We start from the raw sequence: 57671 nt of genomic DNA, 5'->3' as shown, positions 1-57671 counted from the left end.
GCGGGCATGGCCGCCTTGCGCTGAAACCGCATGTAGGCAAGCATCAATCGCCGGCGAACTGCCGGTGATGGTGGTCAGCGTCGGCGTATTGAACGCGGCAATATCGATATCGTCAGCCCAAGGGGCGATACCCCGGCGAACCTCGTTTTCGCCGCTGAACACCACCGCCATCGCGCCCTGCTGCTCCAAGCTGCCCATCAGGAGTGCGCGCTGATGAACCATCGCCAATCCCTGAGCCAACGAAATCTGGCCGGCGACAACCGCAGCGCAATACTCGCCCAGGCTATGGCCAATCACCGCCGCCGGGCGTAGCCCAAACTGCAACAAACTGTCCGCCGTGGCATAACTGCAGGCAAACAGGGCCAACTGGCAGGTTTTGGCGCAATGCTGCCAATTGTCGTCCTGAGCATGCAGCGCTTGCCGAATATCAATTTCATAGCGGTCCTGAATCACCTCAGCCAGGCTATCGAAGCACGAACTGTAGTGTGGCAGGTGCTGGTATAAGGCCGCCCCCATACCGATTTGCTGCGTTCCCTGCCCAGGGAAGAGCCAGACCTGCGGGCGCGGTTTCTCCACTTTATTCGCAGTGAGTTGCGCCAGGTTTTCTGCCAATTGCCGGCGGCTGTCGCCATAAGCAAACCCACGATAGCGCGGGTGGTCATAACGGGTATTGACCAAGCGACACCATGCAGGAATGTCAACGTCGTGTTGCATTTGCAAGGTGTTATAAATACCGTCACGTTGCGCGTTGAAACCCTGTTCTTCGTGCGAGGCCACCAGCAGCATCGCCACCGGCTGGGCCGCCTCATAGCGCTTCGCGGCCTGCGCGCAATCGCGCAGTATCACGTGGCTGTTCGTCCCGCCGAAACCAAAACTGCTGACGCCGGCATAACGTTGGCCCGCCGCAGATTCCCAGGCGCAAGAGTGGCTACCCGCTACCGCCACCCGGCGGCTAATGGCGGCGATATGCGGATTTTTCTGTTGGAAATTCAAATGAGGCACGCGCTGTTGGCAATGCAACATCAACGCGGTCTTCACCACCCCAAGCACACCGGCTGCGGCTTCGAGATGACCGATATTGGTCTTGATCGAACCCACCTGAACCGGTGCCGGTTGGCTACGCCCGACAAACACCGCTTCCAGCGCCTGATACTCAATCAGGTCACCTAGCGCTGTCCCGGTGCCATGCGCTTCCACATAGTCGATATGATTGCTGTCGATGCCCGCTTCGGTCAGCGCCCGCGCGATCACCGCCTGCTGCGATGGTCCGTTAGGCGCCGTGATGCCGTTGCTGCGGCCATCCTGATTGATGGCGCTGGCAACCAGGGTGGCATAAACCCGATCGCCATCGGCCAATGCCTGCGACAGGGGTTTCAACACAACGATGCCGCACCCCTCGCCACGCACATAACCATCGGCGCGCGCGTCAAAGGTTTTGCACTGACCATCCGGCGCCAACATCTGCGCCTCGGTGAAGACCTTTTGCAAATGCGGCGTCAGCGCCAGATTCACACCGCCCGCAATAGCCAGCGAACTGCGCCCTGAGCGCAGGCTTTGCATGGCCCCATCGATGGCCACCAGCGAAGATGAGCAGGCCGTATCAATAGCGACGCTTGGCCCTTTAAAATCATAAAGATAAGATATACGGTTGGCGGCGATGCTGTGTGCGTTGCCCAACCCGCTATACTCGGAAACCCGATCGCCCGAGATCATGGCATAATCACTGGCGCTGATACCGATAAACACCGCGGTGTCGCTGCCCCGCAGCGCCGAAGCCTGTAACCCCGCATCGGTCAGCGCCTGTTGCACGGTTTCCAACAGCAGGCGATGTTGCGGATCGATATACTCCGCCTCGCGCGGCGAAATACCAAAGTAACCGGCGTCAAAATCGCTCACGCGGTCAAAGAAACTGCCCTTGCGGTTAAAACCGCTGAGTGCAGATCCGGCCCAACGGTGAGCGGGGATGTCACCCGTGGTACTTTGCCCCTGTTGCAACATCGCCCACAACGCCTGCACGCCACTGTGGCCCGGCAGTTCAACCCCGATGCCAATCACGGCGACATCCTGGCTGGCCACGGCCGTCCTAGCGGCTTCTGGTCGCACAACGGGTTGCAACAGACCCGCAGCCAGCTTATTGATCGTCGGATAATCGTAAATCAGCGCCGGCGACAGCTCACGCCCCAAATGTTGCTCTAACTCGCCGATCACGCCAACGGCCTGTAACGAGTTCAGGCCAAAGACGGTAAAAGCCTCATCCCACTGTTCTTCACCGACAGCGCCATTGACCGCAGTACCGATGATACTGGCTATAAGTGCGGCCAGGGCAGGCACGCTGTATGAGGCAGCATCGGCAACCTGGACCCTTTGCGATTGCTCGGCCCGGCTACGCCATTGCACCGCCAGTTCATTTTGCCGGTACATTTCTCTGGCGCGGGTACGTTGCAATTTGCCACTGGTAGTGCGTGGAATGGCCCGGCGGCCGACCCATACCCATTCCCCCAGGGTTATGCCGTGTCGCTCGGCAACCACGGCATTCAAACACCGGTTCAACGCTGCGGTATCCAGGGTCTCTTTGAGACGTTCCGGGATCTCCAGCAAGGCCACAGCCTGTTCAGTTTGAGCAATCTCGGCGGCGAAGACACAAACGGTTGCATCTGCCAGCAAAATATCTGCTCCTCTGATCGTTTCCTCAATGTCCGTCGGGTAATGGTTTTGCCCATTGACGATCAGAAGTTCTTTCACACGCCCGGTGACGTACAGTGCCCCCGCTTGCAGAAAACCCAAATCGCCGCTGCGTAACCAATGCGCCGAATCAGGCTCGATCCGCGCTTGGAAGGTGGTCTCCGTCGCCGCCGGGTTATTCCAATAGCCGGCCGCAATGCTGGGCCCACGTAACAAAATCTCACCAGTTTGCCCGGCCGCAAGCGGTTGTAGAGTATCAGGATCGACAATGCGGACATCGGTGCCGGGCAACGCCTCGCCACAGTTGACGACATCCCCCGATTTTTCCTCGGCGACCGCCATCCCCTGGCCTTTCTCCCTACCGGTAACAATCAGCGTGGTTTCCGCCATGCCATAGCAGGGTAAAAACGCCTGCGCCCGGAAACCGGCCGAAGCAAAGTGTTCACTGAACTGACGCAACGTGGCTGGCCGGATAGGCTCCGCACCGCAAAAGGCCACATCCCAGTGGGAAAGATCTAGGCCTTCGGCCTGCTGCGGGCTAATTTTGCGCACGCAGAGGTCGTAGGCGAAATTAGGGCCACCCGACGTCGTCGCACGGAACTCCGACACCTGTTTTAGCCAATTAAGCGGTTTTTTCATCAGCATCATCGGCGACATCACCCGGCAGGGGAATGCCCCGAATACCGGCTGAAGCAAGCCGCCGATAAGCCCCATATCATGGAAATGCGGCAGCCATATCATGCCGCGGCTTTCATTGTGATGACCGAAGTAGCGATGAATGGCTTGAGAGTTGGCCCACAGGTTGCCATGAGTGACCATGACCCCCTTTGGCGTACCGGTTGAACCCGAGGTATATTGCAAAAAAGCCACATCGTCGTCGCTCACCGGTGCAGGGTTGAACGTCCCTGAAAAATGGCTATCTAGTTGTTGAAGGCGATACCCCGCCGGTATTACCACGGCGGGCAGTTGATCAAAGGTAAAAATTAGTGGCGCTAGCGGTAAACTGAGTGATATTAAGGTTTCAGCGCCTTTCCCTGTGGTGACAATAAATTCCGTTTGTGCATTGCGTAAAACCCCAATAAAACGCTCCCACGCGCTTCCTGAGGCCTTGGCCGGCATAGGGACAGGCACGGCAATCATGCCGGCATAAAGACACCCGAAAAAAGCGCCAATAAAATCTTCACCGTCAGGATAAAGTAAAATAACCCTGCCACCCCGATGAGCGTATTGCTGTAGTGCGCTGGCAAGAGATGCAGCGCGCTGATGCAATTGTCTGTAACTCTGATTCTTTATTTCTTTGGCACTTCGCAAAAATTCAAATGCCGTCTTGTCGGTATGTTGAACAGCAAGTTCGGGCAATAGTTGGTTGAAGGAATTAAATCCCCTGTTAAACAACTGATGAGACGGCATAATGATTAGCTCTTTGTTCTCAATATAAAATATGAAAAGTTAAATTAGCCTGAAATTATTTTTCGGCGCGGCCGGCAAGGAGATCGTTGCAGAAGTCATTCCATACCTTCAGCCACAGATCCACACGTTGTACCATTTCCTCGAAACGATCTTCCGTTATCGCCTGGCAGAACAAAATCCAGGCATCTTCAGAGTGACCGTCTTCAATCGACTCGCCGGTTTCCGTTTCTACGTGAATGCTGTGATAACCGCGGGAGACATCAATGTCAGTCGCCACGTCCACGCTCTTCGCCCATGGCGTCGCAAAATCATGGAACACCGTTTCCGCTACGGCCAGCAGCGCTACCAGCTGCGGATAATCACCGTAGGCGTTTTCAAAGGTTGCGCGGCAAGCCACAGAGCTGGACATCGGCAACCAGGCTTTCACCTCATCCTCACTCATACCCAGCTGTTCAATGGTATTGAAGAATTGCACATAGTGCGCCAATGCCGGCTGCCCGTTATAGCTGCCGTCACTGCCGGTCCCCGGGTGGAAACCCAATTCGTCCAGCAGGTTAATCTGCAGCAGGAAACGCGCGGCCATTTTTGCCCGGGCGCCCAAGCGGCCTTCCAACTGTTTTGCAGAGCTAAGCGCTTCGATCACCGCATCAGTAAAGACCTGGGCGAAGGCATGATAAAACTCCAAATGGAAGACTTTCATCTGGTTGAAGCCAAACTCACCGCTATTCATTTTTGACAAGATGGGATTTCTCATCAACGGATGTGATTCAACGCGATCAATTAATCTCTTTGCGAACTTATGATTACGCTGGTAGTTATTATTTTCTACCGTTGCAGCAATAGCCTCTCTGCCGAGTTGGCGTGCACTCAGTAACTTTTCCATGATTTATATCTCAATATAAAGACTACGATTGATAGATTACAAGGCAGATATCTTGCCTACGGCCATAACAACTAATGCAAACATCCCACAGCTAAAAGGAATGACTTGAATATATTTGAATGGTAAGTAAAAACAGGCAGCAATCAGTAATACAGGGATACCCACGGAAAGAATGACCATGCATATCGCCGCATAATACTTGTAAACATAGGGAACCTGTAAGGTGTCAATGTTCATTCCATAAAGCATTGATATTAACGGCAGCATAATAAAAGCTATATGCGCCAGCCTCAGCATCCTTCGGTTTAAATCAGTGTAATTTTCATGCCCTTTAGGTGCCCGAAAAGGCCCTTTAAAGGCATACATTCCCATTAAGCCCCCCATCATAATACCCACAACAATACCACCCCAACCAAAGGCAATCAGCATCTCACTGAGATTAGCCACTTTATTTCTCCTGATTATTATCGCCACACAGACAAGGTGCTTGCGAGGTCGCAAATACCCTTATAAATAAAAATAGTTTTGAATAACTTCAACGCTATAAGATTATAAATACGTATAATTAAAAATCTGTAAATCGTTTAACTTTGGAATAATGAATTGGTTGTTCAAATCCCGGCATCCTGATACCGTTCATGTCGATCTCAACCTCAGCTTCATTTATCTCATGTTGCCCAAAAAGATAGATAACGTTCAGTTCACCGCGTGAGGCCGCCGCATCATAAGCCACTATCTGTTGCTGTACCTGCCGTCTACGCTGCTGGTAGTCGGCAAAGGCCTGTTCGCCATGCCGTTTACGCAACCACTGCGCCGTCAGTTGCGGTGAGTAGACCACAGCGGAGGCATTATTTCCGCCAAATCCCTTCGAGTTGATAAAAGCGATCTGCGTCTGTTCAACTGGTAAAGGTCGATCCTGGGTCGGGATCAATAAGCGAGCGTCATTCACCTCCGGTGATACCTGAGACACACTCTTGATTCCCGGCAAGATGCCGTACTTAAAGGTGCCCAGACAGCTAATCAACTGATCGCCACTCGCCGGCCCTAATGAGTGCCCCAGATATGATTTCACCGCCGTGACAGGCCATGCGTTAATGGAAAAGGCTTCGGCGACCCGGTCAAAGATCTCGGCTTCGGACACGCAGTTCTTTGGTGTGCTGGAACCATGCGCCTGTATAAAAGAGCCTTTTTGTACGCATTCCAACCCGGCCATCGTGACGGCAGAGGCGACAGCCTTCGCCATCGTGATGTAATTGCCCGGTCCCGGCGAAGCAATAGAGCGTTTATACCCGTCGGCGTTAATAAAAACATCGCTCACCGAGCCGTGAATCTCCGCCCCCAGTTGCAATGCCAGCTCATCATCCATCAGCACAATATATTGACTGGACTCGGCAATCACAAAACCGCAGCTGTTGCCAAACGGGCGACTGCTGTTGCGCCAGTCTGCCGTTTCAGTTCCGTCGATACGTTTGAGCTTGCTCTCCGTTGCCAGCGCCCCCATCGCATCAAAACCTTCAATCACTTCTGGGGTAATCGGTGCCTCCGCGCTCCCTACGATGGCTACGCGGATCCTGCCCGCCTTAATATCTTCTACTGCGGCATTCAGATTGTAGAGAAAGGTGGCGCAGGCCCCCAAGGTAGCGCCGGTGTGCCCCATACTGCCTAATACATAGGCATTCAAAAAATCGGCGCACATGCTGTTCAGGCCCAACGGGCACTGTTTGGCGCTGACGCGGTTGCCCTTCAGGCGCGATTGCAGCATACCGCCAAACCCTTGATCGTCGAGCTGCCCCAGAATATTGCCGGAATACACCCCCAGTTGGTCTGGCGCAATCAGCGCCCGAATTTCACGCAACGGGATCCCCAGAGCATTAATAGCATCGGAAGCCGCGACGATCGCCATCTGCAACGCACGGGGATGAAACTGCGAACTGTAGTGATCACCTGGTCTGAATCCTTGCGGCAACTGGCCGGCGGCTTGCGCTTCCGTACGCAAGGTAACGTCAATTTTGCAATCCATCTCGCCCCGAACGGTAATGCGCATCCGATCGTCCGTTAGCGGTTCAGCTCGCCATCCTTGCGGCAAAGATTGGGGCACCTGCCGGCTGGGTATATCAAAACTCAAAGGTTCGGCACCGGCTGCCATATTCAATTTGGCATGACTGGCAACGGCATCGACGTCAAAATACTCTTTGGCGATCTTTCTGATCAATGTACCTTGCAATACGGCTTCTTTTATTTCAGTCGCGGCTTGTGCGGCTGAACGTAAATTCCCTTCAGCGTTACGGTAGCCGTCATCCTGATATTTTAGCAACCCCATCAGCACTGCTAATGATAACAGCGTCTCTTGCTGCTGGTCCTCCGGCAAAGCGTCCATGACCATGCGGCGAAACGCGTGGTGCGAAGAACTCCGCCCTGCTGGGCCGTAGCCACCGAAGGCGGTTATGACAGGTAACTTGACCATAGAGTATCCTCGCCTTTTTGCGGCATCGTTATGCCTTCACTTACTTTAGATAATTTACAGATATCAGTTTACAAAACGTGGGCAAAAGATATTATGAAAATCCGGCCAAAATGCAGACCTTTTTGGCCAAGACAGGTGTAAAAGCAATAACAAAATAATAAATCAGGTATTAACCGAAAAATGATAAATACAAAAATTGGATTTGTATTGTGCGAGCACATGCTGAGTTCCGGCCTCAGCCTACCAATAGAAATGTGGAAAGCAGCAGCAAGTAGTTATTTCGCAGAACAAAGGAACAATCAGAAAAACCAAGATAAATATATACCTACCTTATGCAGGCATGAGAATATTCTCAATATTAGTACGATAAGTATTAATAAAAATCCCATACCTACACACAGCGGTTTTAGCTTGATTGCCGATGACGTATTGGAAGACGATTCCGATTACGATATCATCTATCTGCCCGCTATCTGGCGCAATCCGCGCCCTATCGTAAGACAAAACACAACCATCACTCAGTGGCTGGCAGTGCAAGCGGCAAAAGGCACACGGATAGCTGCCGTCGGGACGGGGTGCTGCTTTTTGGCCGAAGCCCATCTACTGGATGACCAACCGGCCACCACCCACTGGCACTATTTCGAACAATTCGCACATGATTATCCCGAGGTTAATTTAAAAACAAAATACTTCATCACCCAGTCCGAGAATGTTTTCTGTGCAGCCAGCGTGAAGGCCCTTTCCGATCTCACCATTCATTTTATTGAGACCACCTACGGTAAAAAAGTGGCTAACCATACGCAACGGACTTTCTTCCACGAGATCCGCAGCAACTTTGAACGCCTGTGTTACCGAGAAGAAAATAAACCTCATCCTGACGAGGATATAATCCAGATCCAAACCTGGATAAAGGAAAATTGCACGACAGACTTACCAATGCAGAGGCTCGCCGATATGGTAGGCATGAGTTTGCGCAACTTTAACCGCCGCTTCAAAAATGCGACCGATATTTCGCCCTTGCAATACCTCTTAAAGGTTCGGATTGAGTCTGCAATCAATATGCTACAAACGACTAATTTGAGTATTCAAGAAATTGCCGCTCTGGTGGGGTACCAAGATATTGCGCACTTTAACCGCCAGTTCAAACGCATCTCCAGCGTTTCACCCGGCGATTATCGCAAAACCGTTCGCGCCAAGCTGTTCCATACTGAACAATCCACTTCCAAGAGCTAAATCAGGGCGTTAATCTGCAGGGGCCCCGCAAGGGCCCCCCACATATAATGTCCAATCAGCTTTCGCCGAGCGCTCGCTGAATAGCAAACTTCACAGTTCCTAACGCTCTTTGCACTGTTTAACGATTCCAGCAAAGTGGCCATTCAAGCTACCCGGCGTAAAGATAAGCTCCCCTCTAGACTGGAGCCAGCGAACACCGCCATCAGCGGCGAGCTACGACATCACTCTGCTCTTGGGATCAAACTTCACGATGCCAACGGTATTACCACTTACAGAGCAAAAATCCTAGATTTTTGCGGTAATCTGTTCTTCCGTGGCCGCAGTGTTGTGCAAGCTCTCGGTCGGTACCTAATGTGCGAATGTGCGAATGTGCCTATCGTCACTGTCAAATACAGTGTGCGACAGGGCGATGCCATTGATACCCGCTTCCGCGATAAACAACCGCGACCGATGTATCGCCATCAGTTGCGATAAGGTCGCACGCAGCGTCGCCGATTTCCCCGCGCCGGTCGGGCCAAAATACAGCATGTGCGCACTCAGGCTACGGTCATGCTTGTTAAGCGGGTCAACCGTCACCCTGTGTCCTTGGTTCTATTATTCGGCCTCAAGGCCTCAGCCTATGGGCTGGTACCAAAGCCATCATCGCCCCGATCCTCCCAGACGATTTTTATTAATTGACTTGGTATGTTTAATAAATGCATACACACTTAATAAAAGCATAATAACTGCTAAAAATAATAGCATCATTTTTACCGTCCTTTGGCTACACGCAGCGGGAAAGGTCACCTTGATAACAAACAATTATGCTTGCTACCATGACGAAGCCATTCACAATATTGGTGTAAAATAATAAATTATCTTAGTGGACTATAAATAGCCCTGGCTTTTCCCATCTGATGGGTTAAGAAATTATCACTGGCAGATTACCGCATACTTTTTCATAACGGGTGATTTGCAAATTGAATTAAGCACGTCGCCCTTTTCTTGTTCCTTGGGCTTAGTGGTACCGTTACTCTCCCCAACGCATTTACCCCTATTCTGGCCTTTGCCCTCATCACAGTGGCCAATATTAATGTCCCCTGCGCCGTTACCGTTTCCTTAATTATCGTGAGTATTGGTGTTCCCATTAAAACCAGCATAGGCATAAGACGCCATCATGATGCAGGCACCGAAAAATGAAATGGTTAATTTTTTCATATACAACGCTCCTTGTTGGTGTTTTTCAATCAGTGAATAAAAAAACCATCAATTTATTTTGATAATTATTTAAACGCTAAGCTATAAGTTTTTTGGAGATATAACATTCTGTATTCTTGTTATACCCAATCCCCGTGGGACAAAAGCCAGTAAATAAATTCATGATGTCGGCTTAGCATCAATTTTTTCATAACGGAGCGTTTATGGCTGTGTACCGTTTTGACGCTCACGCCCAGCACTCGGGCCGCTTGTGATTGATCGAGCCCTCTTCTGAGATAGCTCATAACCTGCTGCTCACGCTGGGTCAGAAGCGGATGCTCAAACGATCTTACTGGGCGTATATTCGCTAAGGTTTCGGCCAGCAGTTCGAACAACTTAGCCGGCCTGTCCGTTCGGTACAGCACGCGCGGTGGTTGATTCACGGCAACCACGGGCCTTTCCTTGATCGTGACGACGGGCGATCGGCCATTATCATAAGCCGTTCGGCGCCAACTCTGGGCCCCCCGACGTGTTGAAACAAACACCACATCGGGCTGAATTTCAGCATCCTGCTTTAAAAAACAAATCGTTTTATTATGGCACCGGGCATATTCCTTAATGCTGCTCTGCAGGCCAGCAGAAAAGTAGCGATTATCATCATCAATGATGATATTGATTACCTTCATCCTTACCTCCCTAGAATAAGAGCATAGCAATATAATCTGCAAGAACGCAGAACATGCCCGTGCCCGTGCCCGTCATTAAGACAACAATGAAAATTACATCAGTCATTGTGTCTCTCGCAGGAAACTTTATAACCTACGAGGTTATGTACCCCCTTATAGATGATTAATAAGAGTTTATGATAAGAATGCCATTGCCACTGAACGGCCCCTCTTCAACATCACCGACAGTGTGCAGGGTAGATTCCAGGTTAATCGATGCCCCACCAGTAGGAATGTTGATTTTTTTACCGGTTATGCCAGGTACACCATCGATAGTGACAGTGGAATATAGGCTATCGTCACCCTTTAGCATTATTTTTTCACTGGCATTATTACTCACCAAAGAAATATCTGCGTTAGCCGGGTAGGTGCAGGAAATACGAAAAGTCTCTTGCTTCTTATGGCCATTAACCTCATCTGTACTTAATTGTCCGTGATCCAGTGTTACCGCGCCCGCATCAATATTGCATTCATTATTAGGCGGTGTTGGACCAATACAACCCTGTCCAGGAAAAGTGTTATAATATGCAGATGAAGTCCGGTAATAAACAAGCGCATAGCATACTTTTGAATAGGCCTCCCACTTATTCTGAATAATACATATCGCGGAAGCAAGCTCAGGGTCACAATAATATTTAACACTGCCATACCCCCCTACCTCAGCCCCAACATGAAAATTATTTCCGGCTTTACTGCTTAAGGCTGCATAAAGCTCCCCCATAGTTTTCGATTGGTATATTGGCCCCATCTCCCACATATAGGCTAAGTATGAACGTACATAAGGTGCAGGTATACTCGAGAAATTAGTATAAATGCCAATAGTTGCTATGCATGCTTTCTGATAACAAGGGTTCGGTGTTGGATCATTAAAGTCCATACTCACAATTTTACCAGCAGCCCCATGGTACTTGGCATTTGCGGACGAAATAGTTCCATCTATTATAGGCGCATTGGTGGTTTCCCAAACTATTCCCGCCTCTGCTTTAAACACAAAAATAAAAAGTAAAAAAGAAGATAAAATAACTTTACCCACCCATGCCACTTTGTCATTAAAAAAATAAAAATTATAAAAACTCATAAGTTCCTCTTTGAAACCATGGATGTATTAGAAATTAAATAGGCATAAATAACAAACACCAACTCAATTAACACACCTAAAAAGCAGCAATGCATTTTATTAAAATAATATTACTAAAGCCCCTCTAATAACCATACCGACTGCATGATTAAATGGCATATTTACGTTTAAAAAGTTAACACCGGCGATATCTATTTCCTGCAACCAGGCATATCTGCCCGGTTGCAGAAACCGCTATTACTCATACTCAGCAGTCAGGGTCGCAGAGCCGGTAAAATCGGCACCCACTAACATGCTCCCAGGCCGTGCGATGGGTACCGCATAGAGCTTTGTGGGGTTAGCGGCATTAATGATCAGTTTGGTGTCGCTGACATAGGTGGTATCGCCCGCGCCCTGCGTAATGCGCAACCCAAGGTTGCCAATACTGGACTGCAACGGTTTGCCATCACCCCAGGATACCGGTGCAAATCCCAGCTTCACTTTCAGGTCACCATAACCCGCTGAACCACCATTGCAACTCACGGTATAAGGGATTTCCATTTTTTTGTAGTTAACACCGTCAATTTTACTGATGGCGACGTTGGCGAAATCAACGCTAATATCTTTGCCATCATTCAGCGTACAGGTCGGTTGTTCTACCAATTTGCCCATGAACTTTACAGTTACCGCTTGCGCAGGGCCAACCGCCAGCAATCCCATGCAGAGCATTGCCGCCATGGCGGAATAATGCGTCACATTCATTTTTTTCATATTAGCTTCCTTCATGTTTATCTCCTTATTGAACCTCTACAAGTAACGTGGCGGCACTGGAAAAATCCCCCCCTCTCAGCGTGGCACCGCTGCGCTTGACCGGAACTGCATATAACGCAGGTGCATTCGGGTAGGTAAAATTAAGCCAGGAATTCAACCGCAGCTGTTGGCCATTCTCTTGCACCAGCTTAATTGCCAGATCGTTATTATTGGTACGCAACAAACCGTCGCCGAAATCCGGTGCCAAGCCTTGCAAGCTGATTTTCAACAACCCTGCGCTACCTGATGTATTGCCACTGCAGCTCACCCCGTAAGGGATCGGCCGTTTGCCGTATCTTTCACCATCAATCTTGATCGTGGTCAGCTCACCGAAGGGCACGTTAATATCCTGCCCGCCATTAATTTCGCATTTTGGCTTGGCAACAATGACGCCTTTTACGGTAACCGTCACCGTCGCGGCCCACCCGGCCTGGCTAATCAACAGCACTGCTAACAAGGTTAGCGCTGAGGTCGTCGCCATGGTTGCCGCCAGAGCGCAGCAGATCAGAATGCCTTCCTTCACCTTTTGCCACGCGCAGTACCCCGGGTTGCCCATTGTTTTCGCCTCAGTCATAGTTCATCCGAAAATCAATCGCTGCCTGGTAGGCACCTGCAACCAAAGGCGCACCTGTACGTTCCGCCAAGACGTAGAAATTCAACACGTCATTTGCACCTTTCAACAGCTGCGGTCGGCTGCGGCTGCCCAAACGCACATCCTTTTTGTCGCTATCCAGCAGGCGAAGCGCTAACCCACCCGCCCCACGAACGTTGACCAACTGCGGCTTATCCGCGTCTAAGGGCGCGTTGAAACTCACCGTAACGGCCGGCTGATAGGCATCCCATACCCGATTGCCCAAACGGTCATCTTGTATTGCTCCCCCCGTTCGCAGGCAGTCTCGCAAGCGAAGTTGGAAAGCGACCGGCTTAGTGCGTTCACCCACCCTGGCGAGGCTGCCCGTTGTCGTTTCCCCCAACCAGACCTCTTGATATGCCGACGCCATATCCAGCCGACAAGCACCTTCTGTTAATGCACCATGGACAAATAGAACGCCGTGATTCCCTTCGTCCGCTTCGGCGTAGCCGGCCGTCAGCAAGGCCACCGCCAATAGGGTACCTATGCCTGCTTGCCGTGTTAAAAAGCCGTCCCGCAGATTGCTGTAACCCTTGCCCATTCTTTGCATTGTTTCTTCCCCACACGCTTCAACCAGTAAAATAGGCCACCGGCATCGGTTACCCTTTTGCGTCTGGCACAACCTGGCAATCACTGGTGCCGCATTTGAACGTCAGATCAGGGCGACCGCCGTAATCATTGACGTAGGTCAGCACCGGTGAATTACCCAGGCCGGAGGCCCCTAACGCAATACTGCCCTTAGGCGGCACCATCAGCGGTTCAAAACCCTGCGCCGTTTTGCCTTTTTTGCTGCTGCTGGCATCCACCAGCGTGATGTAGTAAGGCGTAGGGTTATTAACCTGGAAACCTTCTCCTTGGCGTGTCAGCGTTAATTTTTCCTGCCACGGCGTAAAGGCGTTGCCCTTGCTGGGTGTAATCGCTGCGGGGCGATAAAACAGCTTAATGCGCGTCTGCAAGGCAATTTGCAGCGTGTTAGCCTTATCACTCTTTGGGGGAATTTCACGCAAGTTGAAATAGAACAGGGTTTCACGATCCTGCGCTAACAAATTCGCCGCTGGCGTCGCCTGCACTTTTATTTGGCTCTGTGCACCCGGCTCCAACCGTTGCACCGGAGGCAAGACCACCAGTGGGCTGGTGATTTTTTTGCCATCGGCGTCCTCGAGCCACCCCTGAGCCAGATACGGCAATTGCGTGTTTTTATTGCTGATATTCATGCTCACCGACTTCTCGCCACCGTTAAAGATCACACGGGTACGATCCAGCGCAATAGCCGCCTGTACCTGGCTGCTCAACAATGTTGCCGACAACACCCCAACAACAGAAAATGCCTTTACCCTATTTGTTTGCATAAAATTGTTCCGTTTCCTAAAGCTGTTCTTACTGAAATAATCATGGGAGCGACGGCTTATTCCGACCGCATCTCGGTGTTCGCCCGGCACGGCAACAGCAGGTTGCTTAACGCGATATCCGTGCGGATCTCCGGCAGTGCGATCCGGCATTGCGCTTTACCATCCCAATTCACCGTCATCTCGGTATTGGGCTGGATGCCGCTCAGATATACGCTGCCTTCATCATTAACCAGGCCTGTCTGTTGCTGCCTGCTGTTGTAGACCAGTGCGCCAAACGGCGGTGCACTGCCGTCGGCCAGACGGATTACCGCGATCGCCTTTTGCCCCGAAATGACGTTAAACCGCCGATAACCAATTGCCCCTTCGGTTAGCGTCGCCTGCACCACCGACTGCGTTGCGTCAACATCATCCGGCAAAGTATTGAGATCGATACTCGCCCTGCTGCGGTAGTAACTGCTGATGTCCGCAACCACTGCTTTGCCAAACATATTGGTACTCGTCGTCGCACCAAACCCACGCACCGGTACCCCGGCCACACCGTCGGTATCCAACAATAAGCGTGTCCCCCCCAGCGAGCCGGTTCGATGCAGCGCCGCCCCTTTGGTCGTTGCCGTCATCCCGCCTTGTAAGGACATGCCCATGGATGAATAGCCGCCACTTTGGTAGCTGGCGTTGGTGCCGATCCGCGCGCTATCACCTTCGTGGGTGTAGAAACCACTGGCTGAGCTGCCTCGGCGTGAGTGGCCGGTGCTCAATTGGTAATTATTGTGTTCATCCAGCCTTTCGTAATATCCCACTCGCTGGGTAGTCTCATTACGGTTCCATGAGCTGCTATAACTGACGTTAGAGTTCATGCCCCAAGGCAGGGTAAAGGACAAATACATGCCATCGTCATTGGCGCGGTTATCTTTATTTCGATAAACCGTTAATGATGCATTCATATTTTTCATTGGCCCCAAATCGAAATAGCGTGAGAGTGCCAGGCTATAACGCTCGCTCACGGGCTGATCCCAATAACTCTGGTGGCTATAATTGAGATATGTGCTTAACCCCAAATCACGAAACTGTTTATTCAGCGTGATGGTGTACATTTCTCTGTTTTTCCCGATGCGGTTATCGTAATAACGAGCATCAAGATATTCACTCATGGTCATAAAGTTCTGCTCTGAGAAGCGATAGCCGGCAAAGGTGATCTGGCTGTCGTACTCGTCAAAACTCTTTGAATAACTGACCCGATAAGACCCGCCGCTTTTAACATCAGCCTGCTGCGGTAATTTCGCTCGCGATTGCGTAGAGTCAAACGACACTGCACCAAAGGCCAGCAGGTCACGCCCCAGCCCCATAGACAATGCGGTGTAATCCCCGCCGGCAATAGCGCCGCCGTACAATGACCAACCGTTACTCACCCCCCAAGAGAATTCGCCGGTGGCGAACAAAGGCCCCTGGACATGATGATTCCAGTCGGAAGGCTTGCCGCTGGCAAATTTATAACGTACCGAACCAGGGCGGGTCAGGTATGGGATATTGGCGGTATCTACCTTAAATTCCTGCACGCTGCCGTCTTGTTCTTCAACCCGAACATCCAACTGGCCGTTAATAGAGTCATTAATGTCCTGGATGCGGAATGGCCCTGCCGCGACACGGGTTTCATACAGCACACGCCCCAGCTGGCTTATAACAACTTTGGCATTGCTTTTGGCTATGCCTGTCACTTCAGGCGCATAGCCACGTAAGTTAGGCGGCAACATATTGTCGTCTGAACTCACACTGACCCCGGTAAAGCGGAAGCTGTCAAAAATATCCGTCGCCAGATAATCCTCCCCCATCGTCAGGCGAGCGCCCCAGCGAGGTAGTGCACGAAACGCGTAATACCGGCTCCAGTCAAAATTCTGCTGGGTAGATAAACCGGAGCCGGTCTGATGATTGATGTTCATCTGCCAGTCAGCACGTAAACGCCAGGCCCCCAGGTTAGCCCCGGTAGTACCATTACCGCTAAGGTTGTATGACTGCTGCCCACCTTGTTGCGTACGTTGAACCTGTGAATTCAGGTTATAGTCCAACAGCAAACCGGGAATACCTTCATCCCAACGTGATGGAGGGTCCCAATCCGGAGACGAATATTCCAAATAGGCCTGTGGCACATTCAAATACAGGCTGGACGTGGCCAGATCGCCTTTGGCTTCCAGGCCGTTAAGGCTGGTTAAATCCAGGCACTGTTCGTCATGCCACCAGCGCAGCTTTGTTAAAGCGTCCGGTTTAAAACCCAGTTTTTCAACCAGCGTTGGAGATATACAAGCCTGGCTGCCTTTTGCATCATTTTCCGGCGCATAGAATGCGATAGGCTCTTCGGGTAAAACCTGCGTGTTCAGACGAATAGACATGACATATTTCCCCGGCATGATATAGCCGCCGCGAGCAAACTGACTCAAGTCAATATTCTTTCTGTCATTGAGATCCAACACGTCAATGTTAAACTGCACCTCATCACTTGCCTGTAATTGAAATGGCAAGCTGCATATCGCCAAAGCGACGCACACTCCTAATAGGCTCAATAAAGGTGCGCTCGAATTATTTGCGTTCGATTCCATGATACCGCCAACCTTTAACTTATTTATAATCAGTAGTAATTCAATTTAAAACGGATAGCGGTTCTATAATCCCCGGCACGCAACACTTGGCGATTAGCCACCAGTTGCATTGAATAGTTTAATTGATTCTCTTTTATTACCGTGCCGTCTATCGGCATGGTCAAGCCTGGGTAAATAACATTGCCGACGCTGTCTGAAAGACGTAATGCTATTCCCGTTGCATCTCCCGCCACCCCGAACAATCCGTTATCGGCTCTGCCATCAAACATCATTTGAAAATGTTGACGGCCGGGTTGCATTTTTCCTGCGTCTGTTAAACTGCAATTTAATAACCGCAAGCTGAATGCCTTGGTCAGGCCCTTACCATCCCGGGCAATTTGTTCCACCGGTAATGTTTGCATGTCGATAGTTTGATCACGGCTCGCAGATTCAATTGCACAAGCAGCATTGACAATGGCGCCTTCCATATTGACCCTTCCCCACCCAATCACAGAGCTCTGTGCCATTAATGGCTGGGTAATAAAAATCAGGGTCAACAGGGAAGGTGCCACTAAGGTTTGGACTTTCTCAAACATATACACGTTCCTGGCAATAAGGTTCCATTTTAAAAAGCATGCGGTTACCCGCATGCTGAATACGCTTATGAATATTGCTTATTGGTAGTTCAGAGCGAAGTTAACAACGCTGGTGAACGCACCAGGAACGATGGTGTCCAGAGCGCCACCATTGCCTTTCAGATAAGCCTGGAATTCCAGCTCGGCATCAGTATCACCTGCAGCAATAACCTGACCGGTCGTTGCGGTACCCAGCTCAACAACGGCATTACTGTTTTTGGTATCGGTAATAACAATACTTGCACCTTTAGCAGTGCTGCCGCTGCCCAGAGCAACCATTTTCTTATCTGTACCTGTAGCGCCGCCCGGCTCACCGGTAAAGGTGGTCTTCACTGTTTTCGCTGTTGCTGAAGTACAATCTTCCAACACGATTTTGAAGTCTTGTTTTAATTCAGACGCACGACCATCTTTCAGGCTCAGGTTAGAGATTTGGCCCATTGCGATAGTCTGATCAATATTGCCTGGTGCGATTGAACATGGTGCATCGATAATTTCACCGGTAAAGGTGACTGAACCGCTGCCCTGGTTTGCTGCGTTAGCGAAAGAAGAAACACCAAAAGCCATCACTGCAGCCAGCATAATTTTATTCAGTTTCATATAAAGCCCTTACATTCCTTAGCAAGAAGAGAAATCAATGTATTCCATCATCAGATCATCAACGCTGAGGGTTAATTTATCCAAGCGTTGTTTGAGTGCCGATACATAACGTTTAGCGCTCCGTATCAGTGGGAACAAAGTTACCTTCTTCAAAGCCAAAATAAAATGTTATGCGTGAAATAGACAAAAACACAGGATATTATAAAATAAAATAGCATATAGATAGGTTTTAAACCTAAAAAAGACATATTAATTACACATATTTATTTTAATGTACTTATAACATAAGCAATTATTTACGGATATTATAAGAATATAGAGATAAATCCTATTTACTCATATTGAGTAGGATTGAAAAAAAAGTCATAAGGTCTCAGAATCATCTCTCGACAGGAAAGTTGACAGGTAAATGACATGATTTTTAATATTAATGACAACGTCCTCTATAATGAAGAGGAAGGCACGCTAATGCATATAGACAATGCGAGCAGTAAGCTGGCGTTGTTGAAACCGACGTGCCGCTTGCTCTCTTTATTTATTCGCAATAATGATGTTCTCTTGTTGCGAGATAGATTACTTAATGAGGTTTGGGTAGAGTATGGTTTAAAAGCATCCAATAATAACCTTAATAATTACGTGTCCGGGCTCAGAAAGTCTCTGGCACAGTTTGGGGAGGAGGAGCTTATCGTTACCTATCCACGCCAAGGGTTTAAATTTTCCGCCAAAGTCATTCATCAGATAGCGAATGAGGATGAACCCTACGCCTATGAAAATAAATTTTCCTGGCAGGATGAATATTCTCCGTCAACCAAAAAAAGGTTATGGAATCCTTTTCAGCGCTTAATCATGATCACTGCTGCTTGCCTGGTGCCGTTTGCTGCCATCGTGCTGTATCAGAACAGCACTCGCATTAACGTCTATCCGCTAGGGAATTATGAGCGCTGTCAGATCTACAGTATGAAATTGGGGAGTGGGAGTTTAGATAAGATTAGAGGCATCATTCAGCAAGCGGGCTTTAACTGTAAAAGTAAAGCAGACGTCTACTATTACGATAACATCCGTAACGAAAACTCACAGAGTAATGAGGAGCAGATAACCTTTTGTCCGCGTGAAATTAGCAGCCCTTGTATTAATAATTACATCAATAATAATAATTAAAATTCTATATGCCCCCCAGGGTCAGATTTTTAGTCCCCTTGGCTGTCTTACTCCAAGGGGATACAACTTACCGTACAGTGCTGCAGACAAAAAGCGGAGCGTAATTTCCAACAAATAAGAAGCGCTGGCTGTCTATTTGTTCAATACGTAAATGATACTGTTGCCCCTGCATTGGCATACGCCGATTCAATTCGGGTGCTATTAGCGAATCCGCCGGTCTATTGTTGTTTTCCCGCACGGTAAACGTATAGTTATCTCCTTGGCGTTGATAATCCATTATCACCGCACGGTCAATGTTGTATCTGACATATCCGTCGAAAAAACTGCCGTGAATCAACACCTTTGCCCGTCGTGCACCTTCTGGTGCGATGCTAATCAGCAATACGCGCCGCATCGTTTTATCTTTTAGCTGATTAGTCACCCATAATGTCGCCTGGCACTCTGGGAGCTGGGGTCTAAAAAACAACGCGTAAGCGGAAATGCCGCAGACAACCAGCGCCAGCAGTGCTGCCATCCCATAGCCGCAACGGCGAAAAAAACTATAAGTCCTTATTTTCATAAAAATTCTCACATTGCACTTGGCTAGAACTCACCTGCTTCTCAGGACAATAATAGAAATAAGAGGTTCTGAATCGCCCGGCGGCATTCGGCATTAGCGATAAGGTGTCGTAAAAAAATAGCGTCGCTGGCTCGGTGCATTTGATATCGTTTTTTTGCGCCAACAGTTCCTTCAAATGGGTCAAATCGACCTGGCCGGAGCCCACCTTATGGTAAGACGTAATGAATTGAACGTCACAGCTGCCTATTTTACCCACGGACCTCGTTTTAATCGGTGAATATCCAAGGTCCGACCAGGCCCAAGCGCCACTGACGGCAGCCAACAGAACCAGTGTGCTCAAAGCAACACCTTTAAGACGAGCAAAACGTGGCGAAACAACAGGCAATGTCTGCGCCATGTCATTCGGGAGTTCTGTAGCCGGTAAATCGGCAGCCAAACTGTCCGCCGTTTCCAGCGTCGCGGCGGTAAACATAAACCCCTGCCGGGGCAAGGTAACGATAATGTCCTCTTCGCCGAGCGAAGCGAATATTTTGCGCAGGATAGAAATGGTGTTATTGAGATTATTGCCGGAGGCCACTTGCCCATGCGCCTCCCAGACCTGCATCAGAAGCGTATTGCGAGAAAGCACCAGATTATTGTTTCTGACCAAGGCGGAGAGCAAGCGATTCAGGGTTGCCGTCAAGGCAACCGGCGGGATGTTATCATTCAGTACAACCAGTTCAGATCTATCTTCATGATATTTAATATTATTATTAATTATATATTTCATAATCCCTTGCCCTACAAACTAATTAACAATAATTCACCTTTATTAAGCATGGTTATATTACCATAGAACAACGACTAAGAAAATTCCTAACGCAATGGTATAATTTTATATAAAACAATAGCCTATTGAAAAACATTAACGGCCCTTGGGTAACTATTAACGTCATAGTTGGCGAAGAAATACCACCGTCTTGCCTGATAGGGTAAATTTACGAACCCGATTTTGATATTCAGGTACGACAATATGAGGGATGGATTTCTCTACGCACAGTGGGATTGTGATTGGGTCATTCTGAATCCAGCTTCGCCCTCCCTCCTTATCAACCCACTGAGCACATCACCGGGCTGCTTTACTTTTATGGCGACCGCTGAACGGCCATACCCCCCATTTACTGATGAGATGTTATTATCGAGGTTTTTCAGTTGAACAGGCTCAGCATGGCATCCTCTTTTCTTCGCAGTCTTACCTTTGTCATCTCGCTGATTATCGGCGTTGGCTCCCCCATGCTGGTGCAGGCCAGGCCCGATCTGGAACGTAAAATTGGCGTGACCATCGCCGATACACAGTCACCTGATTATCAGTTCAGTGATTTACGGTTCAATTCAGTGGATGGCCAGCGCCATTACCGCATCCGCATCGCGCAGCCGCGTATCGCCCCGCCACCGGCTGGGTATCCGGTCATCTACTTTTTGGACGGCAACGCGGTACTGATGGAGCTGAATGCCAGCTTGTTGGCACGGCTTGCAGCACAAAAACAGCCGCCGGTATTGGTGCTGATCAGTTATGACAACGATTTGCGTATCGATGCCAATGGCCGCAGCTACGATTACACCCCGGCCGCACTGCAAACCAGTGGGATGCGGCCCAATGGCGGCGCAGATGCCTTCTTGCAACTGATTGAACGTCAGGTGAAACCGGCAGTTGCAGCGAAGGTTACCGTTGATCCTCAACAGCAAACGCTGTGGGGACACTCTTACGGCGGTCTGTTCGTTCTGCATACGCTGCTAACCCAGCCAGCGGCGTTCCAACATTACGTCGCGGTTGAACCCTCTCTCTGGTGGGGCAAAGGCTTTATTCTGCAAGAAGCACAACGGGTTATTGATCGACATCCTGCGTTATCTGCCCATCTGTGGTTATGGACCGGCGGTGGCGAGAAAATGCGTTCAGCACCGCCCAATGTCAAGCAGGCTCCACTTCCCGCAGATGCAGCTCAGCAGTTGGCCGAACGGTTGGGTACGCTAAAGGGACTTGAGGTTGATTTCCGGGAATGGCCAGGCTTGGATCACGGTGCTATGTTCAGTGCGGCTATCGCACCTGCATTGGAAGACATCGCCAAGGGTACCGCTCAGGATAAATGATGGGATTACAGTTGCTGACTCTGGGGAATTTTGAACATGGCGGCTCCCCTTTGGCAAGTTAGCTTGCTCTACCGGTGGAGCCTGAATGGCTAATGTATTTTCTGAAGGAGGCCCTGGTGAGGCACAATAAGAAGAGATTGACTGGACAGGATTTACCGCTATTTATTACCGCGTATTGCGCTATTTTCTAGCCCCGTCACAGTTAATATAAAGGTTTGCCCCACCGACGGGAACGGGGGAAAACCACCCTTGTAATACATTATGAAAAGTGATAGTTAAACCCGTTGGTAGACATCAAATTGATTGCAAAAACAATTATTATCACAGGGAATTATATTACAACAATGAATATCAATATTACCGATCAACCAAACCCACAAGATGAAGAGTTCGTCATTGATAGCCTGTGGGCTCACAACGAAAAAACCGAACATGTCGATATCCACCCGCTGTTCCTGACCATTACCGATGACGAAGGCAAAATCGTCGCCGGCCTGGTTGCCAGAACCTGGTGGGGCGGGCTTGAAGTACAGTATCTTTGGGTCGGCGAGCAATATCAGAAAAGCGGCTATGGCCGCCAATTGATGTTACAAGCCGAAGAAGAAGCCAAGAAGCGCGGTTGCCACATGGCTTATGTCGATACTTTCGACTTCCAGGCCCGAGGCTTTTATGAAAAATTGGGCTATCAGGTTTACGGCAACTTAGGCGATTATGCCAAAAAGCATACGCGTCACTACCTGGCGAAAAAGTTATAACCCAATCTTAATCGGTGAGGTCAGAATGGATTCGCCCGATAAAAGTAATGAATTCTATTTGAAGGGCCTGATTGCCATGATGGAGCACTTAAGTGAGCCATGGGGCATCAAGGATCTGGCATCCCGTCATCTTTACATGAACCGGGCCGCCTACCTCTATACCAACACGCCATTAAGTTTTGATATAGCCGGTAAGCGAGACGACGAATTCCCCGCCGACTGGGCCGAATCTGCCGCCGATTTTGTCGAGCATGACAAAATGACCGAGATCTCACGCGATCGGGTTGCCGTGATAGAAACCCATTATTGGTATGGGAAAGACAGCCTGACACCGTTTATCAGCGAAAAACTGCCCATCTACAACGATAAGAAAGAAGTCTTCGGGGTGATGTGGAACGCCAAGCCGCTCAACACATTATCCCCGCTTAATTATATCAATCATCATAAACCCAGCGTATTAACCACGGAAACCAACAGCACTATTTTTACCCGTGCTGAACTGGACGTTATCTTTTTAATGTTGCAACGGCTGTCGGTGAAAGAAATAGCCAAAATATATAACATCAGCAATAAAACCATAGAAAACAGAATATATAACATTTATCAGAAATCTGATGTCCACACACAGCAGCAGTTTGAGGAGTTTTGCAAATATGCGCGTCTGGACAGCTATATTCCCGATCGCCTGATAGCGAAAGGCATCCAGTTTATTTAAATAGCAAGGAATACCTCACCGTGATCAAAATTGAAGACTATCCGTTAACCCGGGTACCTCAGGATAAAAGAGTCTCCTTTTTAAGCGTAGCTATCGTGCATATGGGCATGTTGACCGCTCTGGATCAGTTTATGCTTGGCGCCGTGTTGGGCCATTCCATGACGCTGATCGATGCATTCACCGCCATTTTTGTCGGCAGCCTGATTTTTGGCGTAGTGACCTACGGCCTCGGGTTGGCGGGGATGCGCGAAGGGATCTCCGGTAGCCTGCTCGCCCGTTGGTGCGGTTTCGGCCGCTTGGGTTCGGTCCTGATCGGTGTCGTCGTCGCTGTCAGCCTGCTGGGTTGGTTTGGCATACAAAATGCCATCTTCGCCAAATCGTTGGATTTCGCTCTTGGCAATAAACTGGGCTTTGGTCTGGCGGCCGGGCTGTCCGGTACCCTATTGACCATCCTGGTGGCGTTTGGCTTCAAGGCCTTGCGCATTGCCGCCAGAATTGCGGTGCCGATGTTTATTATGTTGGTGGCCTATATTTCCTATATCACCCTCACCGGCCATAATCTGCCGGAGATTATCCAACTTATGCCGCCGGGTGATCCGCTGTCGATCAGCGCCGGTATCACTATTGTGGTCGGCGGCGCTATTGTTGCCAGCCTGATGACCCCCGATTTAACGCGCTACTCAAAAAACAGCAAGCATGTATTTGGCGTGACCATTCTCACCATTGTCGCCGGAGAGTTCGTGGTTAACGGCCTGGCGCTGCTGATTGCCAAAACGCTCGGCACGGCGGATGTGGTCACCATCATGTCGCAAGTTGCCGGCGGCGCGGGCTTGCTGGTCGTCGTGTTCTCCACCTTGAGGGTTAACGACCTCAACCTGTATTCATCGTCACTGGGCATCGTCAACGCCGTTGAAGGCATGACCGGTAAAAGGCTGAAATACACCGCAACCACGTTAGTGATTGGCGTGTTGGGCACCACACTTTCCGTGTTGGGCATTCTGGATCGGTTTGTCGATTTCCTGACGGTACTTGGTGTGGTATTCCCGCCGATTATCGGCGTTATGTTGGTTGATTATTATCTGTTGCGCACTCACCGTAAAATTCTGGATGAGAGCCGCCAGGAAGGAAAATTGCCTGACCAGACGCCAACCATTGGCTGGGCGGCCATCATCGCCAGTATTGCCGGCAGCATCGTCGGATTGGTGACTGAGTGGGGTGTGCCTACCATCAACTCGTTACTGGCCGCCAGCCTGCTGTACTGGGCGCTCAAATTGACAGTGAGCCGCTCTCAGAAACCGGCGTCTGCACAAAGCTAATCTGGCCTGAGTGATATTCTCCACTCTCTCACTGCCGGAGAGTGGGGAAATAAGAAACAAGTAGAAAAAGAAATAGAATCGCCGAGTGATAACGTCAAGGCATAAATAGATATCGGTCGGCTAACTAGCCGACTGGCATCAATATAGATTGGTGGGTTTTAAACTGTAGCGTTACAGCCGATGGCGTAATTGGAATTCCCTGGTGTCAGTAGCTAAAACATCCTTTAATACTCAGAGAATGGAAACGCCCCCTCTCCGAGCTTTTTATTATAGAAGCAGTCAGACGATTGCCTATTAACCCTTCTGATCGTCAATAAACACTTCAGTATGGGTGAACATTAGCTCACAAAATCCACCCTGGTCAACACAAAAGTAGACACAAAACCCACTTTTGTGTTCACTTTTTACAGATTAAGACGTAAGTGATTGATTTGTATTTGATTACCTTTATTTCTCATTATGCGCACATTAATAAAAGCCTTCATGACCACGGCAAGGGATAGAACCCCTTTCATTTTTAAAGTGTAATCAGCCGGTTACCGGCATAATCTCTGTGTCCGTTCTGGACAATGCCGGTGCGTGCGATATAGTAAAGCTGGCCAGAATATTGTAAGGAATGCTTATGAAGACCACTAACGCCCAGCGCAAAGTCAACATCATTAAGAATATTGAATATCTGATGCGCACACGGGGCGAAACCAAGGCATCCTTCTCTAACCGTACTGGCCTGACACGCACCACCATCTATAAAATCCTGGATGGCAAGGTCAACAATGTGCAGCAAGCCACCGTTAACCGGATTTCAGACTTCTTTGGCGTTTCCTGTGAGGAGATCGAAGACTATGATCTGGAAAAACTGGAGCTGCTCAACGAAACCCTTTCAACCGAAGGGAATAAAAACCCTTCTGCCATTCCAGTTATTCCTCAATCGCGATTTTTATCCGTTACGGGCTGGAAGATTGGGCAGTTGGTGACAGAGTTTCCTTTGACTTATTTCTTCGGCGATGAGTCAAATATGGTAGCAATGAAAATAGAGACCGAAATAAAAGGTTCATTTATCCCTGGCGAGGTCATTATTATAAAACGCCCGCCGGTGCTGGTTTGCAATTCGCCTTTATTGTATCACTCGGGAAAAAACGGTTTCTTTGTCATTAATGACAAAGAAGAAAGCAGCATGGAGAAAAACAATCAGGATACCGTGCAATTCCTGGGTTATATCTTTGGAGAAAGGCTATAAATGGAACCTAATCAAAAGTTCAAGCTATTGGGCTTTACCCGGCATGGCACCCTCGCGGCCAATGTCATGGTATTAGCCACCGGCAAAACCATCACTATGGGGCTCAATGAGCTGGCCGACAGCGAAATATCGGAAGATCTTAGCCGACATGAACTGCAGGCACTGTACCGCAAGATTTATGGCAACAATCAGCAGCAAACCGCTTATGAACTTAGCGATCGCCATGAGCGCTCTTGGTACGCCTACTTGATCATTACCGTGGCACTCAGCGTGATTTATATCTTTTCAACGCTGTGCGGCGTAAAGCCGATTCAAATTCCCGCGTTAAACCTGATCACACCACCAGCCATTTTTATTTATCCTCTCACTTTTATCCTCGTCGATATTTTAAACGAGTTTTACGGACTACGATTGGCCAGGCGCACCATCATCATCTCGTTTATGGCCAACCTGATTTTTGTGCTGGGCGTTTGGGCCACCACCCTGGTGCCGAGCATTCCACAATGGGAGTTCAGCAAAACTTATGACGGTATCGTCCACAGCATTATGGCGGTACTGGTTGCCTCCTCTGCGGCTTATTTAATTTCCGAGAATGTTAACTCCTACCTGCTTTGCAAAATCAAAGAGTTGACCAACTCCCGCTACCTGTTTGTGCGCGTGATCACCAGTACCGTTGTCGCCTCAGCCATCGACAGCGTGGTGTTCTGTACACTGGCGTTCTACAACGTCCTGAGCTGGGACATCATCAAAACCATGATCCTGTCGCAGTTCCTGATCAAGGTGGTCTATGCCCTGGTGGGCGTCGGCCCGATTTACGCCGCTCGTAGTCTGTTTAACCGCTATATCAATACCGATCTTGCAAGGAGCAACGAATATGCATATCAAAAAACAAGATAAAATCACCCATCTTGGCGCTAACTCCGATTACCCGGACCAGTATGCTCCCGAATTGCTCGAGGCCCTGCCGCGCGCACGCGGCCGTGATCTGATCGGTGTAGATGAACAAAACCTGCCGTTCCACGGCGTGGATTTATGGACCGCCTTCGAACTGTCCTGGCTCAACGCCAAAGGCAAGCCAGTGGTTGGCATTGGCGAGTTCACTCTGCCGCATTCTTCCACCAATCTGATTGAGTCCAAGTCATTCAAGCTGTATCTCAACAGCTTTAACCAGACGCGCTTTGACAGCGTTGAACAGGTGAGCGCCGCGATGCAAAAAGATCTGTCGCAGGCCGCCAACGGTCAGGTCGGCGTCAAACTCTATCCAGGATTGGACGGTTATTCATCGCAAATAGATCGCCTGCCGGGCATCAATATTGACGATCTGGACATCGCCGTGGATGACTTTGACTTCAAACCAGAATATTTGCACGGTGCAACCTGCGATCAAGCGGAAACCGTGACGGAAACGCTGTCCTCCAACCTGCTGAAATCCAACTGTCTGGTCACCAACCAACCGGACTGGGGCAGCGTGGTGATCCACTATCAAGGCCGGAAAATCGATCGCGAGCGCCTGCTGCGCTACCTGATCTCTTTCCGCCAGCACAATGAGTTCCACGAGCAGTGTGTCGAACGCATTTTTAACGACATCAAACAAAGCTGCCGGCCGGAAAAACTCAGCGTTTTCGCCCGCTACACCCGCCGCGGTGGTCTGGACATCAACCCGTTCCGCAGCGATTTTGAAGCCGAACCAACACTGGGTCGCCTGATCAGGCAATAAGCCTTCCTCAATAATGCCCCGATGCGGGGCATTATTTCTCCCCCTTTCATCTCCTTGTTATTTTTCGCCATTACCGTCGTTAACGACTATCTTCAAAGCAAACCTTGGGGAGTAAAACGACGCATGCCTGATTTTTCGCGCAGAGAAGTACTGCGGGCTGCCGCCATCGGATCGGCTTTTTCACTGTTACCTGCCTCGATCCGTAAAGCCCTGGCAATACCGGCCAATAACCGCACCGGCACGATTAACGATGTCGAACACGTCGTGATCCTGATGCAGGAAAACCGCTCTTTCGATCATTACTTCGGCACGCTGCCTGGGGTGCGCGGCTTTAGCGATCGTATTACCATTCCATTGCCCGACGATCGCCATGTGTGGCAACAACAAGGGACAGATCGACTGGTCTTGCCCTATCACCTGGACAGCAAACGCGGAAATGCTCAACGGGTTAGCGGTACACCCCACTCGTGGGTAGACGAACAGTCCGCCTGGGACAGCGGCCGCATGAGCGCCTGGCCCACGTACAAAACGCCGACCTCGATGGGTTATTACCGCCGCCACGAATTGCCCTTCCAGTTTGCGCTAGCAGAAACCTTCACTCTGTGCGACGCCTATCATTGTTCGATCCACGCCGGTACCAATACCAACCGCCTGTTCCACTGGACCGGGACCAACGGCCCGACTGCGGCCGACGTCGCGGTCGTGGTTAACGAATGGGACAGCCCCGGCCCCGTAGAGGTCGGTTACCAGTGGCATACCTATCCTGAGCGGTTGGAAGCCAGTGGCGTCAGTTGGAAGGTCTATCAATTTTTGCCGGATAACTTCACCGACAACCCCTTGGCAGGTTTTCGCCAATACCGCGCCGCCAGCGTTAAGGTCGGTAATCCGGCGCAGCCGCCGAAAGACTTCACCGCCTTTGTGCCCTACCGCGATGAACTCAATGCCGAAGCGCCGCTGTACAAAGGGAATGGCAATACCCTGCCCGCCGCCAACGGCAATGATTTGGGCGCGATGATAGCCGGTTTCCGCGCCGACGTTCAGCAGGGCAAACTGCCGCAGGTGAGTTGGATTATCGCACCGGCAGCCTATTCGGAGCATCCCGGGCCGTCCAGTCCGGTGCAGGGGGGCTGGTTTACGCAAGAAATTCTCAATGCGCTGACCGACAACCCCGAGGTGTGGAGCAAGACCGTACTGCTGGTCAATTACGACGAAAACGACGGTTTCTTCGATCATATGCCTTCACCTTCCGCGCCATCGCTACGCGAAGATGGCAGCTTTGCCGGCAAATCGACGGTGCCGTTCGACAGTGAAATCTTTCAACACGTTGCTCCACCGGGCTCGCAGGACCAACCCCCACCGGACGGCCGTATTTATGGCCCCGGGCCACGCGTGCCCATGCTGGTGCTATCGCCCTGGAGCCGTGGCGGTTGGGTCAATTCACAGGTGTTCGACCACACCTCGGTACTGCAATTTTTGGAGAAACGCTTTCAGGTGCATGAACCGAATATCAGTGCCTGGCGAAGGGCGGTGTGCGGCGATCTCACCTCCGCGTTCAACTTTGTCGATCCGAACGGAGAAACCTTACCCCGTTTGCCGGCCATCAGTCGCCACGCCGCCGACAGCCTGCGCCAACGACAGGAACAGTTGCCGCAGGTACCTCTGCCCCCCGCGGACAAGCAGCAATTGCCACACCAATCCCGATTGGCGCGTCCATCACGTGCACTGCCTTATCAACTGCACGTTGAGGCCACCAGCTACCCCGAGCAGCACAGGGTGACGCTCAATCTCTACAATACCGGGGCGCAAGGCGCGGTATTCCACGTTTACGATCGACTGAATCTGGATCAGATCCCACAGCGCTATACCGTCGAGGCCGGCAAAGCCGTCAGCGATAACTGGTCAACAACAGACGAATACCATCTGTGGCTACTCGGCCCCAACGGCTTTCACCGTGAGCTACGCGGCACCCTTCTCCAATCACAGCCGGAAGTGCGTCTGAACCCACAGGGTGACGGCCTGTCGCTCACGCTCACGAACCCCGGTAGCCAGACAACAACGGTAACGATCGCCCGCTGCCCCTATACGCAACATGGCCCTTGGCACATTGAACTGCCGGCAGGTGGCCGCCATCAGCAAGCCTTTGACGCCAAAACCAGCGGCGGCTGGTACGATCTTTCACTAGAAGGTTCCCATGGCTGGCGACGGCGGTTGGCGGGCAGGCTGGAAACGGGCGAACACAGCGTCAGCGACCCACTCATGGGTAAAGCATAAGATATCCGCACTGGGGTGTTCAAAAAGCGAAAGGATATGGATTATCATTAGCTTCTTTATTCAACGCCCCATGCTCAAGGATCTCCATGCTCGCCGTTCTTATTGCCAAAACCAGCCGTTGGCTGGCCGCCTGCGCCCTGCTGCTAGCCAGTGCCGTTCAGGCTGCGCCAATCGTCGTGACCGACGTTGCCGGCCGCCAGGTTACCCTGCCACAACCGGCGAAACGCGTGATCCTGGCTGATGCCCGTGCACTGCTGGCGTTGAATATCCTGCACCCGCAGGAGCCGTTGAAAAACATCATCGCCTGGGACAATTCACTGAAGGTCAAAGCGCCAGATCTGGTGGAGGCCTACGCGAAGAAATTCCCGCAGGTGATGCAGATCCCCACGTTCGATAACCCATACGTCAGTGATTTCAGCGTTGAAAGCGCGGTGGTTCGTAAGCCAGATCTGATCATTTTCGACATCGGCCTGTTGAGCAAGTTGAAAGACAGCGGCGTGTTGACCCAACTGGAAAAAATCGGCATCCCGGTGCTGATTATCGATTTCCGCCAACAACCCCTCACGAACACCGTCGCCAGCATGCAGCTGTTGGGCAACGTATTTGATGAACAGCAGAACGCCGATGCCTTTATTCAGCTTTATCAGCAACGGCTCGATCTGGTACGCCAACGGGTGGCGACGCTCAAGCCAGAGCAACGCCCTAGTGTGTTTATCGAACGCAGTGCCGGCATGAAAGGCGAGCAATGCTGCAACACCTTCGGCAAAGGCAGTTTTGGCCAGTTTATTGATACCGCCGGTGGCAACAACATCGGCAGCACGCTGTTTGCGGAAATGGGCGGCGAAGTCAATGTGGAGCAGATGATCGCCAGCAACCCGGATTTCTATCTGATGACGGGTGCTGACTGGAGTCGCGGCCATAAAGGCACGATGGCAGTCCCCTTGGGTTACGCAACAGATGCCGCCACCACTCAGCAAAAGCTGGCTGTGTTGATGAACCGCACCGGTCTGAACGTGCTGAAGGCCGTCAAAGAAAAACGCGTAATGGCGATTTATCACCAATTCTATGATACGCCGTTGAATTTCATCGCGGTCGAGGCGATCGCCAAATTCCTGCATCCGGACTTATTTAAAGATATTGATCCGCAAGCGGATATTGAAATGGTACACCACAAATTCACCGCATTGGATTACAGCGGTGTGTTTTGGGTCACCGCGAAATAATCCTCACACAGGGCCCGTCAGCCGGGCCCTGACGTTCCTGTCGTCATTTAATTGCCCGCTGAATTATTCCGCAACAAAGTTATTTACTTGCCAATAATTATCATTAAGATTGTCATTTCTAAAAAAACACATCTGGGTTTGAAACTTTTAAGGCATTATTATGTCAATCCTTTTTCGTCTTTCTCTGTTGGCAGCGTCCGTTGCCATGGCGCTACCCGTCCTTGCTGCTGATAATAAATCTCAAAACCAAACGCCCACTGACAACATAACCGTTGTTGGCAACTGGCTGGATAACCCCGACACCAGCTCCGTATTGCTTAACCACCCTGGTGCAAGATCCATCGTTACTGAACAACAGATGCATGAGCAAGGCGATCAGACCATCGCCGATACGCTGCGTGGCGTGCCTGGCGTACAGGTACGCGACAGCAATGGCACCGGCGGTAGCGATATTTCGCTCAACGTCGGTGTGCGCGGCCTGACGTCTCGCCTCTCTCCCCGCTCCACCATTTTGATGGACGGCGTACCTTTGGCGGTTGCCCCTTACGGCCAGCCACAGCTGTCGATGGCACCGTTGTCGATTGGCAGCCTGCAGTCGGTTGACGTGGTGCGTGGCGGCGGTGCGGTGCGTTACGGGCCACAAAACGTCGGTGGCGTGATTAACTTTGTCACCAAAGACATTCCGAAAACCTTTGGTGGCTCAGCCAGCGTGCAAACCCAGGGGGCCAGCCACGGCGGGTTGAAAACCCTGACCAGCACCTCGCTCGGTGGCACCGCTGACAACGGCTTCGGCGCAGAACTGCTGTATTCCGGCCTGCACGGCCAGGGCTATCGCGACAATAATGACAACACGGATATCGACGACGTCATGCTGAAAACGCGCTATGCGTTTACCGATCGTGATGAGTTGCTGGCCAATTTCCATTATTACGATGCCAAAGCAGGAATGCCGGGCGGGCTAAGCAGCGCGCAGTACGCACAAAACCCGTTCCAGTCGACCCGCCCGTGGGACCAGTTTGAAGGCCGTCGCAAGGACATGTCGTTCAAATATAAGCACCAGGAAGACGACAAGCAGTTCGAAGTACTGACTTACTTCACCGACAGCTATCGCGGTAGCAGTATCGAATCGGAAGGCACCGGCAAAAACGCCGGTATGAAGCGCATGGTGTCTTACCCGCGCCACTACTCCACCTGGGCGATTGAACCCAGCTATTCGCAGGTCTTCCGCTTCTGGGACATGGCACACGAGATCACCCTCGGCTACCGCTACCTGAACGAAACCATGGACGAGAAAGCCTCGCGCTCCGCCTGGTACAACCCGGCGAATATCGGCTCCACGCCGGAAACCCCGGATTACTACCAGCACACCTCCGGCGGCACGGCGGCCCACGCACTGTACATTGACGACACCATTAACGTCGGTAACTGGACGCTGACTCCTGGCCTGCGCTATGAAAGCATCCGCACCCATGTCGATGATTCATTCAACAACATCAGCCGCGAGAAGAGCTACAGCGAACCGCTGCCGTCACTGAATGTCATGTACCACATGTCGGACGCCTGGAAGCTGTTCGCCAACGCCAATACCTCATTCGGCAGCATGCAATACTTCCAGCTGACCAAAGGCGGCAACGGCAACCAGCCGGCACCGGGCCTGACAGCAGAAAAAGCCCATACTTATGAGTTCGGTACCCGCTATGACGACACCATCGTCAAAGCCGAAGCCACGCTGTTCTACATCGACTTCGACAACCAATTGCAGTACATCAGCAACGATGTGGGTTGGACCAACATGGGGGCGACCAAGCACAAGGGGATCGAGCTGGCACTCAGCTATGATCTCAGCGAACTCAGCCGCATGCTGGACGGCGCCAGCGTCTATACCAGCTACACCTACACCAAGGCCAGCACCGACAAAGGCGACTTCGCCGGTAAAGACCTGCCGTTTTATTCACGCCAGGTGTATACCGTCGGCACCCGCTACGCCACAGGTAACTGGGTGTGGAATCTGGACAGCTATGCTCAGTCCAAGCAGCACTCTCCGGGCACCGGGCCGGATTACGTGACCCAGGAAAGCGCCGACGGCCAGTTTGGTAACATCGCCGGGTATATGGTGTGGAATATGCGTGGGGAGTATAACTTTGGGCCGCAGTTGTCGAACCTGACGCTGGGTGCCGGGGTAAAAAACCTGTTCGATCAGCGCTACTTCACCCGCTCCAACGACAACAACTTTGGTAAGTACGTCGGTGAACCGCGCACCTTCTTCGTGCAGGGTTCCGTGGCATTCTAAGCATCAGCGCCCTCTTCGGGGGCGCTAATCTCACCGACAGTGCAGACGAAACAAGCGCGCCAAGTGTGCACCCATCGGCGTCAACGTGGTGTCTTTACGCTGAATCAGATAAAACGTCGCCTTTGGCAGACTTTCCTCCAGCGCCAGCGGCACCAAATGCTTGCCCAATATCGGATCAGAGATCACATCTACCGATAAAATACTGACGAAGTCACTTTGCGCCACCAGGCTGGTGCAGGCCATAAAAGTCTCGCAGGTGACACTGATCGACGGCGCCATCCCCAAATCCCCGAACAAATCATGCAGCAGCCGGTAATAGCTGCCTTTTGGCGTCGGCATGGTCCAGTCGCAGTGCTGCAATTGCTTGAGCGACGTGGCCCCTTCCATCGGGTGGCCCTTCCGTACCACTACCTTGTACTCTTTCTCCATCAGCCGTTCGTACTGCAATTCGTTATCCAGGCTGCTGGGGTAATAGGTATTGACGGTAAAATCCAGTTCACCCTGGCGCAGCTCCGGGATCATCGACACCAACTGCCCTTCAACAATCCTGACTTTAACCTTCGGGTATTCACGATGAAACTGGGTAATCACCTGTGGCATCACCGTTCGCGCAATACTGCCGCCGACGCCGATATTCACCGATCCCCCTGCCAGCCCCAGCCGTTGCTGAATATCCTCCTGCGCTACGCGGAGTTCTTCGAGGATCAGACTGGCATGTTGGAAAAAGTTATCGCCGCAGTCGGTCAGCACCACACCCTGACTACGGCGGACGAACAACTTGGCTCCCAGCACCTGTTCCAGTTCCTGAATCGACTTGGTCAGTGCGGGCTGAGAAAGGCGTGAGGTGCGGCTGGCGGCACGGATGCTGCCCTGTCGGCTGACTTCGACAAACGCACGTAATTGGTGCAATTTTATTGAGGCGGGCATAGGCAAAGGGTGATAACCGTTGTTTATCAATAGCAAGATATTGGCATCTTATTTAGCCTGATTCCATTGTGTACATTCGAAAAAAACATAATAAATAACCAAATTCTTATTTCGCTTAATTAAGCACATTTTCTGCGGCGATAAGCGCTCTTCACGGTAGTTAGTCACTAAATACGCCATTTTCATTAAATAGTTTCACCCTCTGATTCCAGTTCAGAGCACCACTGCTGCCCAGCGTTTATCTGGGCGCGATAACTAATGAGATCTCCCAATGAATAATCCGCTTTCGATGTTGGTGACCGATTTGTACCCGCAACTCCAGGCCTGGCGCCGTGACTTCCACCGCTATGCCGAGTCCGGTTGGTTTGAGTTCCGCACTGCCACTTTGGTGGCTGAAGAACTGGACAAGCTTGGCTATCGCCTGCAACTGGGCCGCGAAGTCATTAATGCCGATGCACGCATGGGGCTTCCATCAGCCGAAGCCTTACAAAGGCAAGAACAACGCGCCCGCGAACAAGGTGCGCTGGAAAAATGGCTGCCGCACTTTTCCGGCGGTTTCGCCGGTATTGTTGCCACGCTGGACACCGGACGCCCTGGCCCGGTGATCGCCTATCGGGTGGATATGGACGCGCTCGATCTCAACGAAAAGCTACAGCCGGACCACCTGCCGTTCCGCGAAGGGTTCGCCTCCTGCAACAGCGGCATGATGCATGCATGCGGTCACGATGGCCACACCACCATTGGCCTGGGGCTGGCACACGTATTCAAGCGCCTGGCACCACAGCTTAGCGGCACCATCAAACTGATTTTCCAACCGGCGGAAGAAGGCACCCGCGGGGCAAAATCCATGGTGGAAGCCGGCGTGGTGGACGACGTTGATTTCTTCACTGCGGTGCATATTGGCACTGGCGTACCCGCCGGTGAACTGGTGTGCGGCAGCGACAGCTTTATGGCGACCAGCAAGCTGGATGTGACCTACCGCGGCATAGCCGCCCATGCCGGTGCCAAACCGGAAGATGGCCGTAATGCCCTGCTGGCGGCGGCGCAGGCCACATTAGGGTTGTACGCCATCCCACGCCACAGCGAAGGCAGTTCACGCATCAACGTCGGCGTATTGCACGCCGGCACTGGCCGTAACGTGATTGCCGATCAGGCCTTTATGAAAGTGGAAACCCGTGGCGCCACCAACGCCATCAACGAATTTGTCTACCAACAGGCACTGAACGTGATCGACGGGGCAGCCAAAATGCACGGTGTGGAATACAACGTCACACTGATGGGGGCGGCACAAAGCAGCAAACCAACCCAACCCTGGGTGGACTATATCCACCAACAGGCGCAGAGCATCACAGAGCTGTCCTCCGTCGTTGATCGCCGTGAGCAGGCTGCCGGTTCAGAAGACGCGACCTACATGATGGAACGGGTCAAATCCCACGGCGGACAGGCCTCCTATGTGATTTTCGGTACCGAACTGAGCGCGGGGCACCACAACGAGAAGTTTGATTTTAACGAACAGGTCATGGCGGTTGCGGTGAAAACGCTGGCGTCTCTGGCGCTGAACCTGCCTACTTTCAGGAGCAAAGCATGAGCCATCCGCAACTGCTGGCATTTATCAATCACTACATTGACCAACACCAGCCACGTTTTAGCGCACTGAGCGACAGTATCTGGGATCACCCTGAAACACGCTTTACCGAAACCTATTCCGCCAATTTGCTGGCTGACGCGTTGGAGCAGGAAGGCTTTACGCTTGAACGTGGCGTTGGCGGCATTGAAACCGCGTTTATCGCCAGCTTCGGCAGCGGCCAGCCGGTGATCGCCCTGCTGGGCGAGTACGATGCCCTCGCCGGGCTCAGTCAACGGTCAGGCTGCGCCACACCAGAACCCTTAGTGGAAAATGGCAACGGCCACGGCTGTGGTCACAACCTGCTGGGCACTGCCGCGCTGGCGGGCGCCTTTGCCGTGAAAGCCTGGATGCAGCAGCAGCGCTTGACCGGCACCGTGCGTTTCTATGGTTGTCCCGGCGAAGAAGGCGGTTCCGGTAAAACCTTCATGGTGCGCGAAGGGCTGTTCGATGACGTCGACGCCGCCCTCACCTGGCACCCCGAAGGCTTCAGCGGCATGTTCAACACCAGCACCTTAGCCAATATTCAGGCAGCCTTTCAGTTCAAAGGGATCGCCGCTCACGCCGCTAACTCGCCACATCTTGGCCGCAGTGCGCTGGATGCGGTGACATTGATGAACACCGGCGCTAACTTCCTGCGCGAGCACATCGTGCAGGAAGCGCGGCTGCACTATGCGGTGACCAACACCGGCGGCAGTTCGCCCAACGTGGTGCAAGCCGACGCAGAAGTGCTGTACCTGATCCGCGCGCCGCAGCTCGATCAGGCGCAGGATATTTACCAGCGGGTGATCAACATCGCTAAAGGCGCGGCGCTAATGACCGACACCCAAATGACGGTGCGTTTCGATAAGGCCTGCTCCAACTACGTGCCGAACCGCAGCATGGAGCAGGTGATGTATCGGTATGTCTGTGACTTCGGCCTGCCGGAATACAGTGAGGAGGAGCGCAGATTCGCCACCGAGATCCGCCAAACGCTGAACAAGGACGACCTGCGCAATGCCAGGCTGAATATCGCCCGTACCGGCGGTGCGGCTGGCCGTGTATGGGTACAGCAGTTGGGTGACAAGGTGTTGATGGATGAGGTCGCACCTTATGTGGCATCGGAGGATTTGTTGTACGGATCGACCGATGTAGGCGACGTCAGTTGGGTGGCACCGACCGCGCAGTGCTTCAGCCCGTGCTTTGCATTCGGCACCCCGCTGCACACCTGGCAACTGGTAGCACAGGGCCGTACCTCTATCGCCCACAAAGGCATGTGCCTGGCGGGCAAGATCATGGCTGCCACTGCCATCGAACTGCTGAGCGACAGCAACCTTCTGGCAGACTGCCGACAAGAGTTCAAACGCCAACGCGCAGAACACCCCTACAGTTGCCCAATCCCCGCGGGCATTAAACCTTCACCGTTAAAATAACGACTACGCTGCAAAGGCCCGCAAACCGGGCCAGTAAAAATAATTATAATTAAATCAAATAATAAAAAATAAACACAACAGGACAAACACAGAGGGTAAGTCAATGAGTGAGGTCACAACGTCAGCGAATAAAAGCCCCGGCCGCGTTTTTTACTGGGTAGAACGCATCGGGAATAAAATCCCCAATCCATTTTTACTGTTCGTCTATTTAATCGTTGTTTTAATGCTGGCCACCGCGCTGTTCTCCTGGCTGGACGTGGCGGTGAAGAACCCGGCCACCGGTGAGCTGATCAAGGTGAATAACCTGATGAGCGTGGCGGGCATGCAGTGGATCTTCCCGAATATCATTCATAACTTCAGCAGCTTTGCGCCGCTGGGTGCCATTTTGGCGTTGGTCATCGGTGCAGGGTTGGCCGAGAAAGTCGGGCTGTTGCAGGCATTGATGTACAAAATGGCCTCACGCGTTAGCGCCCGCTATGCCAGTTACATGGTGCTGTTTATCGCCTTCTTCAGCCATATTTCATCGGATGCCGCACTGGTGGTGATGCCGCCACTCGGCGCGCTGATGTTTCTGGCGGTGGGGCGCCACCCGATAGCCGGGCTATTAGCCGCTATTGCCGGGGTGGCCTCCGGCTTTACCGCCAACCTGTTGATCGTCACCACCGACGTGCTGCTCTCCGGGATCAGTACCGAGGCCACCAAAGCGGTAGACGCCGCCGTTCACGTCAGTGTGATCGACAACTGGTACTTTATGGCTACCTCAGTGATCGTGCTGACCATCGCCGGCGCACTGCTGACCGATAAGTTTATTGAACCCAGGCTGCCAGAATGGCACGGCAGCGCGGAGGACAAGATCGAGGCGCTGACCCCGCTGCAAAACCGCGGGCTGATGATGAGCGGCATCGCCGCACTGGTGTTTATCGCCATTATCGCCGCCCTGGTGGTGCCGGAAGCCGCCCCGCTGCGCGATCCGAAAACCGGCTCGGTGATCCCATCGCCGTTCATTAAAGGAATTGTGCCGATCATCATCCTGTTCTTTTTCACCGTCGGCATTACCTATGGCGTGGTGACCAAACAGATCAAGCGGCCTGACGATATTCCCCACCACTTGATAGAGCCGATGAAAAGCATGGCTGGCTTTATTGTGATGGTGTTTCCGCTGTCGCAGTTCGTGGCGTTCTTTAACTGGAGCAACATGGGCAAGTTTATGGCCATCGGCCTGACCGACATGCTGGAAGCCGCCGGCATGAGCGGCGCCCCTGCGTTCCTTGGCCTGATGTTCCTCTCCGCCTTCCTGTGCATGTTTATCGCCAGCGGCTCTGCTATCTGGTCTATACTGGCGCCGATCTTTGTGCCCATGTTTATGCTGCTGGGCTTCCACCCGGCGTTCGCACAGATGATCTTCCGCATTGCCGACTCCTCGGTGCTGCCGTTGGCACCGATGTCTCCGTTCCTGCCGCTGTTCCTCGGTTTCCTGCAGCGTTACCGCAAAGATGCCCAGCTCGGCACCTATTACGTGCTGATCCTGCCTTATCCGTTAGTGTTCTTTGCCGTGTGGATTTTGCTGCTGCTGGCGTGGTACGCACTCGGCCTGCCGATCGGGCCGGGGGTCTATCCGAAGATGGAGTAAGCGTGTTCGGCCTCCCTTCGGGGAGGCCTGACTCATTCAACTATCAGAAACGGTAGCCAATGCCGATGTTGAAACCGTTGATAGAGCGATTTTTACCGCCTGCATCCAGGCTGGAGCCTTCATAACCGATATCCACCGCCAGATTTTCCATTGGGTTTACCTGGAAACCGACGCCGTACATAAAGGAGGTTTTCTTCTGGTTACCGCTTTCTTCACCCATATATTCGTAAGTGTCGTAAGCGTAATTGCTCCAGGAGGACGTGTAATCAACCTTGTTATAGTTCAAACCCAGCAACCCGTAAACGCTGATATATTGATTAAAACGGTATGCCGGGCCAACGGACAGCGAGTAATATTTCACTTCGGCATGATTATTAACCACATCACGATAAACATTGTACGATTCGTCCTTATCACCGCTCATATAGGTAAATGAGCTGATAACGCTGATTGGCGAATCCCACTCATAGCGGTATTTGATATTCACGCCGTTGATGTTTTTGAAGTCCTGCACCTTGCTCTGCGCATATCCGGCGGTAATAGTGCTTTGGCCAGCCTGTGCCGCAGCACCGAAGCCCAAGGTAGAAAGGGCCAGAGTGGCAATAGCTAACTTTTTCATGCAATCATCCTTAATAGTAAGTGGAACAACTTAGGTACAAAAATAGCTTTCCATGCCGTATTAACGGCATAAATAATTGAATTAATCTTATCAAACCCAATAATAGATAAGGTTAAAGACTAGCAGGTCCGACATAATAATTAATCAGTGAAACCGGTAACTTGCGAGCTGCCACGCATCAATAGTAATTCCTCCCTCCCAGCAGCCCTGTTTTATAATTGCACTCTTTGTCTTCATTGCCCCAAGACTTTGGTGCATGGTTGCTGCTAGTCAGATCAACAATATTCACCCCCGAGTTGACTGGGTAGATATCATAATCATGACCAACCTCCGGAATGAAACTGCTTGAACGCGTAGCTATAGTTTGATTATATTGCGATCTAAACGTCTCTTCTTTATAGGTGATGCTGACATGCTGATTCGCTTTAATTTTATACTCTATCGCATCCATGCCCTGCATTTCAGGCGACGGCGGCAACATGCCCGGTAATTTTTTATTGTAGGTAGACTTGATACCAATGACATTAACACCCGCAGTCAAGCTCTTGGCATCCACAAGCTTGTAGCACTGTCCTGCTTTTTCATAAACTTCAAGAGTTAATGGTGGCAGGTAGTTTTTTACCCTGATCCTGGCAAAATCCGCCCCTGCGTAATCATCAACAGATTTTGTTAAGTTCACGGAACAGCCAGAAACAGCAGTGACTGATAGAAAAACGGCAATTAATTTTAATCTCACCACAAAATCCCTCTCATATACATCATAAAAAAACCGGTTAAAAAATAGAGTCACCTATCTTTATCGCTTAGTTTTCGTTTCCGTATCTCTTCTATTTTCGCAAACACCCAAACGCCAATCCCTAATGGAATACCAGCACCTGCCCCAGCTTTGCAAGCAAAAACAAACGTCTCTAACCGATAATCAAAAACCCCATTACGGACGAAGAAAATTATTGGCGCAATAAAACTCGCCAAAATAGCTATTGCTATTATCAACAATGAAAATGAAAAAAATAAATATAAAAACATTGAGAAACCTACACGTTTATTTTCCATTATTTTTATCCTCAGCTTTCATCCCAGCCTCAATCCCAGCGCCTACCACTGTCCCGGCCACACCGCCACCCACAACCCCAGCCGCTTCAGCAGTAATGGGTGATATGCCTTTAGATATAATTCCCTTGGTTATCTTTTCGCCACCTTTATAACCGATGAATGTACCAAATACAGCACCTGTTACAGCACCTGTAGCATCCTCACCTTTAACTTTACTTCCTAAATATGCACCACTTGTATTTACGGCCTCTGAAAGTACCAGCCCTTTACCCTGCGTTAATGCGCCGGTACCAATGGCTATTAAAGTATCGGTGTAACTATATGTCTCATTTGGCTTCATAGTAAGCAACTGCTTACCCGCATCAGAAATACCACCGAAGGCCCCGCCACCAATAACGGCCGCAGTACCAGCAGTTGGTGCTATGACAGCCCCCCCGACACCACTCATCAATAGCGCCCAAGCCTTAACAAACTCGGTTGCAGGCTGTGGTGCACCAGTTCCCAAACCACGCGCCAAATCAGACTGTGCCGTAGTCATTTGTTCCGGAGTCGCGTCATGCTCTGTCATATACTTGCCCAAAGTGAACGCAGCTTGACCAGAACTCATCATCCCTGGAGGGAAACTAAACTGGTCATTGTTCTCAGAGGTATTCTTACCTGATTGTCCACCAACGACCGCCCCCGCCGTATCAACGCTTGCCAGACCACCGGCCAAACCGCCTGCCAGCGTAGCCAACGCGGAAACCGTCTGGCGCTGCTCTTCGCTCATCTTGCTGAAATCGCTGGTGCCGAACATCGCCTCGGCGATCGCCTTGGTACCCAATGCTGCCGTTGCAGCGCCCGCAGCACCGGCAGCAGCCGACTGACCTTGCAGTTCTGCCAGTGCGCCAGCCACCACGGCATGCGCGATAATTCTGCTTTCCTCATTGGGTGCCAGACGATGAATCTGTTCCGCCAGATACGGCGCAGCCCCGCCGGCAATCGCCGCCTTCAGATCGCCACCGGCCAACCCTTGCACCGCGGCAACTGCCGCCTGCATGCCTTGCTGCACCTTGCCGCCCGTGCCATAGCCCGACTCGCTAAACGCCTGGTTATAGGCCGTCTGGTAAATCTGCGCGTTGATATCTTTGTCGGTGATGACCTTGCCCGGTTTCTCTTTCGCCAACTTATCCGCTGCTGCCTTGCGATCGGCATCGGTAACGTTATTCATTTTCTCGTTGGCGGCTTTGGTCGCGGCGATCGAACCCTCGGTCCGCGCAATGTCCATCGCCTGATTGCCGATCTCGCCGATCAGCTGTGCCTGCTGCAACCGTTTCTGCTCTTTCTCTTTGTCGAAGATCGGGCTTAACGTCTGGTTGGCATGCTCGACGTCGCGGCTCAGATCGTTGACGTTCTGCGTCTGTTTGTCCTGATCGCGGATGATGATGGTGCCGTCACTCACCGCAGATTTGGTGGTGGAGCTGTCGTGTCCGCTGTTGTTGGCGCCCACCAGCAGGCCGTTGGCCATGTTGCCGGCGAACTGGCTGCCGATGCTGCCGCCGGAGCTGATGCCCACGCTCTGGTGTTCTACCTCGAAGTCCGCCTGATTGTGGATGTCCTTAAAGCCCAGCGTGCCGGTATCGAGTTTGTTTTTATCCGCCGTGGCGGTGCTGCCGATCACCGCACCGTTAAGCTGGGTGTGCTCGCCCACCGTCAGGTCAAAGCCACCTTTACTGGCGAAGATACCGGTCTGCTCCTGCACGCTGTCGTAATTGCTGTGCATCTTGTCTTTGCTCAGGCTGATGCTGCCCGAGCCGGTCATGATTTGATTGGAGAAAGCAAGCTACCGCCCTACCGTGGCATCCTTGCCTGCACCTTTCTGTACTACCAATATGAAGTTCCTCTACCACTAGCGGTTTGCGAAGTATCTCGCAAACTTAAAAACATCAGGATGTATTTTTTAAACATAATGATACCCTTTAAACATAAACCCATTCCACGGGGTAACAATGAAATACTATTTGGGTAACTCCCTTTAACAGGACTCTGTTTTCTATGCCATTAGCTGCCCGATTAAATGAGTTACGTCAAAGATTAGGGCTTTCCCAACAAGATATGGCCGATACCATCGGCATTCATGTAAACAGTTGGAAGAAATATGAAAATGCGCAAGCATTTCCTTCTCTGGATGCTCTCAAAAAAATAGCGATAGCATTGCAGGTCAGTACTGATTACTTACTTTTTGATGAATATGAACGTGGGCATACTTATGCACTGGCATTACAGTTCGAAGCTGTCAGCCAGTTAAACGAAAGCGAACAGACGGTGATCCGCGAAGTATTGGAAAGTTTGATTACCCGCTATCAAACCCGACGTTGGGATTCAGCAAGAAAGGCTACAAAAGAAGGGTAGTGAAAATAACGCAGTAACAGCAGGGTGCAACCTGCTGTTACTGCTCACCACAAGCAACTATACGAGGTAGTTACTATGGCTAGAGCAGATTCTACGTCAGAACCCGCCGCATCCCAAGCACGCAAATGCATTGTTGGCTATCGCCCTAACGGCGGCAGGCCCAACCCGCCGCCGCAACTCACCCTTACGGGTAAATGGCTGGAGCAATGCGGCTTTACCACCGGCCAGCAGATCGAGGTGATCACAGAACCGGGGCGGTTGATCATCCGCATCGTACCCGCCACGGGAGGAAGCGCCCTATGAACATCACTTTTATTCCTGAACCTATCCCGGAACTGACAATCTCTGGCGTTGAGCTGGCCGAGTTGGGTTTTGGCATCGGTGAACCGTTGCAACTCACCCTGCGGCCAGATGAACTGTGGATCACTACCGTTACCGAAGATGCTATCTGGGAAGCACTGTGCGAGGCCAGCCAGCACCGCACGGATCTGGGGGCGGACTGGGTGCGGCAGAATGGCGAGCTGGTTATTGGTGGGGATTGGTGGACCGGATCCGGGATCACCGCCGCACCCAGTGTACTCCGATTACGGCGGCGGGAAGAGGGAGGTTTTAGGGCTTAGATGTGAAGATCCCGGCGCAAGGCCGGGATTTGTTTTAACTCAACGTAGCCAAAATGGGGTATCATCAGAGGCCAATGCGTCATATTCCTCTACAACTCGATCTCTATGTACCATAAAATCCGGCATGTCAGTCACTACTATTCTTACCGGCTTATAAATATTCCAGTCTTCATAAAACCCTTTCGCAGATTTTATGCAATGTTCAATACCATCAAAGTATTTAAAAAACCTCTGCTCAACGTCTTTTGGTAAAAGTTTGCGTAATTTTGTTATTAATGAATAAGTTTTGTCTAAGTCATTGAAATGAATATATCTAAGATAAAGTTGTGCAAGTAAACACTCATCTTCTTTATCATTAACCTTTTCATTTAAAATAGAAAAAAAACCAACCATATCTGAAGGATAGCCAAGCTCAACGATAGAACTACCACCATAAAATCCTATGTGTTTCATGCAAGTTACCTTTTGAATTCAATTGCAGCTGGATCGATAGCACCATTAGATTTCTGGACAATTCCTTTAATAATTGCTCTCTCTTGCTCTACTGACACACTTTGCCCACGCACATCAATAATGACTCGCTGCTGCATTCCTGTCGGTAAATTCTCAGCACGCTGGATCGCCTGTTTAGACACATTATTGATCAGCCCGCTCTGATTAGTCGCAATGTTATAGTTCTTCACTTCAACACTACAGACATTCCCCTTACACCAGTCAGGGCGAACCCCACCTTTTGTACCGTAGGGAACTTCTTTACCATCCTTGAAGCTGACTTGCTCACGCCATCCGTCACCGAGATCTTTACCTACATCAATTTCTGATTGCCTATGACCTGGGCGTATTGTGGTTGCTATCTCATCACTGGCCTTATTAATCAGTGTCGAAGCTTCAGCAACATCCCCTTTAGCCAGCGCTTTCTCTGCCGCTTTCAGCACACCCGCTGCAACACGCTCTCCCGGTATAAGGGAAGCGGCCACGTTGAGATAATCCAGTGCTGACTGTGCCTCCGCTGCACTTTTTATAGTACCCACCACCGGTACAAAATCTGCACCCGTTGACACCATATCTTTCAACGCTTCACGCCGTTCCGTGTACATCTTCACCGAGCAGGCTTCGGCGCTCATTCCGCCGCAGTTTACCTTCTTATAGCGCTCGTTTTCAGCCTCAACGTACTCACCAGCTTTCTGCTCCAGCGTTTTACCTTCAGACTGCGCCTGTACAATATCACTCAGCGCATTATTCTCAACCGCATTCTTGCCGCTTTGCGCACCGGCCACTGCATCCGCAGTACCGTCACCCACCAGTCCGCCGGCCAGCCCTGCGGCTAATGTTCCCAGCGCACTCAGGGTCTGTTTTTGGTCTTCCGTCAGGTTTTCGGGCTTCACATCCGGGTAAAGCTCACCCGCTATGTAGCGCGCCATCAGTTCCCCGCTGGCCGCACCGGCTGCCCCCGCCAGGGCGCTGTTACCGCTGGCTTTGGCCGCTACCGCCCCCCACACCGCATGCGCCATCGCGTTCGCCGCAACGTTGGTGCTGCCGTCAGCATTGGTCGTCATCGCCTTGATGACCCCGGCCGCATAAGGGCTAAGCCCCCCGGCCATCGCCTGCGCAAGATTGTTGCCCGCCAGCCCCTGAATCGCCGCCGTGGCCGCCTGCATGCCTTTTTGAACTGAGCTGCCAGTACCCCACTCTTTCTGCGTCGCTTTGTAACTGTCTGTCGCGTGCAACTTCTCGTTGTAGGCTTTCCACTCTTCCTTGTCAGCCCCTTTCTCCGGCTCTTTGATCCCTTTCTTCGCTAGCTCTGCCTTGCCCGCATTGATGGAGCGGATATCCCCCTCCGTCCGCGCAATGTCCATCGCCTGATTGCCGATCTCGCCGATCAGCTGTGCCTGCTGCAACCGTTTCTGCTCTTTCTCTTTGTCGAAGATCGGGCTTAACGTCTGGTTGGCGTGCTCGACGTCGCGGCTCAGATCGTTGACGTTCTGCGTCTGTTTGTCCTGATCGCGGATGATGATGGTGCCGTCACTCACCGCAGATTTGGTGGTGGAGCTGTCGTGTCCGCTGTTGTTGGCGCCCACCAGCAGGCCGTTGGCCATGTTGCCGGCGAACTGGCTGCCGATGCTGCCGCCGGAGCTGATGCCCACGCTCTGGTGTTCTACCTCGAAGTCCGCCTGATTGTGGATGTCCTTAAAGCCCAGCGTGCCGGTATCGAGTTTGTTTTTATCCGCCGTGGCGGTGCTGCCGATCACCGCGCCGTTAAGCTGGGTGTGCTCGCCCACCGTCAGGTCAAAGCCACCTTTACCGGCGAAGATACCCGTCTGCTCCTGCACGCTGTCGTAATTGCTGTGCATCTTGTCTTTGCTCAGGCTGATGCTGCCTGAACCTGTCATGGAGCCAAAGGTGAAGCTGCCGCCGGCGCTGGCGTTCTGCTGTTTGGAATCGTAACGATCGCTGTCCTGCTGGCTTTCCAGCAGCAGGTTGCGGCCCACGTCGGCCTTGACCGATTCGCCGGTGACCTGTGCACCGATCAGGTTGGTATCGCGCCCGCTGATAATGTTGACCTGATTACCGGCGTTAACCGTGGTTTCGGTGTGGCTGGTGCCGTTGCCTTTCTCGTTGCCTTTGCCCTTGTTGACGCTGGCGGAAACGCTCAGCCCAATGCCGCCGGACCCGACACCGATACCCACGCCCAGCGTACCGCCCTGGCTCTCGTTCTTGCCGTCCAGATACTGGGTGTTTTTGGCGGAAAGCAGGTTCACGTCGCGGTTGGCGTTCAGGGTCACGTCTTTGCCCGCTTGCAGTTGGCTGCCCTGCACCAGAATGTCGCCGTCCTGGCCCTTCACGCCGTTGCCGCTCGCGGTGATGCTCAGGTTGTTGCCCGCCGTCAGGCTGCTGCCCTGCGCGGTGCTCTGCCCGCTGTTTTGAGTAGAGGTGGAAGACTGGGAGCCATAGGAAATGCTGATCCCCACCATGTTGTTATTGGCCGGATCCGCGCCCTGTGCCTGCGCCAAACGCGCAGCCTGCACGGCCTGCACACCGCTCAACGCCGCTTTGGTACCCTGCAGTGCCGCCAGGCGGCTGTCGTCAGTGGATTTTGCCTGTTGCGAGGTTTCTACCGCGGTGTTCAGCGCACTGCCGACCGTACCGGAAAGCGCCAGCGTCAGGCCGGATTTTTTCTGCTCAACCTTGTGGGTCTGGCTGTTTTCATCCTGCGCCTGCGTCACCGACACATTCTTGCCGCTCAGCGCCATGTCCTTGCCGGCCACCAGCTCGGAGCCGGTCACCGCCAGATTATTGCCGGCCCCCAGGGTGACATTGCCGTTTACGCTACCGACGGTGCTGCCCTGATTGGTCAGCCCCTGTGCGGTGTCCGTGGTTTTCAGGCTTTCGGTGCCGTAGCTGATGCCGATGCCGCCGCTGCTCATCAGGCCGGATTTTTTCTCCTGCTTGAGGTGCAGTTCGCTGTTGCTTTCGGTCGCACCGGTGATGCTCAGATCGTTACCTGCCAGCAGTTTCACATCCTGAGTCCCGGCCACGCTGCTGCCCTGTACCCGCAGATCGTTGCCCGCCAACACATTAATGCTGTCGCCGCTCAGGGTGCTGCCCTGCACGGTCTGGCGATCCAGGGTGTCGCGGGTGGTGGTGGTGGTTTTCGACATCAGGCCGTTACCACCGGTCACCTTGTGGCGCTCGTCCAGATCGAGGGTGTTCTCACCGCTGAGAATATTGATGTCATGACCGGCATTGAGGTTCAATGCATCGCCGGCAGAAACCGTTGCCGCATGGGCAGTGATATCGTTCCCCGCGTTGAGGGTTACGGCCCCTTTGCCCACCACTTCGCTGCCTACCTGCTGGCTGTTGCCCTGTTTCAGGCTGTTGTCGCCATCCCAAACCAGGGTGTCGCGGCTGGCGGTAGTCACCGTATTCAGGGTGAGATCGCGTCCGGCATTCAGCACCGTTTGGCCGTTCTCACCGCTATTGACCACCTGCGCCGCATCCAGTTTGATGTCGCGACCGGCGTGCAGCATCAGCTTGCCGTCGGCCCCCTGCACGTACATGCCCGCCACGCTGTCGATGTTGGTGCGCTCGAAGCTGTTGGCACCGTTAACGCTCTGCGCCGTTCGGGTGGTGCTGATGGCATTGATGTCACGTCCGGCGTTGGCCAGCAGCGCGTTGTTGCCCTGGATCACCCCACCGATATTGTTGATGTCGGTACGAGCAATCAGGCCAACGTCAGCCCCCTGAATGTTGCCCGCCACGTTGGTGATATTGGCGGCACTCAGTTTCACCACTTCACGCCCGGCGATATGGCCGCTGTTGAACAGGCCTTCGCCCAGGTTGAGGTTAACGTTACGCCCGGCAATCAACGCACCGGAACCGTCCAGATCGCCCGGTTGCATGCGGGCATACACCTGCGGCACCAGTACGTTTTGCTGGCTGCCGTCCGGCAGGGTGACTTTGGCATTCACCAACCAAACGATGTCTTTGGTCAACAGCCCCATTTGCTCTGGCGTCAGCGCCACGCCGACCTTCAGGTTATATTGCTGACTGAAAGCCAACCCCTGATCCATCAGCGCCTTAAACTGTTCTTCGTCGTTGTTGTAACCGTCCAGATAGCGCTGGCCGGTCAGATTGATCACCTGTTCACGGATCAGCCGCTGCTCGTAGTAACCGTCACCCAGGCGCTTCAGCACGTTGTCCGGGTTATTGGTCGCTTTAGCCAACATGTAATCCGAACCCAACCAGGCTTTTTGGTTGGTGAAACGCGGATCGGTCTCCACCAGGTACTGACCACCCGGTGCCGGATTGGTCTTGAACAGGCTGTTGTCTGGCAAGCGGGTGTCTGGCCCGACAATACGCACCACGCTGTCTGCCGCGTCACCCTGTTGGCTATTAACCTTGTTGGCGACTTCGAACTGCTGGCCCGGTTGCAGTGCCACCGCTTGAATCACCGGCAGCGCACCGCTGCCGATGGTCTGCATTCCAGCGGAAATATCGGTGCCGGTGACCACCGCATTGACCCCACCAGCAGCGCCGATGGCGGTATTGGTGCCCTGCTGCGTCAGCGGTGCAATGGCGATCGGGTTGCCTGCCACCTGGCCGTGGTCAATCAGTTGGCTCGGTTTCAGTGCAATGGTCTGAATGGTGGTCGGCGGCGTATAAGCCGTGGCATCGTGCCCCTGCTTGTCTTTCCCTTTCTTCTTGATGCGGTAGTAGCTGGTCACTTCGCCGACGTCGGTGGTCAGGCGCTGGCCCGGTACCGCCACGTTATCCACACTGCCGGCGTTAATCGCCAGCGTCCCCCCCGCGATCACCTGGCTCTTGTCGTTCAGCAGATGCCCGGCGTTGATCGCCATGTCGCCGCCCGCAATGATTTTGGCCGGATCGCTTTCCTTGATCTGGGTTTCCTGCACCCTTCGGTTGTAGTCGTATTGGCTGAATCTGTCGTTGTTATGACCGGTCTTCCCGGGGGTGTTCAGGTTCAGCAACGAGTCTGATGAATTGCGGTCAACAAAGACGCCCTCTTCCCCTGCTTTCCAGCGCACCGGATCGCCCGACTGCTGGTACTCGGTGACTTTTTCGTTGGAAACGGTGACCAATTCGGTACTGAAACGGTCGTTGACGTTATTGATCTGCCCAGCCGATATAGCCATGTTGCCCGCAGATTCAATGGTCGAGCTGTGATTGTTAATGGTGCCTGCCTGACCACTGGCCAGAGAGTTGGCATCCAACAATCCGCCAATGGCCATATCGCCACCGCTGTAAATCAACCCGTGATCGTCGTTATTCAGCGTTTGGGTGCCGATATCCACCCGCTCGCGCCCGGCTAGCGTCGCGGCGGTGCCGTTCTCCGCCAGGTTGTTGAAGGTCGCAGTTTGCACGCCGATGGCGTCGCCATAAATACGGCCGGTGCCGATGTTATTCAACGTGTTGGCCGTCAGCAGGGTGTGCTTGCCATCGATCAGACCGTAGTTGGTCAGGGTGCCGTTCACCGTCAGCCAATCCTGCCCGGCGTTGATCTCGCCGCTGACGGCGTTAAACAGGTTATTGGCGTGCAGATCCAGCTTCGCACCCGCCAGCAGTTTGCCGCTGTTGGTCACATCGCCCGGCGTGGTGAAGTTGAAATTACCGTTGGCAATCATCTCACCGCTGTTATTGATGCCCTGTGCGCTGACCAGATTGATATCGCCCAACGACAGCAATTGCCCGTCGCCACCGACCGCTGCTGCATTGATGTCCAGCAGCTTACCGGCTTTGATCGTGCCGCCGGTGTTCAGAAGATTAAGCCCTGCCCCCTGCAACTGCAGGTTTTCACTCGCTGCCAGTTGGCCAGCGGTATTATCCAACTGCCCACCGTTGGTCAGGGTGAGTTGTTGGTTAGCCAGAATGCTGCCACCACGGTTGCTTAACGAACCGGTGTTAAGCGCTACGGATTGGCCTTCCAGCCCTTTATTTTCCGCCTTGGTGCCGTCGTTGATGAACTGCAACGCATTAAGCGTCACGGTAGCACCGCTGCGGATCAGCCCCAGAGCGTTGTCGATAAGCCCCTGCGCGCTGTCCAGCAACAGATTGCCGACCGCCTGAATTTGCCCGTTACGGTTATCCAAACCCGCGCTGGCAAGCCGGACCGCCTTCTCACCGATGATCCGCCCGCCGTTACTGTTGTCCAGTTTCAGTGCCGTCAGGGTGAAATCGCCTTTGGCGCCCAACGTACCGCCCTGGTTATTGAGGTCACCGCTGCTGAGTTGCAACTCGCCTAAGCTGTGCAAGGTGCCGTTCAGGTTATCCAACAACTGTCCGTGGGTGTCGACGCGCATATCACCGCCCGACTGCACCAGGCCACTCTGATTATTCAGGCCGCCCGCGCCGGTGGTATTCAGCACCAATGCCTGTTGCGCAACCAGTTTGCCGCCACCGTTCAACAGCGCTTCGGCGTCAAGCTGCAAGCCTTTACCGGCGATGACTACGCCCTGGCCGTTATCGAACACACCAGTGGTAAGGGTCATAGCGCCCTGGCTGGTGATGCCGCCTTTGTCACCGCTGTTGGCATTAGTCAGCCGAGCGACAGTCAGATCTAACCCTCCACCGCTCTGGATCAAGCCACCGTCGTTGTTATTGAGGCTGTTGCCATGCAGCTCCAGCGCCGTCTGTGCCGCCAATTGGCCCGCGCGATTTTCCAGCAGGCCAACGTTAATCTTCGCCGCATCGGCGCTGACCAAGGTGCCCCGATCGTTCACCAGGTGCGCGCTGTCCAACTGCAGTTTTTTGCCTGCGCCAATCACCCCCAGATTACTGTTATCCAGCAATTCTTCGGCGTTCAGCACCATATCCTGGCCGGATTTAATCGCCCCCCCCTGATTATTGGTCACCTTGGTGGTCGCCGACAGTTGCTTCTCGGAAGCCAGCGTGCCGCGGCGGTTATCCAGTTGATCGCCATGCAGTTGCAGGTCACCTGAACTGGCGATAAAGCCGGCCTGGTTATTCACGTTACCGCTGGTGATCGCCAGTTTGCCCAGGCTGCTGATCCCGCCATTCTTGCCGCTGTCGAGGTTGCTCAAGGCCTGGCCCTGAGTATCGATGCGCGCATCGCCACCCGCCTGCAATAGACCGCCGTCGTTAGTCAGCGCCAGGCTGTTGATGTTCAGTGTTTGCTTGCCGACCAACGTGCCTTTGCTGTTATCGAGCGTTCCGGTGAACAGATCGGTCGCGCGCGCGCCCACCAGCATGCCCTGGGTGTTGTCCAGCGCACCACTGTGGATAGTCAACGTACCCTGGCTGAGGATACCGCCGGTCTCACCGCTCAGGCGGTTGCTCAATGCTGCGCCCTGGGTGTCAAGATGCATGTTGCCGGCAGATTGCAGCAGGCCGCCGTCATTGGTCAGCGCTCCACTGCTCAGGCTCAGATCGCCTGTGGCGGCGATAATGCCCTGCTGGTTGTTCAGCGCGCCCTTGCCGAACGCCAGTGAAAGCGCACCACCTACCACCTGCCCGGCCTGATTTTCCAGCCCGGCACCGGTCAGTTGTAGGGCCTGTTTGGCCTCGATACGACCACCGTGATTATCCAGCGCCTGTCGCGCCGCCACCTCAGCGCTGCCCGTCGCGGCAGAAACCAGCCCTTTGCGGTTATCCAGCTTGTCCGCCTGCAGCTGCGTGTTGCCGCTGGCCGCCAGTTGCCCCTGTCGATTATCGATGGCACCACTGACCTGAGCCTTCAGGCTGCCGTCCTGCGCGGCAATCACTTTGCCGCTCTGGTTATTTAACTGCGCGGCATTCAGCGTTACATTGCCGTTGGCCGCCAGTTGGCCGTCCTGATTATCGATCCCCTTCCTGGTGCTAAGGCGCATTTCACCCGTGCCGCTCTGTACCAGTTGCCCCTTGCGGTTAGACAGGCTCCCGGCATCCAACGCGATGTGCTGCGCCGATGTCGTGCCGCCGTCCAGCACGTAGTCGCCACCCTGCATACTGAGCTGGCCGTTGGACAGCAGTTTGCCGCTATCGCCCTGCAGGCGGCCAGTATTCACCGCCAGCGAGCCTTTGCCCGCATGTACGATTTCACCGCTCTGGTTATCGATCGCCTCGGCCGTCAACGTTAGCCCGTTACCGTTACTGGCGATGCGACCGCCGGCATTATCCAATTTACCCTGTGGGTTCAGCGTTAAATCATCACTGCCAAGCTGGGTGATTTCGCCCTTCCGGTTCGACAAATCATGTGCATTCAGCGCCAGTTTATTCGCCGCCAGCTTGCCACCCTCATTATTGAGGAACTTGCCGCTGCTGGCCGTCAGCTGCTGCGTGGCTTCAACCTGCGCATTGGCCGTGGTCAAGTCCCCAGGCCCCGCATCCAGCGTGACTTGAGTAGCAGCAGTGCGGCTGCCGCTGATGTCCATACCCTGCCCATTAGCGTGCAGATTACCCGCCGCCAAATTTTGGCCCTGCGCGGTCAGTTTGCCGCTGGTGGTCAACGCCAGTTCGCCGCTGCCACCCAGCTTGCCATCTTGCTGCACACCGGCTGCCAGCGTACTGCCTTTGCTGCTGTTCAGGCTGGCTGCCTGGATGCGCACATTATTGCGCGCGGCGATAGAGCCGCTATTTTGCACATCCCTTTCACTACTGACACCAGCATTACCTGCTGCAAACAGCGAACCGCTGTTACCGACGCCGCCTTTCGACGCCAGCTGCATGTCGCCGCCGCTGCTGATTTTGCCGCTGTTTTCAATACGACCGTCGGCGGTTACCACCACGCTACCGGCTTGTGCGCCGATATTACCGGCATTGCGCACCCCGACGCCGGTTTCGGTACCGATCATGCGGATCTTACCGGCATACATACCGCCCAACTTCGCCACGTCTACCGCCAATTGCGGGCGTGTAGCGGGATCGTCACCTTGTTTGTCGATCTGCTGATGCGCCGCATCGACCTTGTTGCGACCGGTCGTGACCTGAAGATCGTTAGCCCAAAGCCCAGCGTTGATCTTCGTCGATCGCGCAATGATCTCGGTATAATCCTGCCGTGAACTGTCCATACCGGCACCTTCAACCACCACTTCGCCGCGTTCAACGTTAAAGCCCGTCAGGTTGCCGTTATTCATTTGCGCCTGGCCGGTGGTTAGGGTGGCTCTGTTGGCATTGATAAAGCCGCAGCCATTACAGGTAATGCCGGACGGGTTGGCGATAACCACTTGCGCACGCTGGCCGGCCACTTCGATATAACCGTTCAGGCGACTCGGATCCCGGGAGTTGACCTCATTGAGGATCACCTTGGCTTCACCTTTCGCCAGCCACGGGTTACCGTCGACCCAACCGCCCTGCTGCGTCTGGGTCATTTTATGGGAGTTGTTGAGGATCGCGCCCTGCTTGTCGACATCAAACTGGCTGTAGGTATTACGAGAAACCCCGCCGGCGCTTGGCGTTTGGATATTGACCTGTGGCGTACCGTTGGCGCTGTTGACGATGGTCGGCTGCTGGCCACCCGGCGCATTACCGTCGGCAATAATCGCTGCCTGCACCGGCTGTATAGCCCCCAGAGCTATCAGTAAACTGAAGCTAACGGGGCTGATTTTGCCGATACACTGGCTCAGCGTATGGCCCAGACCCGGTGAACGAGCAGACCCGGCACGACCGGAACGGGCGATATCCGCCACCACCATCAGCATGCCACGCGCTTTGTTGAAAACGATACGATACAGGTTCTTGTTCATGGCAATGTCCTTATTGAATTTCTGATGGCTCGACGGCTAACGGGCGGTCCGCCCACCATTGCTGCGCTTGCTGATGGCTGACCTGTGCACCTTTAAAGTTCACCACGCGTTTGCCGCGTTGCGCCCCCCGGTGATACAACGCCCGTACACACAGGTGCGGGAATATCTCCCTGACCATCAGATTACGCATTTCCCGCGTATGGCCGAACGGCGCGATCCAGTCGCAGAACCACAAGCGATCGCCGCTGTTCCAGTCACTTTCTTGCATATTTACTGCCGGTTGCGTCAAATAGCGTGCTTCAGCGTCTTGACTCATCCAGGCCCAACTGAGGAAAAACACCGGCTGATTTTGCTGTGAAACCAACACATATTGTTGTCGCTTGATGATCGGCAGCAACAGTGTCGGTAGCGTGTGCAGCGGCGCATCGCGATGCATCGGCGAATGCATCCACAACCAGACGGCAGCCCCAAAGGCTTCCGCTTCACTGTCGTCACCACCGAGGATCAGCGGTGCTCTGATATCGTATTCGCCTATGCGCATCGTCGTGCCCTCAGTAGTTCCAGCTCAGGTTAAAGCCCAGGGTGACCGGGCTGGTGCTGAACCTCTCAGGTTTGGAAAACGGCACGCCGGCAAACAGATCGTAACCGACCTTAAAGGCATAGCCGCGCAGGCCAACCACGCCACCGGCCAAGTGTTGACCGGCCAGATAGTCAGAACCGTAGCCCCCCACTTCGCCGTAGTCGGCACCGAGGTACAGTTCTTGCCCCTGCAATGGCGTGCGCCAGGCCAGATCGTTACGGACGAACCAGCCGTGGTTAGCGTTCAGGGTGCGCTCGCCGTCAAAGCCGCGTACCGTCCAACGGTTGCCGATAGCAAACTGGTCTTGCGGCGTCAGCGGCGTAGTGCTGATCTGGCGCTGGTATTGCACGTTGTAGCGAAAGTTCTGGCTAAACAGGCTGAATGGCACGTCAAGCTGGGCATTTAGCTGCACAATTTTGCTCAGTGCAGTGGCTTCGCCAAAGATCTCTTCCGGCGCAGGCAATGCGCCGAACCAGCGGGTGCCGCGTTGATAACTGACGCCCGCGTCCAACGTAGCCTGTTGAATATAGTGGCGATGCTGTAATCCCAGCCGCCAACCGGAGGTTCGCCGTCGCTGCACGTCCACTTCAGTGTCATTGATGTAGTTGCTGGATTCGCGTGCCAGCACGTCGTAGGTCAGCGTGGTTTTCTGGCTGCCGTTTCGGTGCAGCACTCGGCTAAGCTGGAAATCCAGGTTCTTACTCTTGCCGCTGTAACGGTAATCCTGATTCTGACCGGCAATAGTCTGGTGGTAGTCATAACTGTTAGCGGTCACCCCGGCCATCCAATAACCGAACGGCACCGAGTAGTGCCCAGTAATGTTTTTGGAGCCTTTGCCACCCTGGTTTTGCAGATCGGTAGATCCCGAGATATAGAACAGATCGCTGAGTGAGAACGGGTTATCCAGCGATAGCGTCAAGCCCCCCTGATAACGCCCGGTGCTCTTGGTGCCAGAATCATCCAACGAAGCGCCAATGCGCCACATGCGCTCCTGCTTCCAGCTCAGGGCAATATCACTTTCTCCGGGTTGTTCACCGGGAATGATTTCCATGTTGGCCTGTACCGTCGGCAAACGCTGGAGGTTTTCCAGCCCTTGTTCGATATCACGCAGATCCAGCAGGTTGCCGGCATGGGCCGGGAATGTGCTGTAGGGTTGAATGTAATGGCCGCTGTCCGCCGTCAGTTTCACCTGCCGCACGTAGCCCGGCACCACCACCAACCTCAGCTTACCGCTTTTCAGATCCTGCGTCGGTGCCAACACGCGGGTGGTGATATAGCCGTGATCCACCAGCCGGTTTTGCAGGGTACTCATCAGCAGGTTAATGCCCTGCCCGCCCAGGCAGCGGCCCTGCGCCTGATCGGCGATACGCTGCAACGGCAGCCAATGAGGGAGTTTGTCCTGACCGGTTAACACCACCTGATCGATAGGGAAGCAGGTTTTTTCCTGCGGGAAAGCAATGCGGCCAAAGCTGGACGAAGGCGGAGACAAACGCACATCCGGTGTCGGTGGTGTCAGCTGTTGCTCCAGCGCCTTTTGTCGCTGCTGCTGTATGATCAGCTGTTCGTTGCTTGTCGTTGCCGCGTGAAGCGGTAGGCTGTATATAAACAGCGGCAAGACAACGGAGCCTAATGGAATACAACCCTTACGCACAACAAGGCTGAGCGACGAGTAGGCGGAATGGCGCATGACTTTTTCCCTGTCGAAAGACAAATAAAAGATAAGAATTGTAAAAAAACGCAAACATTATGCGCACGAATAGCTCACGATCAACTTAATTTTGGTCCGTAATGGGCGCCAGATAACAAAACACCTAATATAAACACCGTGCGTCACTCATATATCCGACCTAAATAACACCCAAAAGAAACATGTAAGACATTGATATATTTAAGATAAAATTAAAATAAACTTGAGGCATCTATTAATTAACATGAATAATTGCATCTAAACCATGCAATTATTCATCACGGCGCGATTATACTCAGCAGCCACCTTGATTTAGGAAATATCCTATTTAAAATCACCGCCACATTTTATTATCCGTATTTGGAAATTACACTTTCCATTAATCTGACTTTTATTTTTTAATTATAATTGTCAACACGTTACTTATTCCCTCTTGCTATAACTTATTTCCTATTTCTGCATTTTATGGCCCGCCATATGCGACTTTACCAGCAGGTTTCGGATTCTTTCGTTGCAATGCTAAACCGGTTCTTCTATTTTAGCTCGCCATCTGACACGGGTGAAAACAGGGGTTGAACATGGTTAATCGCGTATGGGTGCTGGGTGACGCAGTCGTCGATCTGGTTCCTGAAAATTCAAACAGTTATCTTAAATGTCCCGGCGGTGCTCCCGCCAATGTGGCGGTGGGTATCGCCCGCCTGGGCGGCGACAGCGCCTTTATCGGCCGTGTGGGTCAAGACAGCTTTGGCGCATTCTTACAGCAGGTGCTTAGCGAAGAGCAGGTCGATACCCGCCATCTGTCACAGGACCCCGACCACCACACGTCCACTGTGGTGGTGGATCTCGATTTGTCGGGCGAACGCTCCTTCACTTTCATGGTCACCCCCAGCGCCGACCTGTTCCTGCAACCTGATGATTTGCCCGATTTCAACGCAGATGAATGGCTACACGTCTGCTCTATCGCCCTGTCGCAGGAGCCAAGCCGCAGCACCACGTTTACCGCCATGGAGAACATCAAGGCAGCCGGTGGCTGGGTCAGTTTTGACCCAAATATTCGCGAAGAGGTTTGGCGTCAGCCGGAAGCGCTGCGTCCCTGTTTGCAAAAGGCGTTGCTACTGGCGGACATCGTGAAAATCTCGAAAGAAGAGCTGAATTTTATCAGCAGTATCGGTGAGTTAGAGAGCGGCATCGATTGGATGATGCAGCGCTACCCGCTCCGTTTACTGCTGGTGACACTCGGCAGCGACGGTGTGTGCATGCACGACGGTAAGCAAATTCGTCACTTCCGCGCCCCATCGATCACCCCCGTCGACACCACCGGCGCGGGCGACGCTTTCGTCGC

Annotated in this window: 44 protein-coding genes (2 of these 44 only partly in view); 19 read left to right on the top strand and 25 right to left on the bottom strand. The window is 52.6% G+C overall.

Annotated features, from left to right (window positions below):
- From JOE25_RS17905 to JOE25_RS17890, 4 genes are all read right to left on the bottom strand, one after another.
- Nucleotides 1-4092, bottom strand: the 5' portion of a protein-coding gene (locus JOE25_RS17905) for a type I polyketide synthase (RefSeq protein WP_209637460.1). It extends 3744 nt beyond the left edge of the window; the window shows 4092 of its 7836 coding nt (coding positions 1-4092); it begins with the start codon at nt 4090-4092; the stop codon falls past the left edge of the window.
- 55 nt (nt 4093-4147) lie between these two features.
- Nucleotides 4148-4975, bottom strand: a complete 828-nt coding sequence (locus JOE25_RS17900) for a hypothetical protein (RefSeq protein ID WP_209637458.1) — start codon at nt 4973-4975, stop codon at nt 4148-4150.
- A gap of 36 nt (nt 4976-5011) precedes the next feature.
- On the bottom strand, nt 5012-5422 hold the full coding sequence (locus JOE25_RS17895) for a CorA family divalent cation transporter (RefSeq protein ID WP_209637456.1): 411 nt from the start codon (nt 5420-5422) through the stop codon (nt 5012-5014).
- A 118-nt stretch (nt 5423-5540) separates the two neighbouring features.
- Complete coding sequence (locus JOE25_RS17890) at nt 5541-7439, bottom strand: beta-ketoacyl synthase (protein ID WP_209637454.1); 1899 nt, start codon at nt 7437-7439, stop codon at nt 5541-5543.
- A gap of 180 nt (nt 7440-7619) precedes the next feature.
- On the opposite strand from JOE25_RS17890, the gene JOE25_RS17885 reads away from it, so the two are divergent.
- The gene (locus tag JOE25_RS17885) at nt 7620-8672 is read left to right on the top strand and encodes a helix-turn-helix domain-containing protein (RefSeq protein ID WP_245209964.1); all 1053 of its coding nucleotides are present in this window, start codon (nt 7620-7622) and stop codon (nt 8670-8672) included.
- A 348-nt stretch (nt 8673-9020) separates the two neighbouring features.
- Here JOE25_RS17885 and JOE25_RS17880 read toward each other — a convergent pair whose 3' ends face one another.
- The 10 genes from JOE25_RS17880 to JOE25_RS17835 form a co-directional block, all read right to left on the bottom strand.
- Nucleotides 9021-9248 carry a hypothetical protein gene (locus JOE25_RS17880; protein WP_209637653.1) on the bottom strand — a complete coding sequence of 76 codons (228 nt, stop codon included), beginning with the start codon at nt 9246-9248 and terminating at the stop codon, nt 9021-9023.
- 740 nt (nt 9249-9988) lie between these two features.
- Nucleotides 9989-10534, bottom strand: a complete 546-nt coding sequence (locus JOE25_RS17875; protein WP_209637452.1) for a LuxR family transcriptional regulator — start codon at nt 10532-10534, stop codon at nt 9989-9991.
- A 163-nt stretch (nt 10535-10697) separates the two neighbouring features.
- Entirely contained in the window at nt 10698-11651 is a 954-nt protein-coding gene (locus JOE25_RS17870; RefSeq protein WP_209637450.1) for a hypothetical protein, read from the bottom strand.
- Between the two features lie 237 nt (nt 11652-11888).
- Nucleotides 11889-12416, bottom strand: a complete 528-nt coding sequence (locus JOE25_RS17865; protein WP_209637448.1) for a fimbrial protein — start codon at nt 12414-12416, stop codon at nt 11889-11891.
- A 10-nt stretch (nt 12417-12426) separates the two neighbouring features.
- Complete coding sequence (locus JOE25_RS17860) at nt 12427-13014, bottom strand: fimbrial protein (RefSeq protein WP_245209962.1); 588 nt, start codon at nt 13012-13014, stop codon at nt 12427-12429.
- Complete coding sequence (locus tag JOE25_RS17855) at nt 13007-13621, bottom strand: fimbrial protein (RefSeq protein ID WP_209637446.1); 615 nt, start codon at nt 13619-13621, stop codon at nt 13007-13009. Before JOE25_RS17855 ends, JOE25_RS17860 begins: the two co-directional genes overlap by 8 nt.
- A 49-nt stretch (nt 13622-13670) precedes the next feature.
- On the bottom strand, nt 13671-14420 hold the full coding sequence (locus JOE25_RS17850) for a fimbria/pilus periplasmic chaperone (protein ID WP_209637444.1): 750 nt from the start codon (nt 14418-14420) through the stop codon (nt 13671-13673).
- Between the two features lie 56 nt (nt 14421-14476).
- Nucleotides 14477-17008 carry an outer membrane usher protein gene (locus JOE25_RS17845; RefSeq protein ID WP_209637442.1) on the bottom strand — a complete coding sequence of 844 codons (2532 nt, stop codon included), beginning with the start codon at nt 17006-17008 and terminating at the stop codon, nt 14477-14479.
- Between the two features lie 29 nt (nt 17009-17037).
- Nucleotides 17038-17583 (bottom strand): fimbrial protein, encoded by a 546-nt coding sequence (locus JOE25_RS17840; protein ID WP_209637440.1) that lies wholly within the window; start codon nt 17581-17583, stop codon nt 17038-17040.
- A 78-nt stretch (nt 17584-17661) separates the two neighbouring features.
- Nucleotides 17662-18219 (bottom strand): fimbrial protein, encoded by a 558-nt coding sequence (locus JOE25_RS17835; RefSeq protein ID WP_209637438.1) that lies wholly within the window; start codon nt 18217-18219, stop codon nt 17662-17664.
- Between the two features lie 414 nt (nt 18220-18633).
- Here JOE25_RS17835 and JOE25_RS17830 point away from each other — a divergent pair, with 414 nt between their 5' ends.
- A complete protein-coding gene (locus JOE25_RS17830; protein WP_209637436.1) occupies nt 18634-19377 on the top strand; it encodes a winged helix-turn-helix domain-containing protein in 744 nt (247 codons plus the stop codon).
- Between the two features lie 67 nt (nt 19378-19444).
- Here the strand turns inward: JOE25_RS17830 and JOE25_RS17825 are convergent, their stop codons facing one another.
- Nucleotides 19445-19891 carry a hypothetical protein gene (locus JOE25_RS17825; RefSeq protein WP_209637434.1) on the bottom strand — a complete coding sequence of 149 codons (447 nt, stop codon included), beginning with the start codon at nt 19889-19891 and terminating at the stop codon, nt 19445-19447.
- Between the two features lie 25 nt (nt 19892-19916).
- Entirely contained in the window at nt 19917-20705 is a 789-nt protein-coding gene (locus JOE25_RS17820) for a winged helix-turn-helix domain-containing protein (protein WP_209637432.1), read from the bottom strand.
- A gap of 437 nt (nt 20706-21142) precedes the next feature.
- Between JOE25_RS17820 and JOE25_RS17815 the strand changes: the two genes are divergently transcribed.
- From JOE25_RS17815 to JOE25_RS17770, 10 genes are all read left to right on the top strand, one after another.
- A complete protein-coding gene (locus JOE25_RS17815; protein ID WP_209637430.1) occupies nt 21143-22063 on the top strand; it encodes an alpha/beta hydrolase in 921 nt (306 codons plus the stop codon).
- A 344-nt stretch (nt 22064-22407) separates the two neighbouring features.
- A complete protein-coding gene (locus JOE25_RS17810) occupies nt 22408-22818 on the top strand; it encodes a GNAT family N-acetyltransferase (RefSeq protein ID WP_209637428.1) in 411 nt (136 codons plus the stop codon).
- 25 nt (nt 22819-22843) lie between these two features.
- Nucleotides 22844-23533 (top strand): PAS and helix-turn-helix domain-containing protein, encoded by a 690-nt coding sequence (locus JOE25_RS17805; protein ID WP_209637426.1) that lies wholly within the window; start codon nt 22844-22846, stop codon nt 23531-23533.
- A gap of 20 nt (nt 23534-23553) precedes the next feature.
- Nucleotides 23554-24849, top strand: a complete 1296-nt coding sequence (locus JOE25_RS17800; RefSeq protein WP_037416677.1) for a cytosine permease — start codon at nt 23554-23556, stop codon at nt 24847-24849.
- Nucleotides 24850-25471: 622 nt separating this feature from the next.
- Complete coding sequence (locus JOE25_RS17795; protein WP_209637424.1) at nt 25472-26086, top strand: helix-turn-helix transcriptional regulator; 615 nt, start codon at nt 25472-25474, stop codon at nt 26084-26086.
- Nucleotides 26087-26983: a queuosine precursor transporter gene (locus tag JOE25_RS17790; protein WP_037416671.1), complete on the top strand. Its 897-nt coding sequence runs from the start codon at nt 26087-26089 to the stop codon at nt 26981-26983.
- Nucleotides 26961-27803 carry an NADPH-dependent 7-cyano-7-deazaguanine reductase QueF gene (gene queF / locus JOE25_RS17785; RefSeq protein WP_209637422.1) on the top strand — a complete coding sequence of 281 codons (843 nt, stop codon included), beginning with the start codon at nt 26961-26963 and terminating at the stop codon, nt 27801-27803. Before JOE25_RS17790 ends, queF begins: the two co-directional genes overlap by 23 nt.
- Before the next feature lie 123 nt (nt 27804-27926).
- A complete protein-coding gene (locus JOE25_RS17780; protein ID WP_209637420.1) occupies nt 27927-30074 on the top strand; it encodes a phospholipase C, phosphocholine-specific in 2148 nt (715 codons plus the stop codon).
- Nucleotides 30075-30160: 86 nt separating this feature from the next.
- Complete coding sequence (locus JOE25_RS17775) at nt 30161-31297, top strand: ABC transporter substrate-binding protein (protein ID WP_209637418.1); 1137 nt, start codon at nt 30161-30163, stop codon at nt 31295-31297.
- A 160-nt stretch (nt 31298-31457) separates the two neighbouring features.
- On the top strand, nt 31458-33587 hold the full coding sequence (locus JOE25_RS17770) for a TonB-dependent siderophore receptor (RefSeq protein ID WP_209637416.1): 2130 nt from the start codon (nt 31458-31460) through the stop codon (nt 33585-33587).
- Between the two features lie 30 nt (nt 33588-33617).
- Here JOE25_RS17770 and JOE25_RS17765 read toward each other — a convergent pair whose 3' ends face one another.
- A complete protein-coding gene (locus JOE25_RS17765; RefSeq protein ID WP_209637635.1) occupies nt 33618-34514 on the bottom strand; it encodes a LysR family transcriptional regulator in 897 nt (298 codons plus the stop codon).
- A 271-nt stretch (nt 34515-34785) separates the two neighbouring features.
- Between JOE25_RS17765 and JOE25_RS17760 the strand changes: the two genes are divergently transcribed.
- The 3 genes from JOE25_RS17760 to abgT all read left to right on the top strand — a co-directional run bounded on the left by JOE25_RS17760 (nt 34786) and on the right by abgT (nt 39180).
- A complete protein-coding gene (locus JOE25_RS17760) occupies nt 34786-36102 on the top strand; it encodes a M20 family metallo-hydrolase (RefSeq protein WP_209637414.1) in 1317 nt (438 codons plus the stop codon).
- On the top strand, nt 36099-37550 hold the full coding sequence (locus JOE25_RS17755; protein ID WP_209637412.1) for a M20 family metallopeptidase: 1452 nt from the start codon (nt 36099-36101) through the stop codon (nt 37548-37550). Before JOE25_RS17760 ends, JOE25_RS17755 begins: the two co-directional genes overlap by 4 nt.
- A gap of 103 nt (nt 37551-37653) precedes the next feature.
- The gene (abgT, locus tag JOE25_RS17750) at nt 37654-39180 is read left to right on the top strand and encodes a p-aminobenzoyl-glutamate transporter (protein ID WP_209637410.1); all 1527 of its coding nucleotides are present in this window, start codon (nt 37654-37656) and stop codon (nt 39178-39180) included.
- 43 nt (nt 39181-39223) lie between these two features.
- On the opposite strand, the gene JOE25_RS17745 is transcribed toward abgT, so the two are convergent.
- From JOE25_RS17745 to JOE25_RS26685, 4 genes are all read right to left on the bottom strand, one after another.
- A complete protein-coding gene (locus JOE25_RS17745; RefSeq protein WP_209637408.1) occupies nt 39224-39799 on the bottom strand; it encodes an Ail/Lom family outer membrane beta-barrel protein in 576 nt (191 codons plus the stop codon).
- 178 nt (nt 39800-39977) lie between these two features.
- Nucleotides 39978-40535 (bottom strand): hypothetical protein, encoded by a 558-nt coding sequence (locus tag JOE25_RS17740; protein ID WP_245209960.1) that lies wholly within the window; start codon nt 40533-40535, stop codon nt 39978-39980.
- Between the two features lie 50 nt (nt 40536-40585).
- On the bottom strand, nt 40586-40852 hold the full coding sequence (locus JOE25_RS17735; protein ID WP_209637406.1) for a hypothetical protein: 267 nt from the start codon (nt 40850-40852) through the stop codon (nt 40586-40588).
- Nucleotides 40842-42653: a VENN motif pre-toxin domain-containing protein gene (locus JOE25_RS26685; RefSeq protein WP_280921282.1), complete on the bottom strand. Its 1812-nt coding sequence runs from the start codon at nt 42651-42653 to the stop codon at nt 40842-40844. Before JOE25_RS26685 ends, JOE25_RS17735 begins: the two co-directional genes overlap by 11 nt.
- Before the next feature lie 233 nt (nt 42654-42886).
- Between JOE25_RS26685 and JOE25_RS17725 the strand changes: the two genes are divergently transcribed.
- From JOE25_RS17725 to JOE25_RS17715, 3 genes are all read left to right on the top strand, one after another.
- Entirely contained in the window at nt 42887-43243 is a 357-nt protein-coding gene (locus JOE25_RS17725; protein WP_209637404.1) for a helix-turn-helix transcriptional regulator, read from the top strand.
- 75 nt (nt 43244-43318) lie between these two features.
- Complete coding sequence (locus JOE25_RS17720) at nt 43319-43546, top strand: SymE family type I addiction module toxin (RefSeq protein WP_209637402.1); 228 nt, start codon at nt 43319-43321, stop codon at nt 43544-43546.
- Complete coding sequence (locus JOE25_RS17715) at nt 43543-43863, top strand: hypothetical protein (RefSeq protein WP_209637400.1); 321 nt, start codon at nt 43543-43545, stop codon at nt 43861-43863. Before JOE25_RS17720 ends, JOE25_RS17715 begins: the two co-directional genes overlap by 4 nt.
- A gap of 39 nt (nt 43864-43902) precedes the next feature.
- Here the strand turns inward: JOE25_RS17715 and JOE25_RS17710 are convergent, their stop codons facing one another.
- The 4 genes from JOE25_RS17710 to JOE25_RS17695 are packed head-to-tail and all read right to left on the bottom strand — an operon-like array spanning nt 43903 to nt 56329.
- Nucleotides 43903-44316 (bottom strand): hypothetical protein, encoded by a 414-nt coding sequence (locus tag JOE25_RS17710; RefSeq protein WP_209637398.1) that lies wholly within the window; start codon nt 44314-44316, stop codon nt 43903-43905.
- A gap of 5 nt (nt 44317-44321) precedes the next feature.
- Nucleotides 44322-54062, bottom strand: coding sequence for a hemagglutinin repeat-containing protein (locus tag JOE25_RS17705; protein WP_245209958.1), 9741 nt, complete (start codon nt 54060-54062; stop codon nt 44322-44324).
- A 10-nt stretch (nt 54063-54072) separates the two neighbouring features.
- Nucleotides 54073-54603 carry a toxin-activating lysine-acyltransferase gene (locus JOE25_RS17700; RefSeq protein ID WP_209637396.1) on the bottom strand — a complete coding sequence of 177 codons (531 nt, stop codon included), beginning with the start codon at nt 54601-54603 and terminating at the stop codon, nt 54073-54075.
- 10 nt (nt 54604-54613) lie between these two features.
- Nucleotides 54614-56329, bottom strand: a complete 1716-nt coding sequence (locus JOE25_RS17695; RefSeq protein WP_209637394.1) for a ShlB/FhaC/HecB family hemolysin secretion/activation protein — start codon at nt 56327-56329, stop codon at nt 54614-54616.
- A gap of 578 nt (nt 56330-56907) precedes the next feature.
- Between JOE25_RS17695 and JOE25_RS17690 the strand changes: the two genes are divergently transcribed.
- Nucleotides 56908-57671, top strand: partial view of an aminoimidazole riboside kinase gene (locus JOE25_RS17690; RefSeq protein WP_209637392.1) — the 5' portion only. 166 nt of this gene lie beyond the right edge of the window; only the first 764 of its 930 coding nucleotides appear in the window; it begins with the start codon at nt 56908-56910; its stop codon lies off the right edge, out of view.

Source organism: Serratia sp. PL17 (genome assembly GCF_017832355.1).
Lineage (GTDB): Bacteria > Pseudomonadota > Gammaproteobacteria > Enterobacterales > Enterobacteriaceae > Serratia.
Note: the sequence above shows the minus strand (reverse complement) of the source record. Positions and strands in the feature narration are given on the sequence as shown.

What these genes read in the sequence shown, in the direction of transcription:
- JOE25_RS17900 (WP_209637458.1), bottom strand. Translation starts at nt 4,975, where the DNA reads ATGGAAAAGTTACTGAGTGCACGCCAACTCGGCAGAGAGGCTATTGCT.
- JOE25_RS17890 (WP_209637454.1), bottom strand. Translation starts at nt 7,439, where the DNA reads ATGGTCAAGTTACCTGTCATAACCGCCTTCGGTGGCTACGGCCCAGCA.
- JOE25_RS17885 (WP_245209964.1), top strand. Translation starts at nt 7,620, where the DNA reads ATGATAAATACAAAAATTGGATTTGTATTGTGCGAGCACATGCTGAGT.
- JOE25_RS17875 (WP_209637452.1), bottom strand. Translation starts at nt 10,534, where the DNA reads ATGAAGGTAATCAATATCATCATTGATGATGATAATCGCTACTTTTCT.
- JOE25_RS17870 (WP_209637450.1), bottom strand. Translation starts at nt 11,651, where the DNA reads ATGAGTTTTTATAATTTTTATTTTTTTAATGACAAAGTGGCATGGGTG.
- JOE25_RS17865 (WP_209637448.1), bottom strand. Translation starts at nt 12,416, where the DNA reads ATGAAGGAAGCTAATATGAAAAAAATGAATGTGACGCATTATTCCGCC.
- JOE25_RS17860 (WP_245209962.1), bottom strand. Translation starts at nt 13,014, where the DNA reads ATGACTGAGGCGAAAACAATGGGCAACCCGGGGTACTGCGCGTGGCAA.
- JOE25_RS17855 (WP_209637446.1), bottom strand. Translation starts at nt 13,621, where the DNA reads ATGCAAAGAATGGGCAAGGGTTACAGCAATCTGCGGGACGGCTTTTTA.
- JOE25_RS17850 (WP_209637444.1), bottom strand. Translation starts at nt 14,420, where the DNA reads ATGCAAACAAATAGGGTAAAGGCATTTTCTGTTGTTGGGGTGTTGTCG.
- JOE25_RS17845 (WP_209637442.1), bottom strand. Translation starts at nt 17,008, where the DNA reads ATGGAATCGAACGCAAATAATTCGAGCGCACCTTTATTGAGCCTATTA.
- JOE25_RS17840 (WP_209637440.1), bottom strand. Translation starts at nt 17,583, where the DNA reads ATGTTTGAGAAAGTCCAAACCTTAGTGGCACCTTCCCTGTTGACCCTG.
- JOE25_RS17835 (WP_209637438.1), bottom strand. Translation starts at nt 18,219, where the DNA reads ATGAAACTGAATAAAATTATGCTGGCTGCAGTGATGGCTTTTGGTGTT.
- JOE25_RS17830 (WP_209637436.1), top strand. Translation starts at nt 18,634, where the DNA reads ATGATTTTTAATATTAATGACAACGTCCTCTATAATGAAGAGGAAGGC.
- JOE25_RS17825 (WP_209637434.1), bottom strand. Translation starts at nt 19,891, where the DNA reads ATGGCAGCACTGCTGGCGCTGGTTGTCTGCGGCATTTCCGCTTACGCG.
- JOE25_RS17820 (WP_209637432.1), bottom strand. Translation starts at nt 20,705, where the DNA reads ATGAAATATATAATTAATAATAATATTAAATATCATGAAGATAGATCT.
- JOE25_RS17815 (WP_209637430.1), top strand. Translation starts at nt 21,143, where the DNA reads ATGGCATCCTCTTTTCTTCGCAGTCTTACCTTTGTCATCTCGCTGATT.
- JOE25_RS17810 (WP_209637428.1), top strand. Translation starts at nt 22,408, where the DNA reads ATGAATATCAATATTACCGATCAACCAAACCCACAAGATGAAGAGTTC.
- JOE25_RS17805 (WP_209637426.1), top strand. Translation starts at nt 22,844, where the DNA reads ATGGATTCGCCCGATAAAAGTAATGAATTCTATTTGAAGGGCCTGATT.
- JOE25_RS17795 (WP_209637424.1), top strand. Translation starts at nt 25,472, where the DNA reads ATGAAGACCACTAACGCCCAGCGCAAAGTCAACATCATTAAGAATATT.
- JOE25_RS17790 (WP_037416671.1), top strand. Translation starts at nt 26,087, where the DNA reads ATGGAACCTAATCAAAAGTTCAAGCTATTGGGCTTTACCCGGCATGGC.
- queF (WP_209637422.1), top strand. Translation starts at nt 26,961, where the DNA reads ATGCATATCAAAAAACAAGATAAAATCACCCATCTTGGCGCTAACTCC.
- JOE25_RS17780 (WP_209637420.1), top strand. Translation starts at nt 27,927, where the DNA reads ATGCCTGATTTTTCGCGCAGAGAAGTACTGCGGGCTGCCGCCATCGGA.
- JOE25_RS17775 (WP_209637418.1), top strand. Translation starts at nt 30,161, where the DNA reads ATGCTCGCCGTTCTTATTGCCAAAACCAGCCGTTGGCTGGCCGCCTGC.
- JOE25_RS17770 (WP_209637416.1), top strand. Translation starts at nt 31,458, where the DNA reads ATGTCAATCCTTTTTCGTCTTTCTCTGTTGGCAGCGTCCGTTGCCATG.
- JOE25_RS17765 (WP_209637635.1), bottom strand. Translation starts at nt 34,514, where the DNA reads ATGCCCGCCTCAATAAAATTGCACCAATTACGTGCGTTTGTCGAAGTC.
- JOE25_RS17760 (WP_209637414.1), top strand. Translation starts at nt 34,786, where the DNA reads ATGAATAATCCGCTTTCGATGTTGGTGACCGATTTGTACCCGCAACTC.
- JOE25_RS17755 (WP_209637412.1), top strand. Translation starts at nt 36,099, where the DNA reads ATGAGCCATCCGCAACTGCTGGCATTTATCAATCACTACATTGACCAA.
- abgT (WP_209637410.1), top strand. Translation starts at nt 37,654, where the DNA reads ATGAGTGAGGTCACAACGTCAGCGAATAAAAGCCCCGGCCGCGTTTTT.
- JOE25_RS17745 (WP_209637408.1), bottom strand. Translation starts at nt 39,799, where the DNA reads ATGAAAAAGTTAGCTATTGCCACTCTGGCCCTTTCTACCTTGGGCTTC.
- JOE25_RS17735 (WP_209637406.1), bottom strand. Translation starts at nt 40,852, where the DNA reads ATGGAAAATAAACGTGTAGGTTTCTCAATGTTTTTATATTTATTTTTT.
- JOE25_RS26685 (WP_280921282.1), bottom strand. Translation starts at nt 42,653, where the DNA reads ATGACCGGCTCGGGCAGCATCAGCCTGAGCAAAGACAAGATGCACAGC.
- JOE25_RS17725 (WP_209637404.1), top strand. Translation starts at nt 42,887, where the DNA reads ATGCCATTAGCTGCCCGATTAAATGAGTTACGTCAAAGATTAGGGCTT.
- JOE25_RS17720 (WP_209637402.1), top strand. Translation starts at nt 43,319, where the DNA reads ATGGCTAGAGCAGATTCTACGTCAGAACCCGCCGCATCCCAAGCACGC.
- JOE25_RS17715 (WP_209637400.1), top strand. Translation starts at nt 43,543, where the DNA reads ATGAACATCACTTTTATTCCTGAACCTATCCCGGAACTGACAATCTCT.
- JOE25_RS17710 (WP_209637398.1), bottom strand. Translation starts at nt 44,316, where the DNA reads ATGAAACACATAGGATTTTATGGTGGTAGTTCTATCGTTGAGCTTGGC.
- JOE25_RS17705 (WP_245209958.1), bottom strand. Translation starts at nt 54,062, where the DNA reads ATGAACAAGAACCTGTATCGTATCGTTTTCAACAAAGCGCGTGGCATG.
- JOE25_RS17700 (WP_209637396.1), bottom strand. Translation starts at nt 54,603, where the DNA reads ATGCGCATAGGCGAATACGATATCAGAGCACCGCTGATCCTCGGTGGT.
- JOE25_RS17695 (WP_209637394.1), bottom strand. Translation starts at nt 56,329, where the DNA reads ATGCGCCATTCCGCCTACTCGTCGCTCAGCCTTGTTGTGCGTAAGGGT.